Source organism: Arenibacter flavimaris (assembly GCF_030291335.1).
Lineage (GTDB): Bacteria > Bacteroidota > Bacteroidia > Flavobacteriales > Flavobacteriaceae > Arenibacter.
On the sequence record NZ_JASWIM010000015.1, the window covers coordinates 1 to 57,671 of the forward strand.

The 57,671-nt window shown below is 38.1% G+C and carries 45 protein-coding genes (1 of these 45 running past the window's edge); 14 read left to right on the plus strand and 31 right to left on the minus strand.

Going from position 1 to position 57,671, the window contains the following annotated elements; genetic code table 11:
• The 6 genes from QSE00_RS12540 to QSE00_RS12565 all read right to left on the minus strand — a co-directional run.
• The coding region (locus tag QSE00_RS12540) for an Ig-like domain-containing protein (protein ID WP_286106228.1) at window positions 1-936 on the minus strand (936 nt) is incomplete at its 3' end.
• 1,374 nt (window positions 937-2,310) lie between these two features.
• Complete coding sequence (locus tag QSE00_RS12545; RefSeq protein WP_286106229.1) at window positions 2,311-3,876, minus strand: Ig-like domain-containing protein; 1,566 nt, start codon at window positions 3,874-3,876, stop codon at window positions 2,311-2,313.
• Between the two features lie 735 nt (window positions 3,877-4,611).
• On the minus strand, window positions 4,612-5,892 hold the full coding sequence (locus QSE00_RS12550; protein WP_286106230.1) for a nucleotide sugar dehydrogenase: 1,281 nt from the start codon (window positions 5,890-5,892) through the stop codon (window positions 4,612-4,614).
• A 29-nt stretch (window positions 5,893-5,921) separates the two neighbouring features.
• Window positions 5,922-7,250: a UDP-glucose dehydrogenase family protein gene (locus QSE00_RS12555; protein ID WP_286106231.1), complete on the minus strand. Its 1,329-nt coding sequence runs from the start codon at window positions 7,248-7,250 to the stop codon at window positions 5,922-5,924.
• A 13-nt stretch (window positions 7,251-7,263) separates the two neighbouring features.
• Window positions 7,264-8,262 carry an SDR family oxidoreductase gene (locus tag QSE00_RS12560; RefSeq protein WP_286106232.1) on the minus strand — a complete coding sequence of 333 codons (999 nt, stop codon included), beginning with the start codon at window positions 8,260-8,262 and terminating at the stop codon, window positions 7,264-7,266.
• 193 nt (window positions 8,263-8,455) lie between these two features.
• Entirely contained in the window at window positions 8,456-9,490 is a 1,035-nt protein-coding gene (locus tag QSE00_RS12565) for an NAD-dependent epimerase (protein WP_286106233.1), read from the minus strand.
• A gap of 456 nt (window positions 9,491-9,946) precedes the next feature.
• On the opposite strand from QSE00_RS12565, the gene QSE00_RS12570 reads away from it, so the two are divergent.
• Genes QSE00_RS12570 through QSE00_RS12585 form a run of 4 tightly spaced genes read left to right on the plus strand, consistent with a single transcriptional unit; the run spans window position 9,947 to window position 16,249 of the window.
• The gene (locus tag QSE00_RS12570) at window positions 9,947-11,080 is read left to right on the plus strand and encodes a DegT/DnrJ/EryC1/StrS family aminotransferase (RefSeq protein ID WP_286106234.1); all 1,134 of its coding nucleotides are present in this window, start codon (window positions 9,947-9,949) and stop codon (window positions 11,078-11,080) included.
• Window positions 11,077-13,032 (plus strand): polysaccharide biosynthesis protein, encoded by a 1,956-nt coding sequence (locus QSE00_RS12575; protein WP_110355977.1) that lies wholly within the window; start codon window positions 11,077-11,079, stop codon window positions 13,030-13,032. The genes QSE00_RS12570 and QSE00_RS12575 overlap by 4 nt, the downstream gene beginning before the upstream one ends.
• Before the next feature lie 36 nt (window positions 13,033-13,068).
• Window positions 13,069-13,848: a polysaccharide biosynthesis/export family protein gene (locus tag QSE00_RS12580; RefSeq protein WP_258364812.1), complete on the plus strand. Its 780-nt coding sequence runs from the start codon at window positions 13,069-13,071 to the stop codon at window positions 13,846-13,848.
• Between the two features lie 22 nt (window positions 13,849-13,870).
• The gene (locus QSE00_RS12585) at window positions 13,871-16,249 is read left to right on the plus strand and encodes a GumC family protein (protein WP_286106235.1); all 2,379 of its coding nucleotides are present in this window, start codon (window positions 13,871-13,873) and stop codon (window positions 16,247-16,249) included.
• 1 nt (window position 16,250) lies between these two features.
• Here QSE00_RS12585 and QSE00_RS12590 read toward each other — a convergent pair whose 3' ends face one another.
• Together QSE00_RS12590 and QSE00_RS12595 are read right to left on the minus strand one after the other, a co-directional pair.
• Window positions 16,251-16,991, minus strand: coding sequence for a tyrosine-protein phosphatase (locus QSE00_RS12590; protein ID WP_286106236.1), 741 nt, complete (start codon window positions 16,989-16,991; stop codon window positions 16,251-16,253).
• Between the two features lie 130 nt (window positions 16,992-17,121).
• Window positions 17,122-17,862: a tyrosine-protein phosphatase gene (locus QSE00_RS12595; protein WP_286106237.1), complete on the minus strand. Its 741-nt coding sequence runs from the start codon at window positions 17,860-17,862 to the stop codon at window positions 17,122-17,124.
• 414 nt (window positions 17,863-18,276) lie between these two features.
• On the opposite strand from QSE00_RS12595, the gene QSE00_RS12600 reads away from it, so the two are divergent.
• Together QSE00_RS12600 and QSE00_RS12605 are read left to right on the plus strand one after the other, a co-directional pair.
• Window positions 18,277-19,587 (plus strand): phosphoribosylamine--glycine ligase, encoded by a 1,311-nt coding sequence (locus QSE00_RS12600; RefSeq protein ID WP_286106238.1) that lies wholly within the window; start codon window positions 18,277-18,279, stop codon window positions 19,585-19,587.
• Window positions 19,588-19,622: 35 nt separating this feature from the next.
• The gene (locus QSE00_RS12605) at window positions 19,623-20,090 is read left to right on the plus strand and encodes a GNAT family N-acetyltransferase (RefSeq protein ID WP_286106239.1); all 468 of its coding nucleotides are present in this window, start codon (window positions 19,623-19,625) and stop codon (window positions 20,088-20,090) included.
• Between the two features lie 328 nt (window positions 20,091-20,418).
• Here QSE00_RS12605 and QSE00_RS12610 read toward each other — a convergent pair whose 3' ends face one another.
• Both QSE00_RS12610 and QSE00_RS12615 read right to left on the minus strand, forming a co-directional pair.
• Window positions 20,419-21,690, minus strand: coding sequence for an MFS transporter (locus QSE00_RS12610; RefSeq protein WP_110355972.1), 1,272 nt, complete (start codon window positions 21,688-21,690; stop codon window positions 20,419-20,421).
• 111 nt (window positions 21,691-21,801) lie between these two features.
• Entirely contained in the window at window positions 21,802-22,380 is a 579-nt protein-coding gene (locus tag QSE00_RS12615; protein WP_286106240.1) for a PhnA domain-containing protein, read from the minus strand.
• Window positions 22,381-22,581: 201 nt separating this feature from the next.
• Between QSE00_RS12615 and QSE00_RS12620 the strand changes: the two genes are divergently transcribed.
• Window positions 22,582-22,986, plus strand: coding sequence for a pyruvate kinase (locus QSE00_RS12620; RefSeq protein ID WP_286106241.1), 405 nt, complete (start codon window positions 22,582-22,584; stop codon window positions 22,984-22,986).
• A gap of 64 nt (window positions 22,987-23,050) precedes the next feature.
• Here the strand turns inward: QSE00_RS12620 and QSE00_RS12625 are convergent, their stop codons facing one another.
• The gene (locus QSE00_RS12625) at window positions 23,051-23,458 is read right to left on the minus strand and encodes a hypothetical protein (RefSeq protein ID WP_110355970.1); all 408 of its coding nucleotides are present in this window, start codon (window positions 23,456-23,458) and stop codon (window positions 23,051-23,053) included.
• 541 nt (window positions 23,459-23,999) lie between these two features.
• Between QSE00_RS12625 and QSE00_RS12630 the strand changes: the two genes are divergently transcribed.
• From QSE00_RS12630 to QSE00_RS12645, 4 genes are all read left to right on the plus strand, one after another.
• Window positions 24,000-25,157 carry a hypothetical protein gene (locus QSE00_RS12630; RefSeq protein WP_286106242.1) on the plus strand — a complete coding sequence of 386 codons (1,158 nt, stop codon included), beginning with the start codon at window positions 24,000-24,002 and terminating at the stop codon, window positions 25,155-25,157.
• Window positions 25,158-25,501: 344 nt separating this feature from the next.
• Window positions 25,502-25,657 (plus strand): RagB/SusD family nutrient uptake outer membrane protein, encoded by a 156-nt coding sequence (locus tag QSE00_RS12635; RefSeq protein ID WP_146216297.1) that lies wholly within the window; start codon window positions 25,502-25,504, stop codon window positions 25,655-25,657.
• A 10-nt stretch (window positions 25,658-25,667) separates the two neighbouring features.
• Complete coding sequence (locus tag QSE00_RS12640; RefSeq protein ID WP_146216296.1) at window positions 25,668-25,808, plus strand: RagB/SusD family nutrient uptake outer membrane protein; 141 nt, start codon at window positions 25,668-25,670, stop codon at window positions 25,806-25,808.
• A 91-nt stretch (window positions 25,809-25,899) separates the two neighbouring features.
• Window positions 25,900-27,297 carry a sulfatase-like hydrolase/transferase gene (locus QSE00_RS12645; RefSeq protein WP_286106243.1) on the plus strand — a complete coding sequence of 466 codons (1,398 nt, stop codon included), beginning with the start codon at window positions 25,900-25,902 and terminating at the stop codon, window positions 27,295-27,297.
• Window positions 27,298-27,539: 242 nt separating this feature from the next.
• On the opposite strand, the gene QSE00_RS12650 is transcribed toward QSE00_RS12645, so the two are convergent.
• From QSE00_RS12650 to QSE00_RS12670, 5 genes are all read right to left on the minus strand, one after another.
• The gene (locus QSE00_RS12650; protein WP_110355967.1) at window positions 27,540-28,412 is read right to left on the minus strand and encodes a hypothetical protein; all 873 of its coding nucleotides are present in this window, start codon (window positions 28,410-28,412) and stop codon (window positions 27,540-27,542) included.
• A gap of 4 nt (window positions 28,413-28,416) precedes the next feature.
• Window positions 28,417-29,028 carry a hypothetical protein gene (locus tag QSE00_RS12655; protein ID WP_110355966.1) on the minus strand — a complete coding sequence of 204 codons (612 nt, stop codon included), beginning with the start codon at window positions 29,026-29,028 and terminating at the stop codon, window positions 28,417-28,419.
• A gap of 209 nt (window positions 29,029-29,237) precedes the next feature.
• Window positions 29,238-30,038: a hypothetical protein gene (locus tag QSE00_RS12660; protein WP_110355965.1), complete on the minus strand. Its 801-nt coding sequence runs from the start codon at window positions 30,036-30,038 to the stop codon at window positions 29,238-29,240.
• A gap of 31 nt (window positions 30,039-30,069) precedes the next feature.
• Complete coding sequence (locus QSE00_RS12665; RefSeq protein WP_110355964.1) at window positions 30,070-30,972, minus strand: DUF4412 domain-containing protein; 903 nt, start codon at window positions 30,970-30,972, stop codon at window positions 30,070-30,072.
• Between the two features lie 26 nt (window positions 30,973-30,998).
• On the minus strand, window positions 30,999-33,191 hold the full coding sequence (locus tag QSE00_RS12670; protein WP_286106244.1) for a M12 family metallopeptidase: 2,193 nt from the start codon (window positions 33,189-33,191) through the stop codon (window positions 30,999-31,001).
• Between the two features lie 315 nt (window positions 33,192-33,506).
• On the opposite strand from QSE00_RS12670, the gene QSE00_RS12675 reads away from it, so the two are divergent.
• Entirely contained in the window at window positions 33,507-34,346 is an 840-nt protein-coding gene (locus QSE00_RS12675) for a helix-turn-helix domain-containing protein (RefSeq protein ID WP_286106245.1), read from the plus strand.
• A 535-nt stretch (window positions 34,347-34,881) separates the two neighbouring features.
• Window positions 34,882-38,385 carry an ATP-binding protein gene (locus tag QSE00_RS12680; RefSeq protein WP_286106246.1) on the plus strand — a complete coding sequence of 1,168 codons (3,504 nt, stop codon included), beginning with the start codon at window positions 34,882-34,884 and terminating at the stop codon, window positions 38,383-38,385.
• Here the strand turns inward: QSE00_RS12680 and QSE00_RS12685 are convergent.
• The 6 genes from QSE00_RS12685 to QSE00_RS12710 form a co-directional block, all read right to left on the minus strand.
• Window positions 38,369-41,818 (minus strand): 4Fe-4S binding protein, encoded by a 3,450-nt coding sequence (locus QSE00_RS12685; RefSeq protein ID WP_286106247.1) that lies wholly within the window; start codon window positions 41,816-41,818, stop codon window positions 38,369-38,371. The genes QSE00_RS12680 and QSE00_RS12685 overlap by 17 nt on opposite strands.
• Before the next feature lie 82 nt (window positions 41,819-41,900).
• Window positions 41,901-42,452 (minus strand): OsmC family protein, encoded by a 552-nt coding sequence (locus QSE00_RS12690; protein WP_110355959.1) that lies wholly within the window; start codon window positions 42,450-42,452, stop codon window positions 41,901-41,903.
• A gap of 177 nt (window positions 42,453-42,629) precedes the next feature.
• On the minus strand, window positions 42,630-44,480 hold the full coding sequence (locus QSE00_RS12695; protein WP_286106248.1) for a sigma 54-interacting transcriptional regulator: 1,851 nt from the start codon (window positions 44,478-44,480) through the stop codon (window positions 42,630-42,632).
• Between the two features lie 786 nt (window positions 44,481-45,266).
• Entirely contained in the window at window positions 45,267-45,908 is a 642-nt protein-coding gene (locus QSE00_RS12700; RefSeq protein WP_286106249.1) for a hypothetical protein, read from the minus strand.
• Window positions 45,909-45,953: 45 nt separating this feature from the next.
• Window positions 45,954-46,688 (minus strand): hypothetical protein, encoded by a 735-nt coding sequence (locus tag QSE00_RS12705; RefSeq protein WP_286106250.1) that lies wholly within the window; start codon window positions 46,686-46,688, stop codon window positions 45,954-45,956.
• 85 nt (window positions 46,689-46,773) lie between these two features.
• Complete coding sequence (locus tag QSE00_RS12710; RefSeq protein ID WP_286106251.1) at window positions 46,774-47,811, minus strand: RND transporter family protein; 1,038 nt, start codon at window positions 47,809-47,811, stop codon at window positions 46,774-46,776.
• Between the two features lie 266 nt (window positions 47,812-48,077).
• On the opposite strand from QSE00_RS12710, the gene QSE00_RS12715 reads away from it, so the two are divergent.
• Window positions 48,078-48,809, plus strand: a complete 732-nt coding sequence (locus tag QSE00_RS12715) for a helix-turn-helix transcriptional regulator (RefSeq protein ID WP_146216294.1) — start codon at window positions 48,078-48,080, stop codon at window positions 48,807-48,809.
• Window positions 48,810-49,031: 222 nt separating this feature from the next.
• Here the strand turns inward: QSE00_RS12715 and QSE00_RS12720 are convergent, their stop codons facing one another.
• From QSE00_RS12720 to QSE00_RS12760, 9 genes are all read right to left on the minus strand, one after another.
• Window positions 49,032-50,378, minus strand: a complete 1,347-nt coding sequence (locus tag QSE00_RS12720; RefSeq protein ID WP_286106252.1) for a Fic family protein — start codon at window positions 50,376-50,378, stop codon at window positions 49,032-49,034.
• 332 nt (window positions 50,379-50,710) lie between these two features.
• On the minus strand, window positions 50,711-50,974 hold the full coding sequence (locus QSE00_RS12725) for a ribbon-helix-helix domain-containing protein (RefSeq protein WP_286106253.1): 264 nt from the start codon (window positions 50,972-50,974) through the stop codon (window positions 50,711-50,713).
• Between the two features lie 546 nt (window positions 50,975-51,520).
• Window positions 51,521-51,994 carry a DUF6730 family protein gene (locus QSE00_RS12730; protein WP_353477468.1) on the minus strand — a complete coding sequence of 158 codons (474 nt, stop codon included), beginning with the start codon at window positions 51,992-51,994 and terminating at the stop codon, window positions 51,521-51,523.
• A gap of 11 nt (window positions 51,995-52,005) precedes the next feature.
• Window positions 52,006-52,863, minus strand: a complete 858-nt coding sequence (locus tag QSE00_RS12735; protein ID WP_286106255.1) for a relaxase/mobilization nuclease domain-containing protein — start codon at window positions 52,861-52,863, stop codon at window positions 52,006-52,008.
• Window positions 52,860-53,156 (minus strand): mobilization protein MbpA, encoded by a 297-nt coding sequence (gene mbpA / locus QSE00_RS12740; protein ID WP_286106256.1) that lies wholly within the window; start codon window positions 53,154-53,156, stop codon window positions 52,860-52,862. The genes QSE00_RS12735 and mbpA overlap by 4 nt, the downstream gene beginning before the upstream one ends.
• Window positions 53,153-54,112, minus strand: a complete 960-nt coding sequence (locus tag QSE00_RS12745; RefSeq protein ID WP_286106257.1) for a toprim domain-containing protein — start codon at window positions 54,110-54,112, stop codon at window positions 53,153-53,155. Before QSE00_RS12745 ends, mbpA begins: the two co-directional genes overlap by 4 nt.
• A gap of 223 nt (window positions 54,113-54,335) precedes the next feature.
• Window positions 54,336-55,529: a virulence-associated E family protein gene (locus QSE00_RS12750; RefSeq protein WP_286106258.1), complete on the minus strand. Its 1,194-nt coding sequence runs from the start codon at window positions 55,527-55,529 to the stop codon at window positions 54,336-54,338.
• Complete coding sequence (locus QSE00_RS12755) at window positions 55,526-55,813, minus strand: helix-turn-helix transcriptional regulator (protein ID WP_286106259.1); 288 nt, start codon at window positions 55,811-55,813, stop codon at window positions 55,526-55,528. Before QSE00_RS12755 ends, QSE00_RS12750 begins: the two co-directional genes overlap by 4 nt.
• 561 nt (window positions 55,814-56,374) lie before the next feature.
• Window positions 56,375-57,671, minus strand: the 3' portion of a protein-coding gene (locus tag QSE00_RS12760) for an alpha/beta hydrolase (RefSeq protein ID WP_286106260.1). Its footprint extends 1,052 nt past the window's final position; only the last 1,297 of its 2,349 coding nucleotides appear in the window; its start codon lies off the right edge, out of view; its stop codon occupies window positions 56,375-56,377.

A 57,671-nucleotide genomic window follows, 5' to 3' on the forward strand; every position in this document is an offset into this window, starting at 1 on the left:
TTCAAATTTTTGATCTATATCCAACTTGCTTGATATAAGGAAGGTGGCCCCTTCATCGGCCACAAGGGATTCTTCCGCATCCAATGCTGCCTGAATGGCTTTTGTATCATCTTTTTTACCATCACCTACGGCACCGTATTTACTGAAATTTACGGCATTGGGGTCGGTGGGGGTTTTATCGGTAGGGGTTACGGTAACCGTAATGTTCCCAGTTTCGGTGGAAACCGTATTATCCGGATTAGTGACAGAAGTAGTATAGGTAAAATTATCCTCTTCCGGGGTTTCAACTTCCGGAGTTTCCTCTACCGGAGTTTCTTCCTCGGGAATATCAGTGTTTGGATTATAGGTGATAGTATTGTCCTCATTAAGCACCACTGTACCATTGGACGGTTGGCTAACTTCGGTTATAATTACTTCACTTTCTTCCTTAAATGTGTCGTTCTTAAGGGGTTCTATAACTACAGGTTCACCAGGGGTTACAGCGATGGTGTCAACTACAACATCGGTTACAGGCTCAACGGTAACATCAATGGTCACAACCTCTTCCGTAATGGTTTCATCCTCGTTGGTAACTTCCAATGTTATTTCGATATTATCCTTCCCGTTATAATCGTTGGGAGGGGTATATACAGCTATACTGTCTTTTTCAATTGTAATGTCACCAATTTTAGGCTTTGTGTTACTTTTATATCTTCGACGTCCTTTTCTTTTACTGTCTGAATTATTTAGTAAGTTAAAGGTTACAGGCTGATCTTCTTCAGTAATAAACTCTGCTTTTGCCAAATCAATAATTACTTCATTGGGTTCGCTACTTGTTGGATTTTCATTCACAACATATTCGGCTAAAAGGTCGGAATCCTTGTTGCAGGAAAAATTTAAAAAAAGAACAAGGCATAGTAGGGTCACTTGTACTAGATTCGAGGGGGTGATTTTCATAAGTTCTGGACTTTAATTTAATTAATTAATTGAGGTTTTAATAATTTTACTTTTCACAACATCATCGATATATGGCATATATTTTCGGCAAAATGCCTATTTTTTGATGAACAGGTAGATTTACGTTTAGTTTTTAGGGTTTAGATGTCATGAATTCCTTTTTTCGATGAAATGCTTCTTTCTTTAAGATTTGAGCTTGTTTAGTTGGGGTATATGCCAATTTTTTAACATTTAAATCGGTTTTAAATTGTTTAGAACAGTAAGAATATTTTGGGTTTTTAAAATGGAATACGGTAAAAGAAGGAATTGAAAAGTTCTGGAAGCCAATAATGGGGCTTTAAAATACATTAGATACTTTGGATTAGGGAAACTTTAATAAACCGATTATTTAACGGCCTTGAGTAAAACGTATTAATAGTATTGGCTTGATTTAATTGGCCACTTTTGTTTTCTCTTTTAGCTTCAGCAGTGCAGATTTGGTTCGTTAAGAGAAAATAAGATGGGAGAATGTAGACTGAACGGGATAGGAAGTGGTAATAGTGTTGGGAGTGCCGGGCATTCAGGAGGCCGTGGGCGGAACTATAAGCAATGGGCAAGCCCATGTAGGGGTAGTGCAGTTAGGTTGCCGGGAAGGTAGTATTAAAGGCCCTGAGGGATGGCTATGTTGTATTGTAATCCGTTGGAGAAAAAAGAAGGGTACAGTTTGGGTGAAATGGGAGATGTTCTCCAAAAAAAAAAACAGTCCAACAAGTTCCAATATTTGTAAAAGGTTTGGAAAAGTTGGGATTCAACGGCTATGTAGCAAATAAAAATAAGTTTGTGATGCCATTCTAAATTTAGGAACACATATTTAATTCTACATTTTAAGTTAATTTATTCTGTTGTAGAACAGGAAACAGAGGGGGGCATGGAGATAATGTTCTTTTGAAGTGGTTTTTATGTCGTTCAAGGAACATTTGTTAATCCTTTGCTTTACAGGTCAATTTCTAAGTTTAGGATATGATTCTTGACATGTTATCAATATGGGTTTACTTTCTCCACCTATTGTATGATCCGATAGGGTGTATAAAACTTTGGTTGAATTGGAATTTAATAAAGTAATGGGAGGTTATAAATGAATGGACGCAACTGGCAAAAGAAATGGATTTCCATTCTTCTGTTGTTAATTTTTTGTTTTCCTTTATGCAATAATGCACAAAGTGGTGTGAATTAGTCTTGGGTTTTTGATTATTTTACAGCAAATAAAGATTTCTTTTCTTAAATAATCTTAAAATTAATTGGAAGAGATGGGCTATTCTGTATAAAAGCAAACAAAGAACCAGGGAAACCTGATTCTTTGCTGTGAAATATCATGGATGAATATTGAATTTAAGCCTAATTGCAATTAGTACTGGACCATTTGGAGCTATCCAAATCTATATAATTGGAAGAGCCACTGTTGTTTGTTCCTATTAATACCTGACCTGTATATTTGGAGGCACTAATGTTATAGTCATAAATGGAACTTCCTGATTCAAATACATTATTACAGATGGTAACATCGCCAATGGCCATGGTAAAGGCCAGCCTGGCTCCTCCGCTAAAGGTACAGTTGTTGAATTCAACTTTGTCGTTTTGTAATCCAATGACCCTTCCATCGTAACCTTTGCCTACGAAATTACAGTTGTTAAAGACGGTATTGTCACCACCTTTGGCGCCAGAGCCCATGCCAAAAACGACCATGCCCGACTTGTTTTTACTTGATAGGTTGGGGTTGGAAGGTGATGGGTCTGTAAAGGTACAATTGGTCCAAGTGGTATTTCCTGTAAAATTCTTGGCACATCTTCTTTCCCAATCATAAAGGTTCATGTTGGTAAACTCCATAGAGCCGTTGGAGAAGCTTATGTCTATCCCTGAAGAAAATGTTCCAATGGCCTGGGCATCCTCGCCCCAGCAATCATGCACTTCTCCATTCTTCACGATCAATTTTGTTGGAGAACTCGGAACTTGCACCCAGTAAATAAGATAACCGTTTGCAGCGCCCCATGAATCGGTTGTAACGCCGTTATCGGCTCCCCTAACATCACTTACGTTAACATTGTCAAAGATCCAATCGCCATAGCAATCGGCATCGTTGTAGACGTGTATGTAAACACCGGCTGGACTTGCCGTGGTCGATTGTAGAAAACTATCCACCTCAAAATTGGATAGGTTGACAATGGAATTACACTCGATACCTCTTTGGGCAACACCATTTCCGTTGATGTTCAAATTGGTCATTGTGGTCAACCCTCCATTGGAAGACCTTTTGTCCACCTTTATCATTGGACTTAATTTGGCAGTTGTGATAATGGTTGCCCCGTTCCAATCAATGGTGTGTTCAAATTTTTGATCTATATCCAACTTGCTTGATATAAGGAAGGTGGCCCCTTCATCGGCCACAAGGGATTCTTCCGCATCCAATGCTGCCTGAATGGCTTTTGTATCATCTTTTTTACCATCGCCTACGGCACCGTATTTACTGAAATTTACGGCATTGGGGTCGGTGGGGGTTTTCTCGGTAGGGGTTACGGTAACCGTAATGTTCCCAGTTTCGGTGGAAACCGTATTATCCGGATTAGTGACAGAAGTTGTGTAATCAAATTCATCTGTTCCTGTTTCGTCTGTATTGGGGGTGTATACAACGGTATTATCTTCCAAAACCTCGGCAGTTCCCAATTTAGGTGGAGTTACCTCGGTAATCGTTACCTTTTCCGGTTCGTCAAACGTGTCATTGCTTAGAGGGGCAATAACAATAGGCTTGTTTGCCAGTGTAACGACAATGTCATTTACCATAAAGGCTTGTGGATTCTCTACCACATATTCTGCCAACAAATCGGAATCTTTGTTGCAGGATGCGGTTAAAAAAAGGAGGGTGCACGAAAAGGTCGTTATAAAGATATTCGAGGGGTGAAATTTCATAAGTATAAGACGTTATTTTTAATGATAATCCATTGGGTTTTACAATATTATTTATTTTTACAACAACATCGGCAAAAGATCTAATTTTTTCGATGAACTGCACTATTTATGTTCAATGATGGTTTTACGTTTGTTTGTGCGACTTGGATGTTTGAAATTTGGTTTTTCGATGAACTACACGTTTATTTAAGATTTCAGTGCAATTTTGGTGCGATAATGTTAAAATTTTAACAGTAATTTAAGACTTCGTTCACTTATTTAAGTAATTTTTGTTATGGGCAGTTCCATGTGTTTATTTAATGTTGAACCAGGGAATATCTATACGGTAATTTTTTAGGCAATACTTTATTTGTTTTTATCAAGAATTTAGTCCGATGGATGCCTTGGGATGTTGGATAAGGTGTAGTGTGTAGAGGATCGAGAGCGGTCCTCAATCTGGTAATCTTGATCACTGTAGATAAATATCACCTAAAATTCACAATTGATTTCTTTGGTGAAGGTGTGGTAGTGAATAATAAAAAGCACTATTCTTGCCATAATTTACTTTTATGGAATGCCGATGCCGGACCAAAATAAGTAGGGATGGAAGTCTATAAATAATAAGCCCAACGAGCTTGTGGCCGTTGGGCTAAATTATTTATTGTTCTTATTTTCTTACCCTAGGTTTTGGAAGGACATGCTAGGATAAGTTTGTTGCGAGTTATTTTTGAATGGCCAGATGCAATTATTGGTTCATCATAGCCTAGCATCAGCTTTGTTGTGGAGTATACCCTTTACATCATATAGTACCCCATGCGGCTTTAACATACTTTTAAAGTCTAGAGGTATGAATTCTTTATGGGCTACGGTCAAAACAATAGCGTCATACTTGTTTTGGGATAGATTTTTTTCGGTAGTCAGGCCATATTCCTGGAATACTTCATCGGGATTGGCCCATGGGTCCAAAATATCTACATGTGCTCCATAACTGCTCAAATTATTTATGACATCCACCGCTTTGGTATTTCTAACGTCCGGACAATTTTCTTTAAAAGTAATGCCCAACACCATAATATTGGATCCCTTCACTTTTATATCATTTTGAACCATTAGTTTTACTACCTCTGAGGCCACATACTTGCCCATACCATCGTTCATTCGCCTACCAGCCAGGATGATTTCCGGATGATAGCCGTACTCTTGGGCCTTTTGGGCCAAATAATAGGGGTCCACTCCAATACAGTGTCCGCCTACAAGACCTGGTTTAAATGGAAGAAAATTCCATTTGGTTCCTGCGGCTTCCAAAACGGCATGGGTGTCAATACCCATAAGGTTGAAAATTTTAGCCAATTCGTTAACAAAGGCAATATTGATATCGCGTTGCGAATTCTCTATTACTTTGGCAGCCTCTGCAACCCTGATGCTAGGGGCCAAGTGGGTACCTGCCGTTATTACAGAAGCGTAAAGTTCGTTTACTTTCTGACCTATCTCAGGGGTTGAGCCGGAAGTGACCTTTAAGATCTTTTCTATGGTATGTTCCTTATCCCCTGGATTAATACGTTCGGGGGAATAACCCGCATAAAAATCCTCATTAAATTTGAGACCACTTATTCTTTCCAAAACTGGAATACATTCGTCTTCGGTAACCCCGGGGTAAACCGTGGATTCGTATACCACCACGTCTCCTTTTTTCAATACTTTTCCCACTGTTTCGCTAGCCTTGTACAAGGGTGCTAAAACGGGTCTATTGGTACTGTCAACAGGGGTGGGCACCGTTACAATATAATAATTGCAATCTGAAATATCTTCTAACCGATTGGTACAGTATAGGCCACTGACCATTTTTGGGGAATCTGATAATACCGCTTTTAGAACGTCATCCTCAATCTCCAAAGTGTGGTCTTTTCCACCTTGTAATTCCTTAATTCTGGTCTGATTGATATCGAATCCAATGGTGGGGTATTTGGTAGCGAATAATCGTGCCAAGGGTAAACCTACATAACCCAATCCTATTACCGCTATTTTTTTAGTATCCATTTTGCTTTGAGTCAAAAATGCAATAAAAATTACTTTTTACCAATTTGGTAATACTCGAATCCTTTTTCGGTCATTAGCTCATCGTTGTACTGATTACGGCCATCAAAAATAATAGGTGTTTTGAGCTGTATCTTTAGTTCATTAAAATCCGGGGACCTAAACTCCTTCCACTCAGTGAGTAAAATCATAGCATCTGCGTTCTTAAGAGTTTCATACTTGGAGTTGCAATAGGTGATTTCCTTTAGGTCCTTTAGATAAAAGTGCTTGGCTTCGTCCATGGCCTTGGGATCGTAGGCTTGGATCTTGGCACCGCGCTTTACCAATTCCATGATGATATAAATTGCCGGAGCTTCCCTCATGTCATCGGTTTCAGGTTTAAAGGCCAAGCCCCATACCGAAAATGTTTTTCCTTTTAGGTCTTCCCCAAATCTTTTAACTACTTTTTGAGCGATAACAAACTTTTGTTTATTGTTAACATCTTCCACAGAGCTAATGAGTTGGGCATTATAGCCATGTTCCTCAGCGGTCTTTTTTAAAGCCTTTACGTCTTTTGGAAAACAGGAACCCCCGTATCCACTACCGGGATAAATAAAGCTGTAGCCTATTCTGCTGTCCGATCCAATTCCTATACGCACCTTGTTTACGTCTGCGCCCACCAATTCACAGATATTGGCTATTTCGTTCATAAAGGAAATTTTGGTAGCCAACATGGCATTGGCTACATATTTGGTCATTTCAGCTGAACGTACATCCATTACAATAAGCCGATCAACACTGCTTCTAAAGAATGGGCTATACAGGGTTCGCATTTTGTTTGCTGCTTCGTCGTTGTCAGCTCCTACGACCACCCGATCCGGTTTCATGAAATCGCTAATGGCATCACCTTCCTTTAAAAACTCAGGATTGGATACTACATCGAATTCAATGGACACTTGTCGTTGGTCCAATTCCTTTTGTATTGTGGCCTTAACCTTGTCTGCAGTGCCCACGGGTACAGTGGATTTATCAACCACAATCAAGGGGTGTTGCATGTTTTGGCCTATTTCGGTAGCTACTTGTAATACGTATTTTAGATCCGCCGATCCATCTTGGCCCATAGGAGTGCCAACAGCGATAAAGGCGATATCACATTTAGCTAAATTAGCACTTAGGTCAGTACTAAATCTTAGGGTATTGTTTTGAACATTACGTTTTACCATGGCATCCAGCCCAGGTTCATAAATGGGTATAATGCCCTTTTTAAGGTTTTCAATTTTTTTGTGATCTACATCCACACAGGTTACCGTATTGCCCATTTCGGCAAAGCATGTACCACTAACGAGCCCTACATATCCTGTTCCTATTACTGTTAAGTTCATTTGTCTAAATAATTTATTTTAAATTTTCCCAATACCACTTTACGGCTTCTTTTAAACCGGTTTTTATGTTGAACAAAGGGTTGTATCCCAATAATTTTTTGGCTTTATCTATTGAAGCCAAGGAATGGGGAATATCTCCTTGGCGGTTAGGACCGTATTTAATTTCCACTTTGGCAATCTCGGGGTCATAATCGCTTAGATATTCCTTTAAAAGGGATACCAATTCCCTTAAATCCGTCCGTTCTCCAAAAGCTACATTGTAAACGGTATTTACGGCTTCTTTATTGTTACTACTTATAGCCCTGAGATTCATTTGGATAACATTGTCTATATAGGTGAAATCTCTGGAATAGCTCCCATCCCCGTTTATGGTAGGGGACTGGTACTTCATAAGTTGCATTACGAACTTGGGGATTACAGCTGCATAGGCGCCATTGGGGTCCTGCTTTCTGCCAAAAACATTAAAATATCGCAGGCCTATGGTTTCCAATCCATAAGTTTTGCTGAAAATATCGGCATAAAGTTCATTTACATATTTGGTGATGGCATATGGGGAAAGGGGTTTCCCTATGATATCTTCTACCTTGGGTAGGGCAGCAGAGTCTCCATAGGTGGAGGAGCTGGCCGCATATACAAAGCGTTTTACTTTGGCATCCCGGGCCGCCACCAACATATTTAAAAAACCGGTAATATTAACATCGTTACTGGTGATAGGGTCGTTTATGGATCTGGGTACCGACCCCAACGCGGCCTGGTGTAAAACATAATCGGCACCCTTGCAGGCCTTGGTACAATCGCTTAAATTTCGAATATCCCCCTCAATCAATTCAAATTTCGAATTGGTCATTAGGTTGGCAATGTTTTCCCGTTTTCCTGTGGCAAAATTGTCCAAACAGCTTACTGTATTGCCATTGTTCAACAACGCCTCACATAAATTGGAACCAATAAAGCCAGCTCCTCCTGTAACCAATATATGGCAGTTGGAATTTAGTTTTATCAATGAGTTATTCATGTTAAATTCGTTTTGAGGTGCAAAGGTGAATAAAAGAATTTTAAAATAAAGTGAATATTATTTTAAGTCGTAATAAAATCGATGAAATGGAATTACAGTTGGATTTTAATACTTAATATCATCGGTAACCCAATATAAGTGGTTTTTAAGGATAATATAAATATGTTGTTGACCGAATATTATGTAGTTGGGGTTATTGACTTATTTGGTAGTAATTCTTATACCAAGAAATAAAGTTGGCTATACCTTTCTTTATAGTGGTATTGGGGCTGTAACCGTAATCATTTATCAGTTCATCTACATTGGCCCATGTTTTTTCAACATCCCCAGGTTGCATGGGCAGTAGTTCCCTTTTGCTTTTTATACCCAAATTTACTTCTATAGCTTCAATAAAATCGAGTAATTTAACTGAGTTGTTGTTACCTATGTTGTAGATTTTGTAGCTCTTGCCGTTTTTAATTCTTGTTGAAGTGTCCTTTTCCAGTATACGGACCACTCCTTCAGTTATATCATCTATATAGGTAAAATCCCTTTCCATATTACCATTGTTAAAGATCTTAATGGGTTTTCCCTTTACCATGGCGTCCGTAAAGAGGAACAAGGCCATATCGGGTCTTCCCCATGGGCCGTAAACAGTAAAGAACCTGAGGCCGGTAGTAGCAAAGCCATAAAGGTGACTGTAGGTATGGGCCATAAGTTCATTGCTCTTTTTGGTGGCGGCGTACAGGCTAATGGGATGATCCACATTGTCCGTGGTCTCAAAGGGTATTTTTTTGTTAAGACCATAAACACTGGAGCTGCTGGCGTACACAAGATGTTTTATGTTGTGATGTCTACAACACTCTAAAATATTAAGAAACCCTACAACATTACTGTCTATATAGGCTTCTGGATTTTCAAGGCTATAACGTACCCCAGCCTGTGCGGCCAGATTACAGACTGCATCAAATTTTTGATCTTGGAATAATTGTGGCAGGGCCTCACGATCTTCCAAGTTCATCCGTATAAAGGAAAACGAACCAGGATGTGTTTTGCTGTTGCCAATATGGCCAAATTTTTCGGCATTGCCCCTAATAATGCCCAATACCTCTAATCGGGCATATTTTATTTCAATGTCGTAATAGTTGTTTATATTATCCAGTCCTACAACCTTATGTCCTTTGGAAATAAGTACTTGCGACACATGAAAGCCAATAAATCCAGCAGCGCCGGTAACTAAAATTTTCATTCCTCTACAGTTTATATCTAGCATAAGTAGATAGGTAGCCAAAAGTATAAATAATAAAGCAAATTAATGGAAAGGGATCGTAGAAGAATATAATGTTTCTTAAGTCAGGGGACCTAAAAAAAACAGCTATTAATGAAATTGGTCAGTAATGTGGGTTCAAAAATTTTGGACGAGGACCTTGTAAAAAGTACTGCGTTGTTTTATTCTTTTTAAGATTCCATTCTGTTTATGAGGTACTTCGGATCTATAATGGTTATGGGATAAACTTTTAAAGGGAAGTTTGTATTCATGGATGTAACAACCCTCGATGAGCATTGGAATTATATGGTTAAAATGTTCGATAGAGGTAGTTAAACGATATTTTTTATTCTTAAACGAAATTAAAAGCCATAATCATTTATTACCAAAAAGTATATCTATTTTTGTTCCAGAGATTTAAATAAACCCTAAATTTTAATGACCATTACTACTACAAAAATTTGGCTTTCCTCCCCACATATGGGGCAAAAGGAACAGCACTACGTAAACGAGGCATTTGACACCAATTGGGTAGCACCTCTTGGGCCCAATGTAAACGGCTTCGAAGCAAGCATTGAAAACTATTTGGATAACAAGGTACATGTTGCTGCCCTAAGTTCAGGTACAGCAGCAATTCACTTAGGTTTAGTGTTGCTCGGGGTGTCTACAGGGGATGAAGTTCTTTGTCAAAGTTTTACCTTTTCCGCTTCTGCCAATCCCATTTGTTATTTGGGAGCCAAGCCGGTATTTATAGACAGTGAGAAGGATACCTGGAATATTTCGCCCGTTTTGTTGAAAAAGGCAATAGAGGACAGGATTGAAAAAGGTAAAAAACCAAAAGCCATTATTGCGGTCCATCTTTATGGCATGCCATATAAGGTTGATGAGGTAAAGGCCATTGGCGAACAATATGGGATTCCTGTGTTGGAAGATAGTGCAGAAGCATTAGGCAGTACATATAAAGGTGTGAAATGTGGAAGTTTTGGAGAAATTGGTGTTCTGTCCTTCAACGGGAATAAAATAATTACCACCTCCGGAGGTGGGGCCATGGTAACACAGAACAATGAATATAAGGAAAAGGCCGTCTTTTTGGCAACCCAGTCCAGGGATAATGCCCCGCACTACCAACACTCCGAAGTTGGTTATAACTATAGAATGAGCAATGTGCTGGCCGGAATTGGAAGAGGGCAAATGGAAGTGCTGGACGACCGAGTGGCAGCTAGAAGATTTAATTTTGAATATTATAAACAGAAATTAGGACATATATCGGGAATTGAGTTTTTGGAAGAAATGCCAGAAATGTACTCCAATAGGTGGCTTACCTGTATTTTAACACCATCTGTACAAATTCGCGAAAAAATAAGATATCAATTACAGGAAGTTGATATAGAATCCCGACCTTTATGGAAGCCTATGCATTTGCAACCTGTGTTTCAGAATTGTGATAGTTATGTGGATGGAACTTCTGAAGAGTTGTTCGATAGAGGTCTTTGTCTTCCCAGTGGTTCCAATCTTCAAACGACGGATTTGGATCGTGTAATTGCAGTAATTTTAAAAATAATGACCAAATGATACAGAACTACTTAACCAATAGGGCCCAGAAATATACTTCCAAATGGATCGTATTAATGGTAGATTTAACCTTGGTATCGATAACCTTCGTGTTTTCCTATCTCATCCGTTTTAATCTTACCCTGAATTTTGATAGTGATAAATTGCTTTTACAGCTGCCTATTATCATAGCAATTGGAGCCGTATCTTTTTTAATAACAGGTTCCTATAAAGGGGTTGTAAGGCATACCGGAGTAAGGGATGTGTACAATATATTTAATGCTATTTGTCTTTCCAGTATCATTACCATTTTTATGGTCATCCTTAACAGGGAAATGGATTACATGGAAGGGTTTACAGTTCCCTTATCGATAATAATCATACATAGTCTTTTAAATTTTATAGCCCTAACGGCGTCCCGTTATGTGTTTAAAACGGCCTATTACAATTTTGTAAAGCAATTTAAAATCACTAAAAATGTAATTATTTACGGTGCCGGAGAGTCGGGTATACTAACACAAAATGCCCTGACAAGCCACACTGGGAGTATTTCCAAGGTGGTAGGCTATATTGATAGGGATAATGAAAAGGTGGGTAAAAACATCAATGGGGTAAGGGTATATGGCCCTGAAATACTTACAGATTACTTTATAAAGAGCAATGATATATCAGAGATTATATTTTCTATACAGAATATAGATCATAATAAGCTCAGAGCTTTGGTTGAGGAATTGGTGGATTTTCCGGTGCAGGTAAAAATTGTTCCCCCTATAGAGGATTGGATCAATGGTGAACTAAAAATTTCCCAAATTAAGCAGGTACAGATCGAAGATCTTTTGGACAGGGTGCCGATCAATATCAAGAATAAGAGGATAGCCAATGAACTTAGGGATAAGGTAATCTTTGTTACTGGTGGTGCTGGTTCCATAGGAAGTGAATTAGTTAGGCAAATTGCCAACTGTGAATATAAATCCTTGGTGGTTATTGATCAGGCCGAATCTGCATTATACGACCTACAACAAGAGTTGAAACAGAATGGTTTCCATAATTTTATTCCCTTGGTAGGGGATATAAGGGATAAAAACAGAATGTCCGCCATCTTTCAGGAATATAAGCCCAATATGGTGTTCCATGCTGCCGCATACAAGCATGTACCTCTAATGGAGTACAATTCGTATGAGGCTATTAAGATCAATGTTGCGGGTACTAAGGTCATTGTGGATCTTTCCCTGGACAATAACGTGGATAAGTTCATTTTTGTCTCTACGGATAAGGCGGTGAACCCGACCAATGTAATGGGGGCCACAAAGAGGATAGCGGAAATGTATATTAGTTGTGCCGAACAATACAAGAAGACCAAGTTTATAACTACACGCTTTGGAAATGTATTGGGGTCCAATGGTTCCGTAATTCCCCTCTTTAAAAAACAAATAGAAAAGGGTGGACCGCTAACGGTAACCCATAAGGATATAACCCGTTATTTTATGACCATTCCGGAGGCGGCACAATTGGTATTGGAAGCTGGTGGTATGGGCCAAGGTGGGGAGATATTTATCTTTGATATGGGGGATTCTGTCAAGATTTTTGATTTGGCCAAGAATATGATCAAATTGTCCGGACTGAAATATCCGGAAGATATCGATATCAAAATTACTGGGCTTAGACCAGGGGAAAAATTATATGAGGAGCTATTGGCCAACGGAGAGGATACCATGCCTACTTATCACAAAAAAATAATGATTAGTAAATCAAGGGAACTGTTCTACGAGGAGACCAAGACCAAAATCAATGAATTATGTGTTTCTAACATGTTCTTCAATGAAAATACGGTGAAATTAATGAAGGAGATTGTTCCTGAATATGTTTCCAATAATTCAGAACTCTGCAAACTGGATAAAAAGGTGCCTCAGGATACGAAAAAGCAACAATTGGATACAAATACTATATTGTCCAATAAAATTTTGCAATCGTAATTTTTCACTATACTTGTAACCAAAATTCATTTTATTATGTATAAAAATACGACCCATATGGGATTTAGAGCTTTGATATTTGGTATATCTATTTTAATGTTTTCTTCTTGTGCCACCAAAAAGGAAGTAGTGTATTTTCAAAATGCCAGTGGATTTGAAACCATTGTCAGCGATAATTCCAATGTAAACCGATTTAAGGTAGACGACGTAGTAAGTATCAACGTATCCACCCTGGATCCACAGGCCAGTGTTCCCTTTAATATCTTTAAAGGCTCCCAGGAAGGTGGGATGCGGCCCGAACAATTGGATTATATTATTGATAAAAACGGGGAGATAGATTTTCCAGTATTAGGTCCTATTAAATTATTGGGGCTTTCACCATCAGAGGCCAAACTCTTGTTGACAGAGCGTTTAAAGGATTATCTTAAGGATCCAATAATAAATATACGGCTAAAGAATTTTTCAGTTACCGTTTTGGGCGCTGTTAACAGACCGGGAACATACCCGGTTAACGGTGAACAAATTACTATCTTGGAGGCACTTGGATTGGCTGGCGATTTAAATATTAAGGGTCTAAGGGACAATGTAATGGTGATACGTGATTTTAACGGCACAAAAGTCTATACACGTATAGATTTAACGGCAAAGGAGGCTTTGAACTCGCCTGTTTATTACTTGACACAAAACGACGTGGTCTATGTAGAGCCCAATAAATCATTGATTACGGCTTCCAGCTTGGACAATAGGGCAACCATCGCTATCTCAATAGCATCGGTGCTAATAACTTCTTCTGTTCTACTTTTGACTAGAAATTAATTAATTTTTCTTTATTAAATAAATGAGTAATATTTCTGATAATAATTTGTCGAATAATTTCACTTTAAAAGACATGCTCCAAACGTATACCAGACAATGGAAATGGTTCGTATTGAGTATTGTTTTGGCATTTACATTTGCTTATCTATATATTAGGTATAGTGTTCCGCAATATGAGGCTGAAGCCAAGATTCAAATTTTGGAGGATAAGAGTAATGGTTCTGGATTGGATGTATTTCAAGATTTGGAACTTTTTTCAGGAACTGAAAATAAGGTAGAGGATGAAATTCAAATTATTAAATCACGCTCAAATATTATTGAAGTGGTTAAGAAATTGGGTTTAAGCGTAAAGGTGGTTCTACTGGGGAATATAAAAAATTCTGAACTCTACAATAACCCTCCTGTAATAATTAACTTTATAGCTTCCGATTCATTGGTGAATACTTCCAGAACAGAGTTTTTTCTTGAACTGTCGTCAGAAACTACTTTTGGTTTTGCGGAGTCTATGGGCGAACCTTTTAAAGTGGTCTCCTATGGTAAAAATATATCGACTGCCCTTGGGGATGTTGTAATTACGCCCAATATGGGTAATTACATGGAATACTTGGGTGAGAGAATTAAAATTGTTGTGATACCCTTGGAAGATGCGGTACTTGAATATCAACGAAATATTATAGTATCTTCTCCTGATAAGGGGTCCAATATTTTAAGTATCTCATTGCAAGACCCTGTTCAAAAAAAGGCAAAGGATATTATTAATGCACTGGTGGACACTTATAATAATAATGCGATAGCGGACAGGAAAGCCATTGCTGATAAAACATCAGAGTTTATTAATGATAGAATAACCGATATCTATTCTGACCTCTCAGAGGAAGATCAGAATGAAGAGGATTATAAATCCGGTAGGGGGATTACGGATATAGCCTCCCAAGCCAACGTAAACTTAACAGTAAGTGCCAGTAGTCAACAAGAACTGCAAAATGCATCACTTCAGTTGGACATTGCTTCCTCCATGAAAGATCTTGTGGATAGTCAAGAAGGTTATGATGTTCTACCTTCCAATGTAGGTTTGTCTGATCCTTCCATCGCTAGTACAACGGCTAAATATAATGAGCTGGTGGCCGAACGTAACCGTCTGCTTAAAAGTTCCAATGAAAAAAACCCAATTATCGTTAATTTGGACCAGCAATTGGAGGGCCTTAAACGGAGTATGAAATCCAGTTTGGGAAGTATGACCAACAATTTAGGACTACAAGTAAATAGTCTTAGTAGCCAGTTATCACAAGTGAATTCCAGGTTGTACGCGGCACCCAAAAATCAACGAGCATTACGGGATATAGGAAGGAAACAGCAAACTACCGAATCCTTATACCTGTATTTACTTCAGAAACGAGAGGAATCCCAGATAACTTTCGCCTCGGCAACACCGAAATCAAAGGTGATAGATAGGGCCTATGCATCCAGCAGGTTGCCGGTTTCACCTAAAAAACCAATTATATTTTTGGCCTCTTTAATTCTTGGGTTACTTATACCTTTTTCAGTAATCTATGCCAACGATTTATTGGATAACAAGGTTCATAGTAAAACTACCCTGGAGAAATTAATTAGGGATATACCGGTATTGGGGGAACTTCCAAAACTAGGTAAAAAGGAGGCAAAATTGGTAGGTAAGGATGATAGGTCTATTTTGGCAGAATCCCTAAGGATTATCAGGACCAATATAGATTATATGATGAAGTCCAAGAGAAAGGATGGCAAAGGAAACCTCATCTATATTACTTCCTCCGTGCCAGGTGAAGGGAAAACATTTCTTTCCTCCAACCTTTCTATGATTTTTGCCAGTACCAATAAAAAAGTTCTTCTAATTGGGGCGGATATTCGAAATCCAAAACTGTACAATTTCTTCAAAAGTAAAAATGTAGACGAACTTGGTGGTTCTTCCAGAAATAGGGACACCGGATTAACAGAGTATTTGTACGATAAGGATTTGAATGTCAAAGAAATTACCCATTCCATGTTGGTGCACAACAATACCATTGATGTTATTTATTCGGGGAAAATACCGCCCAATCCGGCAGAACTGTTAATGAGCAGTCGAATGAAAGAATTATTGGAAGAGGTTTCTGAGAAATACGACTATGTTGTTGTAGATACCGCGCCTCTGATGGTAGTTACGGACACCTTGCTGATTACGGAATATGCGGATCATATTATTTATGTAACCAAAGCTGGAGTAACGGAGAAGAAAGTACTCGACTTCCCCGCCAAATTAAAAAAGGAGGGCAAATTAAAGGGATTATCCTTTGTTGTAAACAATGTAAAGGTCTCCAATTTGGGATATGGCGGTTCCTATGGATATGGATATGGCAAATCCCATAAAAAATGGTGGCAATTCTAATTTAAAAGAAATCGCTTATCGTATTTTCAATAACGGGATAAAGTAATTTCATGAGATTATCGCTCAATTGTAATTCCTTTATACTTTGTAACTGTTGTTGATTGTGGACATCCGAGGCTACATAATCTATTAGTCCGTTCTGTAATAGTTTATGTGCCTTTTTTTGTACGTCCTTCCCATAGAATTGACCTAGGGAAAGGAGGTTCAGCTGAAATAAAATTCCACTATTCTTATATTTTTGAAATTTGGAAGAATCTTGGTGTATGAAGGCATATCTCTCAGGATGGGCCAGAATTGGGAAATACCTATGGGCCGCTATATTTAAAATTGCCTCATCAAAATTGATGGGAGGCTGTAAGTAGGACATTTCTATCAAAAGATAATTATTCCTCAAAGGCATTACTTTTCCCTGTTCAAGAAGGTGGTCAAAATTGGCATCGATCATATGTTCCGCGGCCACATCCAACGAGATGTCCTTCATGCCTTCACTTAAAAGTTTGTTTTGTACTTTACCGTGTGCAGTTAGGATCGTATCATAATCATTTGGATAATAGTTGTGCATGATATGGGGTGTGGCAATAAACTTTTTTATACCAATTTCCGAGAACCCTTTAATCAGTTTAACGGAGTCTTCCACAGTTTTGGCACCATCATCAATTCCAGGTAGAATGTGATTATGTATGTCTATAAAATTTTCAAGGGAGTCAACTACGAATTTTTTCTTCTGAAAAAAATGAAACATGTATGCTAATTTCCGGCAAAGGTAGGATATTATTAATTATCATTAATGGATATCCATTGAGTCAATTGTGTTTTTAACTATAAAATCGAAGAAAAATCTACAGTATTTTGATAGGCTTTCTATACAAAATTTAATAGAAGGTTTCCAAATTCTTGTGTAGAATAGGGATTAACTTGTTCAACATATGATTGCTTAGTTTTATGTCTTTGAGCAATTCCAATTGCTGAACATTGTGTATGTCTGTACCGGCAAAGTCTATATAATTGTCCTCCAGAAGCTTTTCCGCGATTTTTGATACCTGCCTGCCATAATAGTTGCCAAGTGATAGTAAGTTTAATTGTAGATAGATTCCCTTGGATTTAAGGTCATGGTATTTTTTGTAGTTATTATGGAGAAAGAAGTAGCGCTCTGGATGTGCCAGAATTGGATAATAGCCCTTGGTTGCTATTTTAAAAGTAGCTTGGTCAAAATTGATAGGAGTTTGTAAAAAGGGCATTTCTATCAATAAAAATTCATTGCGGATTGGAGATATAAGTTTTTGGTCCAGGAGATTCTCGAAATTGGCATCTATCATATATTCCGAGGAGTATTCCAAGGCAATGTGTTTTAAACCTAAATGCAATAATTGATTTTTCACCTGATTGTGGGCAGAATGTATGTATTCGCCTGTATTGGGGTAGTAATTTTGATTTACATGCGGAGTGGTTATTATGTGGGTAATGCCAATTTCATTAAATCCGTTTATTAAGTCCAAAGAGTCCGTAATATCCTGTGCCCCGTCATCTAGCCCAGGTAGTATATGGCTGTGGATATCTACGAAGTGCCCTAGATAGTCTGCTAGAAATATTTTCTTATTTAGGATTTGGAACATTTGCGGTATTTGATATTTGTATAGTATATCATTAGGCTTTACACATGGCTAGAACATATTAGACCCTTGGTGCTTATGCGTTTCATAAAGGGCTAGGGTTGGTTGTAATTTTCTGTCCTCTATTTTAAATAGATATTTAATTTTCACATATATTTGTTTCAAATTTATTCACTATTGGGCACTAGCTTGGTATATTGAAACCTACACTCCCATTCGGGCATAACATAGTTATGCTATACAGTCCTCTATCTTGGACGCCGGATAACATTAACGAATATTTATTAAAATTGTTTTGTTTTGGAAGGGAAATAGCTGATTTTCAGCTTACTTTGCGAGTAAAAACTTTATTTCACGCTTAGTGGTTTCAATTGAATTTGGTAACTAATTTTTAAAAAAATAATATATCTCCATAAATTGAAAAAAGAGAAATTAAAAAATCAAATAGAAATTAAACGCAATTTCTTGATCGTTTCCCGATGGGGAGAAACCTTGGATATGGCGGTAGCCATCCTGCACGAAGGCCACGCCGTTAAAATGTATATCGAAGACAAGCCCTCCAAGGAAATCGGATATGGTTTTGTACAAAAGGCGAAAGACTGGAAGGGTTTTATCGATTGGGCAGATGTCCTTATTTTTGATTATACCGGATATGGTAAGATTTGTTCGGAATTAAGGGCGCAGGGCAAATTGGTGGTCGGGGGTACGGAATATTCCGATCTGTTGGAACTGGACCGTAATTTTGGACAGGCAGAATTAAAGAAACATGGTATTAAAATATTGCCATCCAAAGAATTTTACAACTTTCAAGACGCCATCGACTATGTCAAGTCCAATCCCAATGCCTATGTAATAAAGCCATCGGGCGAAACCCAAGAGTACAAACAATTGCTGTTCGTGGGAAGTGATGACGAAGGTTTGGACGTAATTCGGGTTTTAAAGGCCTATGAGAAATCCTGGGGAAATGATTTTGGCAATTTTCAATTGCAGCGCAAGGTGAAAGGGGTAGAGGTGTCCGCGTCTGCTTATTTTAACGGGAAGGAGTTTATATATCCTATAAATATTACTTTTGAACACAAGAAACTTTTCCCCAAAGAATTGGGTGTATCAACAGGGGAAATGGGTTCCAGTATGTTCTGGACCAAGGACTCCCCAATTTTTGAGGCGACCTTGAAAAAGTTTGAAAGTTCCCTGGCCAAGGATGGTTTTATTGGGCAATTGGATATTAATTGCATTGTTAACGGCAATGGAATTTATCCCTTGGAATTCACCTCTAGATTTGGCTATCCACAGATTTTTATACAACGAGCAGGAATTTTGGAACCGCTCGGCAACATGTTCTATAAGCTGGCCTCAGGAGTAAGTTTTAGGATCAATGTTAGAAAAGGATTTCAGGTGGGAGCCTATATGGTAGTTCCGCCTTTTCCCTTCGAGGATAAAAAAACGTTTGAACTATTCTCAAAAGATTCTGTCATCGTATTTAAAAAGGATATGAAGGATGGAGTTCATCCCATGCATCTCAAAAAAATTAATGATGAATGGCTTATTACGGGAAATACGGGTATTGCCTTATTGGTTACCGGAACCGGGCTGACCATGAAAGATGCACAAAAAATGATGCAGAATAGGATAAGCAATATCATTATCAATAATGTTTACTATAGAACGGACATAGGTGATAGATGGGCCGATGATTTTGACCGATTGTGGTCCTGGGGTTTATTATAGGGGATATCCGGCAGTCTTAAAAGTAGGAGCTATATATGGAGTTAAGAAATTTAGGGAATGATGGGCAAATTTTTTTTGAAATTCTTCCTGAGGATTGGCGAGATGTCATTGAACCTATATGGGACGATTACAAGGAAAAAGCAAGTATCTACGTATTTGAAAATGCCATGGGCATAATTGCAGGGGGAATTGTTTTTAGAACGGCCCCTCCAAATATGACGGATTTTGAGATTGAAGAGTGGGAAAAGTACGTGATCTCCAATTTTCATTATATAGGTTTTTTATTTGTTGATCCCAAATATCGTGGGCAATCGTTAGGTTCCAAATGGCTTACAGCATTAAAGGAGCAGTTTCCAAATCAGTCATATTGGCTTACTGTAGAGGAGGAAGGGTTGCGATCTTTTTATGTAAGGAATGGATTTAAATGCAATTCCATAAGTAGGGATGAGGATAATCCGGAATGGATATTTACGTATACACCTGGGGAAGGTAGTTTTGGTTAAGCCCGGTCGCCATATCAAGCAAAATGAGGTTGAGCGGAGTGGGTAGGTTCCAGGTTGAAAATCATCACTTGGAGCAATCCGATAGCGGAGGATTGTACCGGGAAGTGGGCGTCGTGTAAAAAAAAAGGTTCTCGATACATATGGCTATCTAACCATTTAATTCTTGTTTTAGCTTCTTGGCATCGAGCCTGTCCGTTCTAGGTAGTCTACTTGGAGTAAACGGAAGTGATTCTTCGGTATTGATTAAGCGGTATCTATTATCTGGAAACTGGACAGTGGCTTTTGATGGGAGTTAAAAGCAAGTGGTTTGTTTGATGGTTTTTATATATTAATCCCCTTCGTTTTCGTGTTCCTCCAAATCTTTCCTCAAATCCAGTTTTCTGAAAGTGGGGGAGATGGCACCGGTAAATAGTACTGTGATCAAGGTCATGCAACCACCAAAAACGACTGCAGTGACCGTGCCCATCAATTTGGCCGTTAGTCCACTTTCAAATGCCCCCAACTCATTGGAGGAACCAACGAACATAGAATTTACTGAAGCTACCCTACCACGCATATGATCCGGTGTCCTTAATTGTAAAATAGTTTGCCGAATGATCATGGAAATGCCATCGGTAACACCACTAAAAAAGAGTGCCATGACGGAAACCCAAAATGATGTGGAAAGTCCGAAGGTAATAATGCATAGGCCGAAACCAAAAATAGATCCCAAAAGTTTTAGGCCTGCGTGTTTGTTTAATGGGAAATAGGCGGAGGTAAACATGATCAGTAATGCGCCAACCGCTGGGGCGGCACGTAAAATTCCAAATCCCTCGGGCCCAACCTTAAGTATATCCTGTGCATAAATAGGTAACAGGGCTATGGCCCCACCAAAAAGGACAGCAACCATATCCAAGGTAATTGCTCCCAATATAATTTTGGTCCCAAATACAAATTTCACCCCTTCTTTTAAACTTTTAACGACTGGTTCCCCAATATTGGGGTTTAAAATGGGTTTCTTTTTTATTTTGGTCAAGATAAGGAGTGCCATTAAGGAAAAGGCAAAAATTAGGCACATAGACCAATGTACCCCGATAAGAGTAATGCTAAACCCTGCTAAGGCAGGTCCCAGAACAGCTGCCATCTGCCAAACCGAACTACTCCAGGTAGCGGCATTGGGATATACTTTTTTTGGAACTATCAATGCGAATAGGGAAAAGATGGTCGGCCCTAGGAATGCCCTTACAATACCCCCAAGAAATACTAAAAAATAAATGGAATACAAAACAGCATTTTTGGACCAACCCATTATAATATGGGGCCAAGTAAGTAAAAACAGCCCTAGGCTTATTATGGAAAAGCCCAAAATGCATTTTAGAAGTAACCCCTTTTTTTCCTTTTGGTCCACAATATGACCGGCAAACAGTGCCAATGATACGGCGGGAATAACTTCCATAAGTCCAATCAGCCCCAAAGAAAGGGGATTCTTGGTCAAGGAATAAACTTCCCATTCTATTACCACGAACTGCATGGACCAAGCAAAGACCATGGCAAAACGGACCAGCAAAAAAACGTTGAATTCCTTATATCTCAGTGCGGCATAGGGGTCTCTATTTGCCATGAACTATTTTAAATTGGTCTACATCCTAATATATATATATATTCCAGTGTTGGACAATAAGGGGTAATAGTGCCAACAAAGATTCACAATTTACCCTAGGGTAAACAGGAGCTATATTTTCTTGACAAATTTTGTTAGGATAACAATTTGTTGGCCATCAACTTTACCCTCTATGCATTCCGCATTATCATGATCTAGGGAAACACGCCTTACAGCGGTACCTCTTTTAGCCACCATACTGGACCCCTTAACCGGTAGATCCTTTATAAGGACAACACTATCACCTGCCTCAATAACGGCACCATTACTGTCTCTATGTATTATTTGGTTCTCGGAAGGTGCACCTTCACCCGTAGCTTTTGCCCAATCCAATACCTCATCTTCCAAATAAAGCATATCCAGGAGATCCTGAGGCCATCCTTCATTTCTTAATCGGCTTAACATACGCCATGCTATAACTTTTACAGGAGTATGCTCGCTCCACATACTGTCGTTTAAACAGCGCCAGTGATTTGAATCTGTCGTATCTGGATTTTCAATTTGTTCCTTACAGACTTCACAAACCAATAAATTTGCTTCCAAACCTCCATTTCTAGGTGGTTGAACTTCAAATACACTTAATTTTTCCGTATTGGCACATAACTCACATTGGTGATTGCTTCTTTTGCCCAATTCCCTTTCAATATTCATTGTAATAGATTTTATACGGACAAATGTAAAAGAATTGGATTAATGGAGGCTATGGAATTGTAAAAAAAAGGAGAATTGGAATTATCCCAAAACCGGATTGGGCCTTATTTCCAAATATTGTTTTATGGTGACATTGTTTATAAGTTCTTGTAGCAATACTTTACTTAAGTGGGGTGGACCATTATTTTTGTTTTCTTTTTTATGGACGACTTAAAAATAGGGGATAAATTATATAATGTAAGTCAAAACGGATTTGGCGATTTTTTTAGGTATTCTTTTTCGGAAGTGGTACGTCTTACCAAGATTTTGGCAGTCTTGGAGAATGGTGTTAGACTTAGAAACAAGCCTATAAGATCCATGATCAACAATGAAATTGGCTATTCCCTTGCTACCAACCGATGGGTGTATTGGCATAAAGTGACCGATGAAATAAAACAAAAGTCCAGGGAGGAGAATAAAAAGATAGCGGTAAACGATTGGTTTCAACAGCGCTCCTTTAACATGCAGGAAAAGAAAATTATATATGAGCTATTTGAGGAGAAGGGGATGCTGGAAGGTTCTGAAGAGTCTTCCATGGCTGCTATAGAACTTTTTAAAAAAGTATAGCCTTTTAGCTTATGGCAAGCCTTACACGGAACCCTTGTTATCTAAAATAGCTATTCTTGTTGGTTTATTGCTCTAGGTCCTCGATCCGTTTTTTCAACATTTGCTTAATTTCCATTAGGGAAGTATTATTTGCCTTTAGGGCTTCATTCGCCGTTTTTAAAATTTCTATACGTTCCTTTAAAAGGGCTATCTGCTCATAAAGTTGGTAAGTATCCCCTTCTTCCTTTAATTGATGAAGGTCGGTGGTTCCTTGGTTCCTTAACATGGGGCCCTTCCCGGTCAATATCCATTCGGGGCTATAATTGGGATAATTTTCAACGAGGGCATTGAGCCATTTGACCTGGATGTCGGTTCCGTGTTTTAAAGCCCTGGATAGTACCCCTTTACTGGCCCCAATAGACTTTTCAAGTGCAGATATGCTAATGCCTTCAGTTTCTGCCACGGTACTAAAAATTGTTAAAATTCTATTCATTCCAGAAAATAGTTGCCGTAAATTAAGAAATGTTGATAATTATCAACTATATTTGTTGTGGTAAAGTTGCTAACAAGTTACACAAATCTACGCAATAAGAAAAGGTTAATTGTTGGGAAACTGTTACCTGTGATGGTACTCTAAAATACTGAAGGGCAGTACGAGAGTAGAGGAGCTAACTTAATTAGTAAATTAGAATTTTATATAGGATATTCGTTATGGGATTAACGCCACACTTTTTTTCGGTTCTTATATCCATACCAATTTATTGTCCAAGAGATTTTTAAATGGTATTTGTTCCATAATTTACGTACTACGCTTTTTCATGGTATCCGACCATGCATTGATATTCCAACCCTATATTTTTAAATTTTACACACTTTTGAATTAAAGCGTGCAACGACCTAAGGGTCCAGAACCATTAATTTATTCAAGGCTGTTAAATTCAGGGGGTTAATGCCACCGCTGCATTTGGAATTCCTTATCCTGTCTTTAAGCCTGTGAGATATTGTAAATAATTGTTCAATTTAGTATTAGTAAAATGGCATCCATACCACAAATCCTTAGTAAGCTTATTTTGTTGCCCGAGGTGAAACTTATTTACAAATTAACATCGGACCGGAACATAGATAATAGATTGTTCATAATCCTACTGGACCCAAATTGTTCCACCAAATCCGAGGAACTGTCCTTAATATTGGAAGATATATGTGAGGAAGATAATGGTTTCCTGTATAGGGTTTTTTCTTTTGAATATGCCCGTCAGCAACTATTGGAACAGAACTTATTTTTCGTTCATGGTTGTCTTTGGACGCATCTGGTTTATTCCAGTTCCACAGAGAATATCGACTTGTTTTATAAATATAATGTGAAGCCAACACAATTGGATAGGATGTACTTGGATTTCAATAAGGAGTTGGATAAAGTAAATTATTTAATGGATGGAGCCAATTACTTTTTGGAGAAGGGCAATTTGCGGCATCCGATATTGTTGTTCCATCAGATTATTGAATTGTTATATCGCAACGTAGAAGTATTTATGATGGGCGAAGAATGTCTGTTCCATAGCCTCCAGGAACATCATAGCAATATAACGACCTATGTTCCTGAATTAAACTTCCTTTTTAGTACAGAGGAAGAGCAACAAACAACTCTCTTGGGAATATTGGATGAGGCCAATATCGCTAAAACCTACGAGGATAATGATCCCCATGAAAAGGTTCGGATTCATAAAATACAAGAGAATACAGCCCTGATGTATACTTTGGTCTCCAAACTATTTTCGGATAAAATTGCCCAATGCCGCTCCTCTTTGGACAAACAATTGCCCCATATAGAAATCCCTTGCAATCAGACAAATACCACTAATAGCCATATTCTGGAATCGGAAGATGATGTTTTAATGGATAAATTAAAGGAATTGACCAAAAAGCATTTCAGTACATTACAACGCTATCCAAGTAGGAAGGAACTTTTTTGTGTAAACCTTATATCCGAGGGTTATTTAGATACGTCCTTAATGATTTCCAACCTAATAAAGGTCTGTGTCATGGCCCTAGGTATGGAAAATTCTCCTTCGAGGATTGTTCCCGAACCAGCACAAAATATACGGGAAGTACTCGGATACATTTTGGACATGATACCCTATGAGGAAATGGATTTTTTGGATAAAATTCGGAATCTACTGTCCGAAACATAAAGCCAGTAGTACGTATATTGTAGCCTAGCGGCAATTCGTGAAAGCTTGGTAGGAGGTACTTCAAAATATATTTTGGTTTCGAAGTTAAAAGTGGCATTATTATAAGCCCACATTTCACACCATGCTTTTTCCTATGGTATGATTGGGAAAATCCAAGTGCCTAAAGTGACCCGCGTTTATAGCAAACTTACATAGCTATAGGGGCAATGTACAATAGGGAATTGGTCGTGTACAATGAACTTTTTGCCAATCCAATGGGATTAGCATTTAAAAAATATACGTATTTTGTTGACAATGTCAAAAGAACTCCACCGCAGGCCAATCAATAGGAATTAAATCCAATTTTGTTCAGTTTTGCCGAAATTTTATTTACTATTGCCGAAGTGGAGAATGAGGTAAATAGACCTGCCGACAAGGCTTTCGAGGCCATCAATTTTGTTAGGAACGGAGGGTTGGTGGCGATAACAGACGTAACACTTGGCCTTAGAAGGGGTCCCTGATGTTTTAAGTTTGGAACGTAGAGTTGAATTTGCAGGGGAAGGTCTAGATTACAAAGATGTTATTAGGTTTGGAACTGCCGAAATCGATATGAAGGAAGATAGCGTTGATAAAGACGGTAATGTAATTGCGAAACAAAGTTTAGCGCTATAGGGATTATTTGTGGCCTTTACCGGATAGGGCTATTTTATTAAATCCGAATTGGGAACAAAATAATGGATATTGAATTAAATAAATAAATAGAATGGGAGTATTTAAAAACGCGATAACGATTGGCTTGGGAATATTATTCATTTCCTTACCCCTAAATGCTTATGCACAGACCACTACTAAGGGCAGACCTAACGTAATTGTTATAATGACAGATGACCAAGGTTCCATAGATCTTAATTCTTACGGGGCAACGGATTTGTATACACCTAATATGGACAGGCTTGCGAAGGAGGGGGTGAGGTTTACACAATTCTATGCGGGAGCACCGGTCTGTTCACCGTCCAGGGCTGCACTGATGACGGGTAAGACCAATTTACGGGCTGGATTGGAGGGCAATGTGCCAATACCGGAACGCGCCGAAAAAAGCGGGGAATATGGACTTCCAACAGAGCAGATTACCATGGCGGAGATGCTTAAACCCAATGGCTATTACACGGCTTTAATTGGTAAATGGCATCTAGGCCATCGGGAGCAGAATTTGCCGAACGGACAAGGGTTCGATTATTTTTTCGGACATCAGCGGGGTTGTATTGATAATTATTCCCACACCTTTTACTGGGACGGTCCCAATAAGCACGATCTGTACAGAAATATGGAAGAGGTCTATTATGATGGGGAACATTTTACGGATCTAATGGCCGAAGAGGTAAAGCAGGTAATCAATCACAGAAGGAACGAGCCATTTTTTATTTATTGGGCATTTAACGCCCCGCATTATCCCTACCAAGGAACCACAAAGTGGTTGGACTATTACAAGAATCTGCCAACTCCCAGAAAGGAATATGCAGCTTTTGTTTCCAATACGGATGAAAAAGTTGGAATTGTTCTTGATTATCTGGACGAAATGGGCCTAGCGGAGAACACCATAGTCATTTTTCAATCGGACCATGGACATTCCTTGGAAGAACGTGCTTTCTGGGGAGGTGGAAATGCAGGTCCGTATCGAGGTAGTAAATTTAGTTTGTTTGAAGGGGGAATCCGTGTGCCGGCCATTATCCGGTATCCAGGAGTAGTTCCTGCCAATGAGGTGCGCGACCAGCTTAGCATGGAGATGGATTGGTTTAGTACCATAGGTGAATTGACCAATTCAGAAGTAGGAGATAACATTGATGGGAAAAGCCTGATGCCCATTATTTTGGATGGCAAAAAGGAATCACGCCATGAGGTGGTGCATTGGCAGTTTGGGAATTATGATGATAAAACCGCACAATGGGCTGTTCGCAAGGGGTCTTGGAAACTTATAGGCAACGTTAACGAGCCATCAGGGCAGGGCGCGAAAAAGAATTTGGATAAATTATTTCTAGTCAATTTGGATAAAGATATTGGCGAAAAAAATAATTTGGCGAAATCCAATCCCAAAAAAAAGGACGAACTTTTACAGTTGCACAATTCCTGGATAAAATCGGTTCGGTCAGAAATGAAGCAATAATGAATTATTTGCCTGTTAAATGTATAATTACGGTTGGTAGGTACTACCTAAATCATGTAGACTGAAATACAGTAACTTGAGTTGGTATGGTCATAAGAGGAACATTGGGAAACTGTTGTTGCTTTTTTATTTTTTATGGATTGGAAGACCTTTGTCATTTAAGACGAACATGCTCGATTGAAATACATTATTGATGGAATCAGTGAGGTATGGCTCTGATGTATATAACGGGCTAAATGGCATTAAGGAAACCTAAAATAATAGGCCGCATCTTCCGGTATTTCTGAAACTACCCTATGATGGTGCTTTTTAAACCAGGAGGCATTCAATCCTCGTTCGTGTACAAGGTCATATTTACCAATAACTTCTGTTTTTATAAAATTCCAGCCAGGTTTAAAATCGAGGTCATAAACCACGGTGTTTTCTACTTCTAGGGTGTTTGTTCCATCTCTCCGTACCTTATTTTTAGTTTTTTCGGTACCCTTCATACTGGCAGCTTCCTCTAGATAGGCCCAGGAGATTAGATAACCCTCATCGCCCATGGATAAAGTACTCTGGTTGGTAAGGTTATAAGTGACACGAACGGAATTCCCCAATGTTAGGGCTCCAATAAGCTCACCGTTTTTTAAAACATTTAATGTGGTCTTGGACAAATAACCTGCATCCGGGTTCCCATAGTTCAATGTGGAAATATCCTGGATATCGTAAAACACTAAATTTCCTAAGTTATCTAGACTGGTCTCCGTAGGGGTATTCTCAGGTAAGGTGATATTAATTGAACCATTATCGTCAATATAACCGACCTTTAGATTTTTTGGGGTGGTTTCGTTATGTCTTAATCGATACTCCATCACCAGATCTACCAGACCATGTTCCCAATTTTCAAAGGCATTGTTTTTGCTCATTTGGGTATTTTTCCAATACCAATCATCTTGATTGTTTGTGGTTTCAATATTCTTGTCTAAAGCATTATCTTCTTTTGATTTTATTCTGGTTTCAGAAGTTGTGGTTGGTATATTTCCGGCTAAAGCTTTTGTTGTCTTCGCTTTCGAAGAAGGGGTATCGTTGCAGCCGATAAGAACAATTAAAATAATTAATATCCTGTAGTGTTTCATCGTTTTAAAATTTTTTTAATTCACTTAGATTAAGTTCTTTGACAATTTTCTCCAATGTAACTTCATCTATTTCATTTGTTTTTATATCTACAGCAAACCGTTCGGCATAAAACATAGAGAGGTCGTACGAGTTACTCGATTTTAAATAGCTCTTTTTTACTTTCACATCGTCTATAAGCACTGTTTTTGTGGATCCCCAATCACCTTTGGTGTCGTAGTTCATTTTACTCGACATTCGATAAGGGCCAACGCCTCCAGCTCCTTTTTCACCAGCACCATCAATGACCATGACACGTATTCTTTTGTTCCCCACGTGATAGGTTCCTCCACAAGACCCCATTCCGGGAATCATATTGATCATAGACGATGTAAGCGGCATATTGGCCAATGTCTCTGGCAACCAAGATTCAAATTGTTCTTTGGTAAGCGGTTCTTTATTGCGCAGTAACTTTATATTCTCCTGCATCCCCGTAGCCTCTTTGGCTACGTTTTTCGCATTTTTTATTATTTTGGTAGTATTTTGAATTTCATCCCCCAATTTTTTTGTTTCTTCCCAGCAGGAATTACTTAATAGTGCTAGTCCTATTAGTAATATTTTGAACTTTATAGTCTTCATATATTTTCTTTTTTTGCAACTAATGATTTTTTGAAGTTTATTTTTAAGGCACTTACTTTATTTTGACCTTGGCCAAATACTTCTGCCAGCGGCCCCTGGTACTTTCCATATTTTCGTTCAAATCCTTTACTCTATTATCAATATCGCCATTAAACCTTGCTTTTGCATCAACGGTGCATGGATCAGATGAAATTGCTCAGTTTTGTTTTTTATTTGCACGGGAGATTCTCGATTGTGAAATTAATTTGATTAGATCTTTTTAACATAAAAATGGGGGAATCAAAATAGGTTATATAATTCATGAGTTCAGTAAAGAAATCTTTTTTTTTATTTTGCCATTCCACATCCGATTCAGGTATAGATTCATAATCGAGTAGATCTAACAAGAGGGCATCTAAGTCCAACAACCCTTCTTTATCGTATGATTTATAATCTTTATCCAATGTTAGCAAGGTGTTTAAATTTAAAGAATATGGGTTTCCAAAGACTAAACTCGCTTCTTTGATATTATCTAGTGAATCTTCCAACTCGCGTGTACCAGGAATATAATTTTGTGATTTCAATGAGAAGTACAATTCTAAAATTGAGGTACCATAATAAACTACATCACTATAAAGTTCTTCTGGACAATAAATTCGAGTTCCCGCCGAGAGCACCTGTAGTGCTTGCATCTCCAATAGTTGTTTTTTAGCTTTACAACTATTTGCAGATTCAATTTTGTGTTGAACTAAATACATATTCAGCGCATGATCACCCATCAGATTGATACATCGAATCTCCATTGGCATTTCGCTAGATTCGCTTAGGCTTTGCCCAAATGCCTCTAGCCCCTTAGTTATATTTTCCATCGCATGCTCTTCTTTTGCTTTCTCAGCGGCATCATCCGCTTCGCCTTTGGCCTCTTGCTGTGCTTTTTTGGTTATTTCAAAGACGCTTCCCCCAATTTGGGCAGAGAGTGTCGCTGGCAATACAAACCAACAAAGGGTTAGTAGCAGAGATGTTGTTTTCATAATGCGCGTGTTTAACGGTTTATATTTCTCCTTAATAGTCGGCTTTGTTGATCGTGATAGGATGCTTTTCCAATTTTGTGCAAATCATATGCATATTGTCGCGCTTTCTTTTGTTGGAGATGTATTCCATTTCCATGATCATAGATTTTTCATCGAAAGGAATAGTGGCATAATAACCCGTTTTCGGCATTTGCTCCACACTGGAAAACACACCTACAAAACTAACTGGCGCTTCATTGGTGATATAAAACTTACTGATACCATCTTCTTGTTCAATTTGGTATCCACTGCAGTTAAACCCTAAAATAGTCTTACTGGCTAAGGGGGTGATTTTTAGATTTTCTTGGTTTGTGTTGCTTTTGGCCATTTCCTTTTGTGCCTCGGCATCAAAGGGCATCCGCATTTTCATCGCCATTTTTTGTGTTCCATTGTCCATAAAGGTTACCATGGCTTGGTTTTCCATGTCGTATACAATAATGCTGTTGGCTCTTTTGTCCGCTATGGCATTTCCAAAATAGGTAGCATCGGGTTGTATATAGTATTTCATCTCCATCTTATCCTTTTTGGTGGTTAAGGACATATCCATGACGTACTGAAATTCATACGTATCCGGGATGCCTTCCAATCCTCCGCCGAAAATGTTCATTATTTTACTTTCCTGAGCCTGCCTTTCTTTTTGGGTGGTTTCCTTGGAAGGTGTGTTTTTTTCGGTTTCACCAATCGTTTTGGAGTTATCCTTCTTGCTGCTACCTCCTTTTGTAATGGAATCTATGGCCTTGTTGGTGGTTTTGGTAACTTCTTTGTCCGCTCTGTTTAAAATGGTTCGTTCGGCAGCATTTTCAGCTTTCTTCTTTAGCTTTTTGAGAAATTGTGCGTTGGCATGTATTCCTATTAAAAAACAGGTTATCATTATAAGCGTACGTTTAGTTTTCATTGTATTAATTGTTTTTATTGAGATGATTAATTTGAATAAATAATGTGTGTATGTACCGTTCCATTTTCTTCTTTTAGTAAAAACATATAGTTATTTTGCCCCACCGAATAAAATTTTGCGTGGCTCCAGCCCGAGGTCCAGTTAGCATTATTATCGAAAATGATTTCTCCTCTTTGACCGTTGTCTGTAATATAAAACTGCTTTGCATCTCCGTTTTTTAATTTTAATAGGAATAGATAAGACTGCGCGTTGGTCCTGTAAAATTCCGCCGTTGTCCATCCTTGGGTCCATTTTTCATCAAAAACCTTTTGGCCAATTGTTCCATCGGTTTTTATTTCGTTAATGTGAACATCTCCAGTTCTTTTTTTAATAAGGAACATATAACTTTTGTTATTGGTTTTGAAATGGGAAGCAGTTGTCCACTCTGGCGTCCATTTTCTATTAAATATTAAGTCACCTACCGTACCATTTAAATTTATTCTATTTACATGTACATCTCCTGTCTGGTATTTATATAAGAATAGGTATGTTTTATTCCCAACTGTATAAAATTGGGTTTCACTCCAACCTGAAGTCCATTTTTTGTCAAAAATTCTTTGACCAACCGTGCCGTCTCTATTCATTTGATGTATGTGCACATCACCAGTACTTTGTTTTAGCAGAAATAAATAGCTTTTACTATTGACTTCGAAAAACTTGGCGGATGTCCATCCAGAGCTATACTTTTTATCAAAAATTCTTTCCCCTACAGAGCCATCCCCTCTCATTTTGTGTATATGCACATCACCAGTGCTTGATTTTAAGAGAAGTAAATAAGTTTGACCTCCCTGGTACAAAAATTCTACGCTATCCCATCCTGCTGTCCAGTTATAATTATAAATATTAGGGCCTATGGTGTGCCTTGGTTTGCGAAAAGGGTAAAAATTGGATATAAGTTTTTTATCCATTTCTGAGAGTTGATCGTTCCATCCTACCGAATATTCACAGCTGGTGATGGAATTGGGTATGGTATAATGCATGATAGACTTATTATCGTACGCTGTTGCATTCCCTACGCTGTTGTTGGACAGCATTTCTAGGTTATTTTTGGTTCTCTGTTTACTCCAGTCGCTTTCCTCTTCGTAATAATCGTATACAGCTTCCCAATCCCAACAAATACCTCCCGTAGGATTTTGGTGTTCATGTTTTAGACCAATGGCATGTCCAAATTCATGAATAGTGGTACGCCTAAAACTAGCGGTACTAGTAGTGTCGGTAAACCATCCAAAATTCATTGTTTGTTCATCTTCCGGATAATTCAATGCATCTGTACCAACTTTAGACCATGACCCACCTTTTTTAAGCCCGATACGAATATCACCATCTGAGCCATCTATAAACTCGAATTTTATATTTGCATATGTTTCCCATGCTTTGGCATAGTTAATAATATTTGTTTTCACAATATTGGATGGTGTGTCTAGGAAAGACACCTTTAAGGTTTTACCATTTTCCCATAGAAGATCTTTGGATGAAACTAAAGCGTTGACTTGAAAAGTAGTTGGTATAATTAAATCCTCTGTGATACAAATTTCTGGAGACCCAGTAAGATTTTTTTCAGTCTCACCTATTAAAGTAAAATTGGTAATGCCATTTCGTCCGTTAGCATTTCTGGCACTTAAGGACACCATTTTTGGTTTATAAAATAAGTTTGGTTGTTGGTGCACCAATTGGTCATCAATAAATATTTTGAGTGTATTTTTAGCATATTCTAACTTAATATGGCGCCAGACCTGCTCCAGTACTTCTAATTCTTTTATTCTTTTTCTGTTGACGATAGATCCGGTGACATTTATACCATGTCGAAAAATCATATATGGATCGGTATGTTTATCGTTTTCACCATGAACACCAGTTCCTTCCCAAAGGTTGATGATATAATATTGTCTGGTTGACGCTGGAACTTTATCAAAAAAAGCATCGAACTCAATAGTAAATTCATTCCCTAAATAGTGGTTGTCCTGTCCGTTGATGGTTGGTTTTAGAACGGTGTAACGATCGAGTTTAAGTACCTTTTTACCATCCAATTCTGTGATGAGTCCCTTGCCTTTTACCGAGGTCCAATGAGTAGGCCGACTGTTGATGGATTCTTTTTGAAAATTGTCGGTAAAATTTTGGGCGATTAAGGTTGGCGCGGATAGTAATACTATTATTATGCCTATATAGAGTTTTGTTTTCATTGATCAATAATGTTTGTTTCTTTTATTTGAGTTGTCATATATAAGTATATTCACTTCATATAAGAACTTTGGGATAATCATTTGGTGTAGCGATTAATTTTGGGCCTTTTTGTTTTGTTCATCCATACGGGCTCCACTTTATTTTTGACATTAGATAGTTGTTCCAAAGTATATGACACGTTTTTAAAGACTGAAAAGTCAATGTTTCAGTTCTTGTTTCCATCAACTTTTGATATCTTTAAAGTTAATTTTTGCCTTGATAATACCATTGTATAAAACGGACATGTAGTATTTAAGGACTTATTTGATAGATTTGTGGTTAAGGATTTTGCAAAGAAATTAGACTATGATATCCCACCGGAATTGCAAGGGAGTGTCCTTGGGGTGATTGTTGGAAAATCATACAAGTCCGTAGCATTAACGGGTCAGCCTATGTACGCAACGGGATTTCCACTATTGATATTTTCACAGGGATTCATTCCAGAGTTTAAGATCGACAACCTAAAATTATCACCAAAATCCAAACTCAATATAGGAGGACAGATTTACAATGCCACTGTAAAGTTTAGTGTTAATGGTATTTTGGACAATCTTGGCATTATACTTCACCCGACCGCTACTTATTATCTGTTTCACAAACCAGGTTCTTATTTCTTAAATAGGTGGAAGGCCCTAGGGGCGGAATCTCCAATTGATTGTAGCCAACTAATTTATAAATTATCCGAAGATATTGATCAGGAACAACGTATCTCCTTATTATTGGATTATCTGGGGGAGCTTCTTAAAGACCGATTGGCTCCAATAGACTGGTTGGACCAAGCCATAGCGAATATTTTCAAGACCAATGGAATTATCCAACAGTCCACATTAGCGGAACAAGCAGGTATTAGCTTGCGGCATTTTAGAAGAGTTTTTAAAAATGTGGTTGGGATGCCACCTAAGTATTATTGTAAGGTTATACAGATCAATACTGTTTTTGAACTATTGAACACTTCTGCTACGGACAAACTACATCATTTGGCCTTGGATTGCGGTTATTATGATCAGGCACATTTTATTAAGGATTTCAATAAGTTTATTGGAGCTAGCCCTGAAAACTTTTTAAGCGGACGACATGCATATGTGAAAACATATTTGGGTAGAGGTTTAAACTAACATATCCTTAATCTCCTTTGCCAGGTTCAATCGGTTTTTGAATTTTTCTTCCATGGTTATAAGATCTACTGAAAAATAAAATTATAGCGATATATAAATTTTGACGCAAGGTTAAGGCAAAGTTCAAAGTAGTCCCTTTGTTACCGTTTAAATAGACTTTAGTATGGAGGCGATTGTATTTTGGGAGATGCTTAATCCCTTTTTTTAATCCATTTTAAACATACGAGGTTCTATCAGTCCCCGTTGGGTTGGTTAGTTGGTGGGAAAATTGATTTCTTCGTATGGGATAACTACAAACTGCATGATGAAATCCAATCCTTCAAAAGTCCTTTAAGCCTTGTCTGATACCCTAGAAGGTAATCCTTTACTCCTTAAAACTATGTGTTAAAGTGCATTATAAAGCGCTATTTAAAATCATTTTTCCTACAGATTAAATACATCTATAATTTTCCGTATCCGAATAATGTATTTTTAAACATTTATTTCCTGTTTTATCCCTTTTGCCAATATCCCATCTTATTCGTAAGACAACAAAATGCCCAACATATCCGAGCCTATTTTTGGAGTTTCACCTTTAAACATTAATTTTAATGTAAAAGCCGACCTATTACCACCTATCAAAATGAAAGAAATTTTATCCATAATAGCCTGCATTTTGTTTGCTTCCTCCTTTGGTCAGACCACCAAAATTGATAGTCTACAACAGGTCTTGAAAAATTCGGTATCCGATTCCGCCAGGATCCAGACATTAAAAAATATTTCATGGGAATATTTAAACACTCGGTCCAATATGTCATTGGCAAAAGTATATATAGACAGTACCTATCAACTTAGCACCTTAACCAATAATAAACAAGGCATATCAACGGCCAATTATCAATATGCCGTTCTGGAGAGACAAAAAGGAAATTATGGCGATGCTCTGGGATATTTGGAAAAATATCTAAAATATAGTGAAGAAGTAAAAGACAGTGTTGCTTTGGCCAATGGTTTATATCAAAAAGCCATTATTCTTGATGACCAAGGCGATTACGAAAAGAGTACCGAAATATATTACAATATCTTAAAAATATATGAAGCTAGGAATGACGCCTATAGTATTGCCACCATCCAAAACGCCTTGGGTGACCTCTTGAAGAAAGACCATAAATTGGAAGAGGCTATGGATAATTATACCCAAGCCCTAGAGACATTCAGTACATTAGGATACAAGGGGGATATGGCCAATGCTTATTTTAATATAGGTGGCATATACCAATTGAAAAGTAATTATAAAGAAGCCCTAAACTTTTTCAATAAAGCCCTTGTTTTAGATCAGGAAATTAAAAGTTCATGGGGAACCGCCTATGATTATGAGGCCATAGGAGAAGTTCATAGTTTACAGGAGAATTATAATGAAGCTTTAAGGGTACATTTAAAAGCTTTGGAAATCCGACAGGAACTTAAACAGAAAAGGGAGTTATCTGAAAGCCATACCCATGTGGGTAGAGATTATTTTAAGCTAGGGGATTACAGGAAAGCACAGGTACATTTGGATCAAGCAATTCAACTTGCTGAAGAAATAGGAGCAATGTCATCGGCACAAGAGGCCTATGAAATAATGTCATTGGTACACGCAGCAAAAGGAGATTATAAAAATGCCCTGCTCTGGAAGGAAAAGTATATACTTGTTAAGGATAGTTTGTTCAATGAAACTAAGTCGAAACAAATCCAGGAATTACAAGTTAAATTCGACTCGGAAAAAAAACAGGAGGCTATTACGGCGCTGGAGAAAGATGCTGAAATTAAAGATCTATTACTGGAAAGACAACGAATTATCAGGAATGTGATCATTGGTCTTTCCATTGTTTTCTTACTATTTTCATATATCATATTTAATCGATATAAAAGGAAACAAAAAGATAGGAGGGAAGCGGAAAAAAAACAACTACTAATAGAAGAAGAACGTCAAAAAACCCAAATTGAAAAAGAACGGGTAGAAGAATTACAGAAAATCGATAAGTTAAAAGATGAATTCCTGGCCAATACCTCCCATGAACTTCGTACGCCCTTGAACGGAATCATTGGACTTTCAGAATCGCTCAAGGATGGGGCTGCGGGAAAACTTCCATCCAAAGCCATTGAAAATTTGGACATGATTACCAATAGCGGCAAACGTCTTTCACATTTGGTGAACGATATTCTCGACTTTTCAAAACTGAAGAACAGCGATTTGGAATTGAACCTTGGACCAGTTGATGTCCATGCGGTAGCCGACATCGTTTTGAAACTGTCGTTCCCACTCATTCAAGGCAAAAACGTAGAGTTGCTCAATTCTATTCCGAAAAACATCCCATTGGCGGAGGCAGATGAAGATAGGTTACAGCAAATTCTACATAACCTAATAGGTAATGCCATAAAGTTCACCAATAAAGGACAAATCAATATCAATGCTATTGCCGGGGAAAAACACCTCGCCATTTCCATTTCGGATACGGGGATAGGCATTGCCGAAGAAAAATTGGGATCTATTTTCAAGTCGTTTGAACAGGCCGATGGTTCTGTCCAAAGGGAATATGGAGGAACCGGATTAGGGCTTTCTGTTACAAAACAATTGGTGGAGCTCCATGGAGGTACCATTGAAGTACAATCCGAAGTTGGAAAAGGATCTACCTTTAGGTTTACACTGCCACTCAGCCTTCAAAAACGGGATGAATTAACTAATCTAGGTAAAACAACCTTTGAAAAGATATCACCATTACAGCTTGATATAAAAGAAAGGAGTTTTGAAAAAAAAATAGAACAATCTGAAACCGAACGAAGCAAAATACTTATAGTGGATGACGAACATATAAATAGAAGAGTTCTGGAAAACCATTTATCCGTGGCAGGTTATGCCATATCGGAAGCCAACAATGGCAATGAAGCATTGAGGTTGCTAGAAGATGGAGAGGAATATGACTTAATCCTTTTGGATGTCATGATGCCAGGATTATCCGGTTATGAGGTATGTGAAAAGATAAGGGAAAAGCATTTGACCAGTGAACTCCCCATTATATTGTTAACCGCTAAAAATAGGGTAAGTGATTTGGTTACAGGGTTTCGCGTAGGTGCCAATGACTATTTGACCAAACCCTTTTCGAAGGACGAGTTGCTGAGCCGTATAAAAACTCATTTAAATCTCAATGGTATCCATAAGGCCACCAGTAAATTCGTTCCAACCCAATTTATTAAATCTGTTGGTAGGGAAGCCATTACAGATGTGGCATTGGGTGATCATGTTGAAAAAGAGGTTACCGTACTATTTAGTGATATAAGAGGGTACACCCACTTATCCGAAGGAATGACCCCCCAACAGAATTTCAAATTCGTAAATTCCTATGTTGGTAAAATGGGCCCTTTGATTCTAAAAAACAAAGGTTTTGTCAATCAATATTTAGGCGATGGAATCATGGCACTCTTTCCCAATAAAGCCGAGCATGCCCTTCAATCGGCAATAGACATGCAAAAGGCCGTTCAAGATTATAATATCCGAAGAATTGCTGAAGGGAATCAACCCATTACAATTGGTGTTGGCTTGCATAGGGGGCCATTGGTTATGGGTATCATTGGCGATATGCATAGAAATGACACCGCTATTATTTCTGATACAGTGAATACCGCCTCAAGAATGGAAGGTTTGACCAAACATTTTGGCGCAAATATTATCATCAGCGAAAATACCCTTAGTACCATTTCCAATAGGCATTCTTATGGGGTGCGATATTTGGGAAAAGTACAGGTAAAGGGCAAGAATAAGGTAATCGGAATATATGAATGCTTCGATGGCGATAAAAAGGAGGTATTGGAACTTAAGGCAAAAACGTTAAAGGAATTTGAAAAAGGTTCTAAATACTTCTTTGCCAGAGAATTTCCTAAGGCAACAGCAACTTTTGATAAGGTTCTAAATGAAAATCCCCATGATTTTGTGGCTAGATATTTTTTGACCAAATCCGCAGAGTACACCATTTCAGGAATGCCCAAGGATATGGAAGTAATTAATGTTATGGATGAAAAATAATGGCTTCGTTGACATCGGACCTCCAATTGGACATAGCCCTATATCTATGATATTTTTTATCCACCTGCTTTTGTATTTGGAGGATTTCATGGATAACTCCATTACCATTTTTAAAAATATTCTGAAAACGCCCTTCTGTTCGCAAGTAATCGTCAATTGGAATACTAGGTTCCTGGGAATCCAGTTGTAGGGCGTTTTCTCCATTTTTTATCCTTCTTGGATCATTTCGATATTGTAACCACTGCCCGGAAGCAATAGCCAGTTTATGATACTGGCTCGGACTTTTCATGTCGATTCCATGGGCTGGACTATGACAATAAGCTATAATTATAGAAGGTCCGTTAAAATTTTCAGCCTCTAAAAAAGCCTTTAGGGTCTGATCTTGATCGGCCCCGATCGCTACGGAAGCAACATAGACATCATCATAGCACATAGCCAATAGCCCCAAATCTTTCTTTTGCCTTTCTTTTCCTTTTGTGGCAAATTTTGAAGTGGCCCCAAATGGGGTTGATTTGGACATTTGACCTCCAGTGTTGGAATAGACCTCATTGTCCAACACCAGAATGTTTACATTGGCTCCGGAAGCCAAGACATGATCCAATCCTCCATATCCGATATCATAGGCCCAGCCATCGCCTCCAACAATCCAGATACTCTTCTTTACCAAGCTGTCTGCAACCTCTAACAATTGTTGGGCAACCGGTGTAGCAAGGGTGGTTAGGATGGTCTTCAATATGTCCACCCTTTTTCTTTGTATAATGATCTGTTGTTCCGTTTTCTGATCGGCATTCATTATTGAATGCACTAGTTCATTATCGAGTTGATCCATTAACTCCACTATAAGTTTTTTTGCCTGTTGCTCCTGTTGATCCAGGGATAATCGAAATCCCATTCCAAATTCAGCATTGTCCTCAAAAAGTGAGTTGGACCAAGCTGGGCCCCTTCCAAAACTATTTTTAGACCATGGGGTTGTTGGGAGCGCACCTCCGAAAATAGAGCTGGAACCGGTAGCATTTGCAACTAGCATCCTATCACCGAATAGCTGCGATAACAATTTTAAATAAGGAGCTTCCCCGCAGCCTTCGGCACCATGTGAGTATTTGAACAAAGGCTCTTGCAATTGTTGCTGGTTTACTTTGGAGGCATCAATTTTAGACCTGTCCATTTCTGGAATACTTACAAAATAATCCCAATTGTTTTTTTCTGTTGGTAGCTTCGGCGAAATATCTACCATTTTTAGAGCTTTTACGGTACATGCATCTACACAGTTATTACAACTTGTACATTGATCTGGATTTATCTGTAGGGTATAGTTGGACAAGTTTAATTGCCATTCCGGTTCTAAGGTCTTCATCACCTTTAGGCTAGAAGGTTTATTGTTCAAAAAAGAATCATCATAGACTTTGATACGAAGCGCTCCTTGCGGACAAGCCATGCTACAGGCACCACATTGCGTACAAGAATCCATATTCCATTCGGGCAAGGTACAAGCAGTTCTTATGTCATTTAACTTTGGGGTATTGCCCATGTAAGTTCCGTCTATCGGAAGATCACCTACTGGAATTTCGTTACCTTTTCCCGCAAGTAATCTCCCCAAAAGGGAATTGGTAAATTCATCGATATATGACGCTGGATTGGATTCATTACTATTGTAAATTTCGACCTTTGAAATTTGTTCTTTTAACTGGTCCAGATTTGCAAAAATTCCTAAATCATCTTTTAAGGCCAATAAGCAACATTGCAGACTATTGATCCTATGCCCGTGCACATTATAATATTTTGGAAGGGAATTTAAGTTTACTACATAAACGGAGACATTATGCATAAGAAGTCGCTGTTGGGTCGTGGTCGGGAGGGATTTCCAAAATTCACTTGAATTCAAACAGGAATTGACCAATAGTGAACCCCTTTGTGCCAGACGATTCAATACATGGTCATTTTCAAGGAATTTTTCAGAACCACATGCAATAAAAGCCGCATTTTGGATCAAATAAGGCGCCTTGATCGGCAGGAAGCTTATTCTTAAGTTGGAAATAATTTTGCCGCCGGATTTTTTATAATCGATTTCAGAATAGCCTTGAACATGTTGATCGGTACTACCGAGTAGCTTTAAAATGTTTTTAAAACTCCTATCTGTATTGTTCGAATTTGTTTCATAAAAAAGGGCTTGAAAATTCTGATTTTGTAAAAACAATTCCTCAGTACAATTTAGGCTTAAATGCGTAACATCATCTGTAATTCCCACTGTAAAGTTGTTCTTTGGAATATCTTGTTTCAAATTTTCCACCACAGCTTTTACCATACTCGGACTAAACTCTTTGGAAGAAAGTCCGTAACGGCCACCAATAATTTTTGGTGGTTTAATAAAGGTATTTGCAGCGGACATTAGGGATTGAACAATATCAAGATATAAGGGCTCGCCCGGGGCACCCGGTTCTTTGGTTCTATCCAAAACCGCCACAGCCTTGCAAGAAATTGGCATTGCCTCTAAAAAGTGGTGGGTACTAAAGGGTCTGAACAATCGGATTTTAATAAGTCCAATTTTCTCTCCATTTTGGTTGAGGTGTTTTATGGCTCCTTCAATGGTCTCTGTACTGGAGGCCATTGACACTAATACCTGCTCCGCATCAGGATGCCCTACATATTCAAAAAGTTTGTATTGTCTTCCTGTTAAACTCGCAAATTGATCCATTTTATTTTGAACGATCTGCGGACATGCATTATAATAGGAATTTACAGCTTCCCGGCTCTGAAAAAAAATATCACTGCCTTGGGAAGTTCCCCGAATGACGGGGGTATTGGGATTCAATGCCCTATTGCGATGGGCGCATATCAATCCAGTGTCCATCATGGTTTTGATCACCATATCGGAAACAATTTCTATTTTGGCCACTTCATGGGAGGTGCGGAAGCCATCAAAAAAATGTACAAAAGGAATTCTTGATTCCAAAGAGGCTGCTTGGGATATCAAGGCAAAATCCATTGCCTCCTGAACGGATGCTGCTCCCAGGAAGGCATAGCCTGTATTTCTAACCGCCATAATATCACTGTGGTCACCGAAAACTGAAAGTGCATGTGTGGCAATGGAACGGGTGGCCACGTGAATCACATTCGGTGTTAACTCCCCAGCTATTTTATACATATTGGGCATCATCAATAAAAGTCCTTGAGAGGAAGTAAAGGTTGTTGCCAAAGATCCAGTTTGCAACGCACCGTGCATAGCCCCGGCCACACCACTTTCACTTTGCATTTCAAAAACCGCGGGTACATTGCCATAAATATTTTCTTGTTGGTCCGCGCTCCATTCCTCTACCAATTCGGACATTTCCGAGGACGGAGTTATTGGATATATGGCACAGACCTCGTTTGTTTTATAAGCTATGTGGGCTACTGCTTGATTTCCGTTGGCTATAATATATTGTGGACTGCTCATTTGGTGATGTTAATAGGTGGGATTTTATGGAAAAATAAAAGACCGCCCCTAATAATTGTGTAGGAACGGTCTTTTGGTATTGTTACTTTACAATTTCGATGGAAATTGGTGTGGGATTGGTAATCATATCGAAAACAGGGGAGAATTTTGCCAAGTTTTCCAATTGCTCCACTGAGGCATCGGACTTTACTTTGATCCTTACCTTAATTCCGTCGAAGCCTTTGCGAACTTCGGCATCCAAACCTAGGAAACCATGTAGGTCTACTCCACCTTCCAAAGAAGATTCGGCTCCTGCGATTTCGATTCCGTTTGCAGCTGCGTGGTACACCATGGCACCTGTTAGGCAAGAGCCTAAAGCATGAAGTACAACTTCTGGCGGAGTTGCCGCTTTATCATTTCCCAACAAAACTTGTGGATGGTCACACTCCATAGTGAAGGCTTTTTCTCTAGAAGTGTCTTCGGCACCCACACCGTAAAAGCTCTTGATGCTGGAAATACAGTGCCCACCTTCTATCCAATTGTTTTTTGATCTGAATTCAAATTTAGCCAATTCAGGATTCCCTTGAACGGCTCCAATGGTTTCTACTAATTGGTCTACGTTTACTCCATTTTTAATGTTTGCTGTTTCAATCATTTTTATTAAAATTTAAATTGTTTGGCATTATTGCCGTTTGGATAAATGCACTAGCCGTGCCAAACCATTTAAATATTTGAAAATCAATGATTTAAAATAAGATTTAATTCTAAATATGATAGTGGGATTCCGTAAATTTACGAGATTTCGTTATTAAATTCACGAGATTTCGTAACTTTAGATAGGGCGTATAATATTGAGGGCTTTCATTTTTGAGGTAAGTGTGGTCGGACGCAAATCTAAGATAGCAGCGGCACCATTTTTTCCTGATATTTTCCAATGTGTCTTTTTCAAGGCGCGAAGAATGTTCTCTTTTTCAAACTCAATTAACTGGCTTGAGGTTAAAATACGTTCATCGGACTTATCGGGGCTTGATTTTGCACTTTCTTGGGAGGACGGAACAATGGTCTCCCAATTAATCGTTCCATTTTGGGAAACAATGACTGCACGTTCAATCAGGTTTTGAAGCTCGCGTACATTGCCCGGCCATTGATAGGATGACAGTAATTCTTTGTCAGATTCGGAGAGGTGGATGATCGGTTTGTTAAGTTTGGCAGAAAATTGCTGGATCATTTGCCTTGCAATTAAGCAAATGTCGCTACCTCTATGACGCAATGCGGGTACTTCTATGGGGAAGACGTTTAGACGATAATAGAGGTCTTCCCTGAATTTTCCAACCCTTGACCGGTCGAGTAAGTTTCTATGTGTGGCCGCAATAATACGCACATCCACATTAATGGTGTCAGAACTTCCTACCGGATCAAACTCTCCTTCCTGTATTACGCGGAGTAACTTTGGTTGTAAATCCAAAGGGAGTTCGGCAATTTCATCCAAAAAGATGGTGCCCTTATCAGCCAAAAGAAAACGCCCTTTTCTACTGGCAGTTGCACCCGTAAAGGCACCTTTCTCATGACCGAAGAGTTCACTTTCTATTAAATTGGCCGGTATGGCACCACAATTGATTCGGATCAAAGGATTATTATTTCTTGGACTGGCTTGATGAATGGCCCTTGCCACGAGTTCCTTTCCTGTTCCTGTTTCCCCATTTATGAGCACCGTAGCGTCCGTATGTGCCACCTGTTCAATGAGATTTAGTACCTTGGTCATGCTTTCATCCTCAGTCAAAATACCGTAATTACTGGTAAGTTCTTTAATTTCCTCTTGTAGGTATTGTGTCTGGTTGGTTAAAAAATTTATTTGGTCTTCGGCCAACAAACGTGCTTCAATATTCCTAAGAATAAGGGTGTAGAATGTTTCCTGCTCATTTCCATATTTACTTATGGTTCCTTCGTTAAGGGTTTCCTTTTCATTACTGCCAGTGACTTTGACAATATTTGGCAAGTACTTGTTGAGTGTATTTGAATTGCTGTTCAAACAAGATTTCACCAACGATTCTATTAAGGCGGCACTTTCTTCATCAAAGAAAAACAACACGTTTCGTTGTACTACATCATCGTTTTCCAACAATCTATTTGCAGAGGGATTTGTCAATATTATTCTGAATTTGGAATCGAACATAATAATGGCATCCATGGCACCATTGATAAGGCCACTCATTTTGGCGTTGGCCAAATCAACTTCAAGTTTTGAAGCCGCTAAACTTTCCTGGGCAGTATCCAGGTCTCTATGTCGTTTTATCAAAACCGATAAAATTCCTTGTGTAAATCCACTGTCTTTGGCCATTAAATCAAGAAAATGTGGCCGATCTATTTTTAAAACCTTGGTTTCTTCTTCTGCTGTTACGGATGCAGATCTGGGCATATTATCTAGAAGTGCATATTCGCCAAAACATTCTCCTTTCCCGAAATATCCATATACATGCTTGTTTTCATGAACTTTGACCTTTCCTGTTAGAATGACGTACATTGATTTGCCCCGGTCTCCTTTTTTGAAAATTATATCGCGCTTAAAGAAGGTTTCAGTATTCAAATCTTGGCATAGATGCTTTAGTGAGGCTTGGGAAACCTCCGAAAAAAAAGAAACCTTGGAAAGAAATTTAGTAATCCTCACTAGCTCGGGTTGGTCCATGGTAAAATTATGATTTATTCCGAAGGATTAAATATAGTAATTTGAAACGTAGCCCCCCATAGAATGTAGTTCTTTTGAATTGCAATTACATGTCTCGCGGTGCGGGAGGTGAAGTGTGGTAGTTTTTTTCTAGGAGATGGGTTCTTTTGTGAGGTGCATATTTTACACCTCCATTTCACCAATTATTTATGAGGTAGAAAGGTGATATAATTTAGTTTCAATATAGGATAATAAAAAAAATAGAATCACTAATAAGAGATTGATTTTTAATTACTTCAATCCTAGTGATATTGAATAATACACAACTATTTCTCGATACCGTTTTTTACTTCATAAAACATTAGGGGTAAAGACGTGCAAGGTGTACTTTTGGTGTATTGGTTTGATTGCTTTTATCCGTATGTTGTTCGGGTAATTACAATTATTTTAAGGCAATAGGCTTAAGTTATAGTGTTATAAAAGTGGCTTTTATCCACCTACTTGTCTTTTGCTCATTATTCCGAGCAATTGGTTGTTTTATAACAATTTTGTTAAAATTGATTTCCTAACATTCACATAATCAACGTGAAGTGCAATTTTTGGGTTTAATTCGATAATCTTCATGAAGATGAGTCAAACTTTTTTTATAACTATAATATAATCATTTGTTTTCAGTTGAAGAAAGAAGAAACTTCCAATACTGCGCCCAAGAAAATTTCACAAAATGTACCTCAAAGTAGTGAAGCTGATATTCCATTGAGTGTGGACTCTGAAATTGCAGGTGAAGCATGCAGTTGTAAAGCGGTTTTATTTGACTTTCAGTTTTAAAGAATTGAATGGGTCGGTTTTAATACCTATCAAACCGTATTTCGTTTCTCCTTTTTTAATTATTGTTTCGCAAATATTATATTCCAAAATTTCGGTTTTAAATTTTTTATTTGCAGAGCTAGCTACGATCAAATTTCCTAAAGCTAATCCTGGACCTAAAACCAATCCAATGGGAATAAAGGTTGATCTGGATTCATAAAACCAATCTTCATAGATTTCATGTGGATCTGAAAGTTCAGTTCGATTAATATTTAGAGGAGTCAAAAGTAAATACAATAAAAAAGATACAGGTCTTTGCTTTAAGGTTTTGAATACTTTTTCATTTTCCATTACATTAATATCGGCTCCATTTTCGTAAGTTAGTTTGATATCACTACCATACTTTAGATCTCTATCAGAGTTGTTTGTTATTTTAATGGCGACAAGTGTCACCCCTTTTTTTAATTCTTTTTTGGCGTATTTTTTATGAAGTAGGTCATATTTGTATTCAATTTTCACCCTTTCAGTTTCATTAGTGGAAACGTAATTAATTGATTTTGGCTTAATCATTTTATAGGCAGATGCACAATTTGTCAATGTTGAAATTGCAATAAACAAAACGATGATTTTATAAATTCTCATAAGCTTAATTTTATGGTTAAAGTTATGGTTGAATATTTGAGTTTTTCAAATCAAAGCAATATCAATATAGGGATGTCCATCTTCATTACTTAATAATTTAAGATTTTTTGAAGTCGCGTAAATATTGGAATAAGTGGATACAGCAAAAAACGGTTTAGTGGCTTTTAATAATGGATTGGTTTTACTCATAGCAAAGTGAATGAGATTATAGTTTTTGGTTTTAAGTTCATTGTTGATGTTAAAAAGCATAGCTTGTAGAATAGCAGGATTGTTCTCTTCCACAAACAAATCGGTCAAGTAAACCTCTTTTAGTGTCTCTCCTGAATGAGGTAGTCTAGGATACTTGAATATTTTGGAAAGTAACTTATAATATATAAGCATCAATTGAAACCAACTTTTATATCTAATAATCTTAGTTCGTTTTAATTTTTGCATTTTCCAAACACCACATATACCCACAATTCTACTATCCTTAAAAGCTAGTATATAATCGTTCAAATGAATATTATAGGTGCCATTTATTTTGTTTTCAAAGGTTTTTTTGGTAATGATGGGAGCAAAGTTTTTTCTTTTAAATTCTGACACCATTAGGTTGATTATTTGCGTTTTATGATGTTCTGTTGCCTTTTGAATTTGATAATCATCGCTAGTCTTTCGTCTTTTGGTAATCAAAATACTTTGGGTAACATAGGTGTCCAACACCTTAAAATTTAGTAGCCCTTGAAATTGATATCGCTTATTACTAAAATACCTTTCTACTGGAGCATTCCCTTTTAACACAATAGAGAAGCATATATTCTCTGTCTGGATTGCTTCCTCCAGAATAAATTCGACTAGCTTTTTAAATAAGCCTTTTTGTCTATAATCATTCTGACTTTAATAGGAATAGGCCGGGAATTGTCAAAAGTATTATAGCTATCAAAACATAAGGAAGGCTTTGAAATCGAATTGGCCGAATCTTTTTTGATATCTTAAAATTACTGTTCAATTGAAAATGGTACGACTGTGGATAAAACATACATATGGCTGCCAGAAATACGCCCAAAATCCCGGATATGCCTAAAATGGCAAAATCTTTTAGAAGGGTTATTTCACTAAATAGAAAGGATGCAAAACCAAGGGCCGTAGTTACGACCACCCAAATGCTCGGGCGCAAAACTTTTTTAAAATCGCCACCATGCGAAAGAATGTGCATTGATATTGAGGTGCAATAAAACAGGAGTATAACTGGCAAAATGGTATGGGCCATGCTAATGGGGACCTCAAAAATAACTGAGGAATAAATCATAGTCGCAACCGAGGCCACGGCTACTAGCAAAGTTTGAACGATTGCTATGAATGATTTAATGACCACAACTAGAAGAATGGTTAAAACTGCCAGTCCAATAAGTAGGTAAAAAGAGGAATGTTTTTGGGTCTGTTCATTTATCGCTTTATGTACAACCCCTGTTCCTGCAAGTTGGTAGTTACCTTTAATGTTGTAAAAGAGACTGTCAATGGTTTCAATTAGTTCTGGTCTATTAGGGTTTAAGTATGATTTGGACACAAATTTGACAAAATATACCTCTTTATTTAATGGTTTTCTCTTTTTATGCTGAACGTATTTAATAGGCCAACTAGTTACACTTATAACATATTCCAAATCTTTGATAGATTCTATTTTTGGTAAGATTGTATTGTCAAAATAGATAGAATCTTGTTCATCAAAAGTTAAAATTAGCAAAGCATCAGAATCAAAATCGTCCAAAAAGATTTTATAGCTTTCAACTGATTTGGAACTCTTTGGAAGCCACCTCCCAATCGAATTGTCGTAAGTAACCTTTGGCAAAATAAAGTAGGCTACAAAGATGTAGAGCAATATGAATAGCAACCTAAGCTTGAGTCCTAATTTTAAGAAATGCATACATGTAGATACTTTAAAATTTTAAACGGCTAATAAGCGAGGGGAAGATCAGGGGAATAGCTTTATATTCAAGATTTAATTCTAGTACAAATCAAACTCTTAAAATTTATATTCCCAGTCTAAGCTAAATTTTAAAAATGATTAACGAGACAATATTTTAATTATACGTATCTAATTATCAGGTAACTATGTAAAGTAATCAATTTTTATTGTATCTTGAAATACGGGATTACCCGTATTTTTGCTAACATTTCTTAATTTTTAACTTGAAAAAACAAAGCGGAACGGAATATTTCTTAAATCAGTTAAGCAATCTCTACACTGATTTATCTTCTATGGAAGCAGCATCGCTAAAAAAAAGACTTGTTCTATTTCCCAATCAGGCTGTTTCTATTTATGACTACACAAACTTCAATTTAAGATATGCGGATGGCTTTGAAATTTTTGGGATGAAAAATGAGGAAATTACCATGTTGGATATATTTAACACGGCAATTCCAGAACATAGGGAAGTGTGCGGAGAGTTAAGTGGTAAACTTATAAAGTTGGCAAAAGAAAATGTAATTGATCCTGACTTACACTTACTCAATATCACTTATGCAGGACAACATAAAAACGGAGATAAAATGCATATCCTTTTACAAGGAAAAATATTTGATGTTACTCGTGATGAAAAAATAAAATCTGCCTGTACAATCATGACTTATCTACCGCATTTGAAACCACCCAAAATAGTGAGTTGGAGTGTTCACGGATCATCTTTAAATAACATTGATGAATTGCTTGATAAAAATATTGTCAACAACCATCATATAAGAGAAAGGGAAAAAGAAATACTCATTTTAATTTCGGATGGACAAACCATGAATGAAATAGGCAATGATTTGAATATTTCAAGCCGGACGGTTGAAAAACATCTTGAAAACCTTAGATTTAGATTTAATTGCCAAAATACCCCTCAGTTGGTCGCATTTGCAAAGGATATCGATTTGTTATAGAGCTTTTATTTGTAATCCTTTTGAATATATATCAGTACATTCCCGGTACAGTTACTTCCCAATGCAGGAAGTGACGGACCCTTATTTTACAAGGGTTAACAAGGCATGAGATACAAATGAGAAACAAAAAATTAGTGCTGTTTTTTTAAGCCGGTAATATCTTTTTCATTTTTTGGCTGATAGGTGATATTTAAGTTGAAATTAATAAAATCACCATTAAAGTCACTTAATCTGTTTTCCTTTTTCCGTTAGCCTATATCGTTGCTTACTACTTTTTGGTTTGTCCGGGATTGTCATTTCTATCAATTCTGCATCAATTGCCGGTTGTAAATAATTTTTTCTGAAATTTTCTCTGTCTGCTAGGCCAAGTAGCTCTTGTAACTCCTGTCTGTCATGCTCCTGAGTTATGACATTCAATAAGCGCTCAACTTGCGGGGAGACTTGCGGGGAGACTTGCGGGGAGACTTGCGGGGAGACTTGCGGGGAGACTTGTTCGGAAACTGGAAAGTTCATTCTGGTAAAATTATCCATAAACCGAAAACATTCTTTATCATAACTCTCCAAAATCCTTGGAACGCCCGAACCAAGTTGTTCTACCAATTCCAGATCCTTGTAAACCCGCATCAATTCCTTATTTCTCGGGATAGACACTCCTTCAAAAAAATCTTCCTTGCTTAGCCCCTCCGGTAAAGAACCGGCAGATGTTATTTCAATCCTATCATCAAATATTTCAAATTTAGGAGGTACTTCGCGAGTATAATCGTTATGGACAATAGCATTAAGTATAGCCTCACGCAAAGCAACAGGGTTCCATAACCTCCGCTCAATACGCTCCTTTGACGTGATGGTCGCAAAAGTTGTGTTTTCTACTGCAATTTTATCCAGTACACTTTTTGTTGCCTTAATGAGCGAGCAATACCCATATTCATTGTTCTCAATAAGTTCTACTCGATTTAGGCCTTTATATTTGGCAACTTTAATAGATACATTGTTTACATCTGCCAAAAGGTAGGCAGCATAATTAAGAAAACCGTTTTCAGTAAGAAGTTCTAAATTCTTTTTAAACTGTTTGTTAAGCGGTTTACCATTTTCCTGATAATAGATATGAAGCTGTTCAAAATTTAAATCTTGACGATGCGATTTTATCTTACCTATTGAGTTACGGGTACGGGTAGCAAAAAGTTTATCGATCATGGCTTGAGGCATGGGTTCGGCCGCCGTACCAACACGAATGAAACTACCTTTCTCGGTCATACCATATTTCTTTTTGAAATAGGGCTTCTCACTACCACCGGCAACAATAATTTTGATAATTTCCTTACCATCACGTTCCTCGGCCACTACATCGAATAAACCCATAGCTGAAGGAGCAATATTGTTTTTGATACGGTCTTTGATTTTAAGCATATCACCGTCAATATCATCTACGCCAAGAGTTTTCCCGTGTTTATCAATGCCTATATAGATCAAACCACCTTCCAAATAATTGAGGAAAGCAATTACTTCCTTTTCTAAATCCAGGTCTTTGGTGAGTTTTTCTTTGTATTCTATACGGTTTGTTTCAGACATTATTAGGGATTTGATGTAAAAATAATCTTTTCAAGCCAAAAGCTGTGAGGTATTGAGAGACAAGGATTTAATTTTACTTATCATCCTTCATTGAGTCCCAAAAGTCAGCATCTGGTTTTTGCTTTGGGTTTGAATTCTCTTGTCGATTACTGTGAGGAATGAAGCTATTTTATCTTGTTCAGATTTTGATGGAACCCAAAATTTGAAACTTGCATATTCTTTTGAATTCATCCAATAGTTCAGATAAATATAGATTGGCATGGACCTACCCAAATCTCATGATACCATATTTGTAGATTCGAATAAGATCATCTTTCGCTTCCGGTAAAAGTCTATAGTTGGCCATTATCCCTTGCCACTTTTTTTATATCCACCAACAGTTCTTCAGGGGTCTGTGTTACAGGCCCCTCAGCTAACAATCTATCCTCAGATTTTTGGAGCTTGGCACGGAGCCATATGAGCTCATTTTGCCTGTCTCTTTCCTTTCGGATAAGGTCATTCACAATTTCGCTCTTGCTCGAATATTCTTCACTTTCTACCAACGATTTTAACCACTGATCGTTGGGTTTGGTAAGGGAGATACTTTGTCTGGCCATGATAGTAAATGATTTATAGGTGTAAATATACACCAAAATAGAACCAAATGCAATTTTGAACTTGGATTTTGATGGCCGCTTAACTTCTAAGAATTGGAAATTTGGTTTTTTTAATGTCAAGTTTTTTGCGCAAAAAACTTGACATTTTACCCCTTTCACTTAATCAATATTTGTCCAGTTTATTTATAAAAAACTGGACATTTCAAATTGTTCCAATTAAAATTATTTGTTGTAATCTTATGATTTTAATTATGATAACGATTTAATTTTGCAAAGAATTTCTATTCACCTATAAGCATTTATATCATAGGTGGGTAGGAGGGAAGGGCTTAATATGAATGATACTTCCCCAATTAGCGATGATTCCTCAGGCATTTGTAATAGCTACTAATTCATCTGCCAGATAGTGACTATAAAAACTTTTTCCTAATCAATAGTACCTTTTCAATCCCAAATCTTACCATAACTTACTTGCGCGAGGATCCTGTCCGGTTTTTGTAGTGTTCGGGCTGATAAGCGTATAGCAAAAACCGGATAGGGTGCACCCTACTTTTCATCTGGAACACTATCCTTTTCTTTGATCCATTTCTGATAAGTTGTGTAATGCATGGGATATTGTTCAAAATAGCCTTTTAGATTTGAAATAACTTCTTGCTGCCCCGCTGAATATGCCCTTTCCCGTATACGATCTATTCGCGAGACCTGAAAGGACAGATAACCAATGATGACAAGGGAGATGGCCCATATGGCATATTGCAGCCATAGCTGTACTTTAGGGACCATCCTAGCCTTGTAAATTTGCTGTCCAAAATTTTGAAGGGACCCCTGGATCCTTTCACTTTTGGTCCTTTCGGAGTTTAGGTGTTCTTTAAGCATGTGCTCGATTTGGGAGGTGTCCGGGGATATTTTGATGTTGTCCACATTCTTGGTCAGTTTCTCCAGCTTTTCCAGGGCTTTGTTGAAACCGTCCAGTTCGTCATTGAGCAGTTCCATTACTTCGTCCAGTTTCTTGTATCCAATAGTTTTTTGTTTTAATACCCGATTCCCGTATCGATGGCTTTTTTGATCATACCCTTAGCAATACTGGCAGCTAGATTGGTACTCATTTCCAAGGTCTTTCCCAATACTTGAACGGATTTCTCTGCAGCTATTTGTTTTCCAACGGTTCTATTCTGCGAGAGCTGTCCGATGATCTTCCCTCCGGACATGGAACGGTGCACCTCGCTTGCCTTAAAATTTTGACCTTTATATTGGAACCGGAAGCCCTGCAGTTTATTAGCCTTGTTGATGCTTGGGATGACCTCTATATTCCTTTCTTTCATAGCCTTGATATAACTATCCAATGTTTTTGGTCTATCGTTCTCCATGACCCTTTTGTGAACGTTCTTTATTTCAAGACGGACCTTTATGGAATCCAGTTCCTTTTCCAGTTGCACTTCCTTCACTGTGGTCTGGCCCATTTCCTTGGCCACCTTTTCGGCGGCCAGTTGGCTCCGTTTGCCAATAAAACTGTCATTGTAGGCCTTCCCATCAAAACCGATGCGGTTCACATATAGATGGATATGGGTATGTGCCTTGTCCCTATGCACAAAAGCGATGGCCTGGCGTTCCTTTAATTGCATTTCCTTGATGAACCGTTGGGCCATTTCTTTTAGTTTTTCGGCAGTAAGGTTCTTTCCATCCTCCCTGGTCGGACTCAGTACAAAGCTCAGGGTGTTCTTTTGGCAACGTACATTCTGTTCCTGCACCAGTTTGAACTCTTCCGTGATCTGTTTGGCGTCGTTCCCGGCCACATGTTGACTGAAGACCACTTCTGCCTCTTTTTCCTGGTTCCATCCGTATTCCATGGAGGCTCCCGTATGTGATATGGATTTTCCCTTGCCAATCATTTCTTGAAATTATAAAGGTGCAATCGTATTTCCTCTGCCAATTTCTCGACCTCATTGGCCAGTTTCGGGTTCCGTTTCCTGAACATATTACCGATACTCGTAAAGTTGTTCTTGTATTTTACCAAGGTCCTGTAACATTCCAATTGTTCCGGGGTAAGCCTTTCGATAACGGTATTCCCAAAGGCCGAGCTTCGGCAATATTCGGAAAGGGAAATTCCGGCCCGTTGCGCCCTTTTTTTGAGCAGCTTCTTCTCGTAGATGGAACACCGAAATCTGATATAGGTCCTTTTCATTTTTTGTTTTCTTTGCGACCATCGGGAGCAAAGCAAGATTGTTTTTGTGGCAACAAAAACACATCTTGAATTCCCTGACCGTTTGCCTCCTTTGCGCCCGACATGAGCCATTCGTTCATATCCTTAAAACCGGCATATAATGGTGATCTGTCCACACTGTTATCGACGTGGTCCATAAAGTTTTTGGTTGCCTTTTTACCGGTATCATCATTGTCCAGATAGAGATCGATACAACTATAACCCTCCATTATTTCTATAGATTTCTGAACAAATGCGGTTGAGTTCAATACCAAAAAATCATATTCAAGTCCTAATTTTATATTACACTCCATAATGGATAACAGGTCGAACATGCCTTCGGTGATGATGAGTCTGGTCCGGCCATTATTGATATGGGCCACATCCTTGGGCGAACTGGAATTCTTCACATATTTGTTCCGTAATTCCCATCCGCCTGAACTGTTCTCCAATCCCAAAGCGAAGTACGTTTTGTCCTTGAATTGGTAATGGACTTCTTTGACCAATTTCTTGGCCGTGGTAATTGAAATTTTCCTTGATCTTAAATATTGCCTTAGGGCAAAATGGGTCAGTTGTTTTACCTGTGTGATTATAATCTTATGCCCCTTCTCATTAAAGTTTAAAATAGGCTGCTGTTGAAAAGAAAAAAAGATCTGGCCGTTTTCCAACCAGTCCAATGCTTCCCTTACGGATGATCTGTTCAGAAGACATACCAGGTCGATCACATTGCCCCCTTTCCCCGCCCCATGGTCGTACCATCTGTTCAATGGCCTGGAAACCTTGAAAGAGGCTTGGGTTTCTGACCTGAAAGGACTCAGGAACCAAGCTTCTTTCTCCGTTGATCTGGTAGGAAAGTGCCCGAGTTTTGCCAGCGCTTTTTCGATGGGAAAGGCTCGGGCTCTTTCACACGATAGTCCAATGGTTCTTTTTTTCTTCATCGGCTCTTTTTTTTGGTTTTCTCTTACCTTCTTACCTAAGTCCCTGTTTATATAGGTTAAGAACCTAGGTAGTACTGATTTTGATGTTACCCATCCTACCCTAATAGGTAGGTTAGGTAATACCTAGGTAACCAATAGTTAATGTATCCTACCTAGAGGTAGCTCCCGCTGTTGGGGAGGTCAGGCCCCATTAGGTAACTAGGTAGGTGCTTTTGCACTTTTTCTAAACTTCCATCTCCAAAGGGCTATCGGTAAATACAGGTTTTGCCAGATACCCATAGACCTGCCGCTTGGGATGTTTTACCCTTTGGAAGTTGAACCCGGACAGTGCCCGCCCCAGGTTGATCTGGTTCAGTCTCAGATTGAGGTGCCTTAACTTCACCAACACGTCCGAGGCGGTGACGAAATCCACCATATCGTTGGATTTTTCAAAGTATTTGGAGACCAGTTCCTCTTCGGTGGTCAATTTGGTATATTTCTTATTGCGCTCCTCGTTCTCTAAAATATCGTTCAGGGTGAGTTCGGGATTGAAGTTGGGGTTGTTATAAGCGAGGTGGTATGCCTGGGTCCATACGTCCTTGATCTCCATTTCCTTGGAATAGGAGAAATCTATCCTGTCCTTAAGTTCAAAGCACAGCCAACGCACGGATCCGGTCTCGTCGTTCAAAAAGGAGGACATATTGGTGGAGCCCAAAAAGGAACAGATCCTGGGCAGGGTAGTGTTTTTCCTGTCGTAGGGAAGCCGTTCATTGATAAAGGTCTTGGAAAAAAATGCTTTTAGGGCATTTACATCCTTTTTGGTCAGTACGGCCAGTTCGTCCAGATTGTACAAAAAATTGCGGCACAATTGGATGCGTGCGTCCTTGTCGTTGCTGATGTCCTCTGCCATATAATCGGAGAGTTCCGGGGGACAGATAAAGCGGCACCAGGTGGATTTGCCAGAGCTTTGTCCCTTATGGCTTATGATCAGGGCCTGCTTGTTGAAATAGGCCGGTTCCAGGGCACACTTAATGGCCCGTACCAACCATTTTTTGAGGTGGTATACAAAGGCTCCGTCATCATAGGTCGGCACATAGGATGCCAATTTCAGGATATGGTCCTCACCGTCCCATTTTGGGAGGGATTCGAAATACGCCCTGATCAGATTGTATTTCGGAATGAGTTCCGATCGGATCAGGATCTCCAGTTTCCCAGTGCTGATATCCACACCTGCCTTGGCTAGTTCTATGATAAGGGAATTGAGGTTCAGATAGGACCAATCCGTTGACTTTTTGAAGGATATCTGGAAATCATGGGATATCTCGTTGTACATTATATCGTATTTCCCCTCCAGGTATTCGATCGTATAGTCATAGATGGTCTTTTTTTTGGCATCCTTTACCTTGTAAAGCTGATCCCTAGGTTTACCCCCAATCATCTTCGTCGATTTTTGAGGGTGTGTCGTAACGCTTCTTTTTCGAGATCGGCCTTTGATTTCCTACTGTTCTGTAGAAGCCACTCGTTAAGCTTATCAATGTCGAAGAAAATCATTTTACCATTGGGTTTGGAATGGGGAATTTCTCCTCTGGAGGTCAATTTATAGAGGTAACTTCTGGAAATACCCGTGTAGTCACAGGCTTCTTCCATGGTGAGTACTTTTTTGGAACCCAATAGGAGACTTTCAATTCTATCGAGTTTTTCTTCTAATTTAATTTTGTCCATTTTTTTTGATTTTAAAATTGAAAATGAACAAAAGCGCTTTTGTTTTCCTGCAACTGTGCAGTGGGTATAAATGTATAAAAATAGGCAAGCGAAGAAAAGGAGAAACAATAATATTTATTCACAACTAATTGTAATACAGTAAATTACAACAAATTGTATCAAGTAATTTTGCAGAAAGGACCCTATAATTTTATTTGATGTCATATGTATGCAAATGATGCTAATCAAAGTCACTGTAAAAAAGACTATTTCTTTCAATTTTCGGAGTTATTAACAATTACAACAAAGGAATTAGGGGAATAACCATTTCAAAAGGGCAGATTTAAGTGTTTAGCGTGTTCAAAATACATATTTTACCTAGGCTTTTGGATGAATAAATGTCAGGGGAATATGGAATTTTGAAAAACTAAGGCTAGGTAGAAGGTTTAATATAAGTTAGAGCTTCGATTATAATTAACATTTTCATAAATAGTGTTCCTTAAAAAGTTCTTTAATGGAACAATTGAAAATAAGAAAATTTAACTCAGTTCTTCTTAATTTAGCAATCGAAATTCTAAAACCTTAAAATATCTTCATAAACCCAATATTATCGATGGCGACTACCCCACTTTCATTTTTATCAAAAATAAATTTTACATTTTCAATTTTGGAAAGATTAAAGTTTGGATTGATTTTTAGAAAGTTCTTAGCTGGAAAATAGAATGTTTGAAACACTTTTTCTGACTGTTTGTCGTCTTTGATGAATCCCGTTTTCATAATAATCACTTCAATTTCTCTCTGTAAAGGAGAAAATTTACTCAAGGGAAATGAGACTTCTTGCCCAGAAGAGTCCTTTAGTTGAATGGTGAAATCTATAGGCTTTTCGGCCTCATATTTGTCTTTTTTATCTTCCTTTTTTTTATCATCGTTTTTTTCAATATCCTCATTTTTCTTGTTACTATCATTTTTCACCCATTTTCCTTTTGATTTAGGGTTGGCAGATTCTTTAGATTCTGCCATTGAAAAAACCAAAACTGAAGAAGAATCTATCACTGTTGAAGAAAGACTGATAGTGTAGCTAGCAATCAGTGAGTCCGGAACTGATTCAATCGGTTTCTTTTTGTTTTCAATATCATAATTCCAACCCACAAAAAGAGCTCTACTTCCCTTTTTCTCCCATTTGAGTTTTATTTCTTGCTCACGCCAAACGGATAAGTTTTTAGTACTAATCTTTCCATAATCATATGTTGTTGTAGACACATCAAAGTCTTCATCAAAATTGGCAACTGTCTTTAAATTTGAATCCTCGAATTGGTTCAAGTAGATAGTTTCAGGAAGCCAGTCTTTACCTGCTCTAGCATCTACAAATAGAGGTAGGTATTCTTTTTTATTCATCAACGTTATATCTAAAAAGGAACTGATATAGACCTGAGCAATTGTCATTTGATTTTCAGCAGAAATCAGTTGTTTGAGATTAAGGAGTCCCAAAAAAGGATTTGTGGTATCATTGTTGCCCCAGCTTGTATTAAATTGGCCATGATTAGCCCCATATATATAAAGTCCCGATTTAAAATGATAAAGACTGTCTTTGAAAGTTATTCTTTCATACTGTTGAGAGCCCATAAAAGAACTAACATCTGCGTCTTGTGATCCATGAATAACAAAATAGTCAACATCCTCTATTTTTGTTCTACTTTCTCCTGGTTCATATTGCCCATCAACCGGAGCAATTGCCACAATCGATTTGATATTGTAATTATAATCAAATTTAAATGTGGCATCATCTGGATAAAAAGGTAATTTATTAAACATTGCAGCATGAGCAACAGCTTCGCCTCCTCTTGAGTGCCCAATAAGCGCCAATTTGGAAGTATCTATT

What these genes read in the sequence shown, in the direction of transcription:
- QSE00_RS12545 (WP_286106229.1), bottom strand. Translation starts at nt 3,876, where the DNA reads ATGAAATTTCACCCCTCGAATATCTTTATAACGACCTTTTCGTGCACC.
- QSE00_RS12550 (WP_286106230.1), bottom strand. Translation starts at nt 5,892, where the DNA reads ATGGATACTAAAAAAATAGCGGTAATAGGATTGGGTTATGTAGGTTTA.
- QSE00_RS12555 (WP_286106231.1), bottom strand. Translation starts at nt 7,250, where the DNA reads ATGAACTTAACAGTAATAGGAACAGGATATGTAGGGCTCGTTAGTGGT.
- QSE00_RS12560 (WP_286106232.1), bottom strand. Translation starts at nt 8,262, where the DNA reads ATGAATAACTCATTGATAAAACTAAATTCCAACTGCCATATATTGGTT.
- QSE00_RS12565 (WP_286106233.1), bottom strand. Translation starts at nt 9,490, where the DNA reads ATGAAAATTTTAGTTACCGGCGCTGCTGGATTTATTGGCTTTCATGTG.
- QSE00_RS12570 (WP_286106234.1), top strand. Translation starts at nt 9,947, where the DNA reads ATGACCATTACTACTACAAAAATTTGGCTTTCCTCCCCACATATGGGG.
- QSE00_RS12575 (WP_110355977.1), top strand. Translation starts at nt 11,077, where the DNA reads ATGATACAGAACTACTTAACCAATAGGGCCCAGAAATATACTTCCAAA.
- QSE00_RS12580 (WP_258364812.1), top strand. Translation starts at nt 13,069, where the DNA reads ATGTATAAAAATACGACCCATATGGGATTTAGAGCTTTGATATTTGGT.
- QSE00_RS12585 (WP_286106235.1), top strand. Translation starts at nt 13,871, where the DNA reads ATGAGTAATATTTCTGATAATAATTTGTCGAATAATTTCACTTTAAAA.
- QSE00_RS12590 (WP_286106236.1), bottom strand. Translation starts at nt 16,991, where the DNA reads ATGTTTCATTTTTTTCAGAAGAAAAAATTCGTAGTTGACTCCCTTGAA.
- QSE00_RS12595 (WP_286106237.1), bottom strand. Translation starts at nt 17,862, where the DNA reads ATGTTCCAAATCCTAAATAAGAAAATATTTCTAGCAGACTATCTAGGG.
- QSE00_RS12605 (WP_286106239.1), top strand. Translation starts at nt 19,623, where the DNA reads ATGGAGTTAAGAAATTTAGGGAATGATGGGCAAATTTTTTTTGAAATT.
- QSE00_RS12610 (WP_110355972.1), bottom strand. Translation starts at nt 21,690, where the DNA reads ATGGCAAATAGAGACCCCTATGCCGCACTGAGATATAAGGAATTCAAC.
- QSE00_RS12615 (WP_286106240.1), bottom strand. Translation starts at nt 22,380, where the DNA reads ATGAATATTGAAAGGGAATTGGGCAAAAGAAGCAATCACCAATGTGAG.
- QSE00_RS12620 (WP_286106241.1), top strand. Translation starts at nt 22,582, where the DNA reads ATGGACGACTTAAAAATAGGGGATAAATTATATAATGTAAGTCAAAAC.
- QSE00_RS12625 (WP_110355970.1), bottom strand. Translation starts at nt 23,458, where the DNA reads ATGAATAGAATTTTAACAATTTTTAGTACCGTGGCAGAAACTGAAGGC.
- QSE00_RS12630 (WP_286106242.1), top strand. Translation starts at nt 24,000, where the DNA reads ATGGCATCCATACCACAAATCCTTAGTAAGCTTATTTTGTTGCCCGAG.
- QSE00_RS12645 (WP_286106243.1), top strand. Translation starts at nt 25,900, where the DNA reads ATGGGAGTATTTAAAAACGCGATAACGATTGGCTTGGGAATATTATTC.
- QSE00_RS12650 (WP_110355967.1), bottom strand. Translation starts at nt 28,412, where the DNA reads ATGAAACACTACAGGATATTAATTATTTTAATTGTTCTTATCGGCTGC.
- QSE00_RS12655 (WP_110355966.1), bottom strand. Translation starts at nt 29,028, where the DNA reads ATGAAGACTATAAAGTTCAAAATATTACTAATAGGACTAGCACTATTA.
- QSE00_RS12660 (WP_110355965.1), bottom strand. Translation starts at nt 30,038, where the DNA reads ATGAAAACAACATCTCTGCTACTAACCCTTTGTTGGTTTGTATTGCCA.
- QSE00_RS12665 (WP_110355964.1), bottom strand. Translation starts at nt 30,972, where the DNA reads ATGAAAACTAAACGTACGCTTATAATGATAACCTGTTTTTTAATAGGA.
- QSE00_RS12670 (WP_286106244.1), bottom strand. Translation starts at nt 33,191, where the DNA reads ATGAAAACAAAACTCTATATAGGCATAATAATAGTATTACTATCCGCG.
- QSE00_RS12680 (WP_286106246.1), top strand. Translation starts at nt 34,882, where the DNA reads ATGCCCAACATATCCGAGCCTATTTTTGGAGTTTCACCTTTAAACATT.
- QSE00_RS12685 (WP_286106247.1), bottom strand. Translation starts at nt 41,818, where the DNA reads ATGAGCAGTCCACAATATATTATAGCCAACGGAAATCAAGCAGTAGCC.
- QSE00_RS12690 (WP_110355959.1), bottom strand. Translation starts at nt 42,452, where the DNA reads ATGATTGAAACAGCAAACATTAAAAATGGAGTAAACGTAGACCAATTA.
- QSE00_RS12695 (WP_286106248.1), bottom strand. Translation starts at nt 44,480, where the DNA reads ATGGACCAACCCGAGCTAGTGAGGATTACTAAATTTCTTTCCAAGGTT.
- QSE00_RS12700 (WP_286106249.1), bottom strand. Translation starts at nt 45,908, where the DNA reads ATGAGAATTTATAAAATCATCGTTTTGTTTATTGCAATTTCAACATTG.
- QSE00_RS12710 (WP_286106251.1), bottom strand. Translation starts at nt 47,811, where the DNA reads ATGCATTTCTTAAAATTAGGACTCAAGCTTAGGTTGCTATTCATATTG.
- QSE00_RS12720 (WP_286106252.1), bottom strand. Translation starts at nt 50,378, where the DNA reads ATGTCTGAAACAAACCGTATAGAATACAAAGAAAAACTCACCAAAGAC.
- QSE00_RS12725 (WP_286106253.1), bottom strand. Translation starts at nt 50,974, where the DNA reads ATGGCCAGACAAAGTATCTCCCTTACCAAACCCAACGATCAGTGGTTA.
- QSE00_RS12735 (WP_286106255.1), bottom strand. Translation starts at nt 52,863, where the DNA reads ATGATTGGCAAGGGAAAATCCATATCACATACGGGAGCCTCCATGGAA.
- mbpA (WP_286106256.1), bottom strand. Translation starts at nt 53,156, where the DNA reads ATGAAAAGGACCTATATCAGATTTCGGTGTTCCATCTACGAGAAGAAG.
- QSE00_RS12745 (WP_286106257.1), bottom strand. Translation starts at nt 54,112, where the DNA reads ATGAAGAAAAAAAGAACCATTGGACTATCGTGTGAAAGAGCCCGAGCC.
- QSE00_RS12750 (WP_286106258.1), bottom strand. Translation starts at nt 55,529, where the DNA reads ATGATTGGGGGTAAACCTAGGGATCAGCTTTACAAGGTAAAGGATGCC.
- QSE00_RS12755 (WP_286106259.1), bottom strand. Translation starts at nt 55,813, where the DNA reads ATGGACAAAATTAAATTAGAAGAAAAACTCGATAGAATTGAAAGTCTC.